Source organism: Sphingomonas parva (ex Maeng et al. 2020), from assembly GCF_004564275.1.
GTDB classification, from domain to species: Bacteria; Pseudomonadota; Alphaproteobacteria; order Sphingomonadales; family Sphingomonadaceae; genus Allosphingosinicella; species Allosphingosinicella parva.
The window spans coordinates 1-54,267 of record NZ_SPDV01000022.1 but is presented as its reverse complement, the minus strand read 5'-3'; the positions used below and the strand labels follow the sequence as shown (position 1 = coordinate 54,267).

Annotated in this window: 58 protein-coding genes, 1 tRNA gene, 1 pseudogene and 2 riboswitches (1 of these 62 only partly in view); of the genes and pseudogenes, 33 read left to right on the top strand and 27 right to left on the bottom strand. The window is 69.2% G+C overall.

All coding sequences use genetic code 11. The annotated features are described in order from the left end of the window. Nucleotides 1-739: the 3' portion of an agmatine deiminase family protein gene (locus tag E2493_RS12945; protein ID WP_225421446.1), read on the top strand. The gene continues 254 nt to the left of window position 1, outside the view; the window shows 739 of its 993 coding nt (coding positions 255-993); its start codon lies beyond the left edge, outside the window; it ends in the stop codon at nt 737-739. A 31-nt stretch (nt 740-770) separates the two neighbouring features. Then, a complete protein-coding gene (gene aguB / locus E2493_RS12940; protein ID WP_135087420.1) occupies nt 771-1,619 on the top strand; it encodes an N-carbamoylputrescine amidase in 849 nt (282 codons plus the stop codon). Nucleotides 1,620-1,661: 42 nt separating this feature from the next. Here the strand turns inward: aguB and E2493_RS12935 are convergent, their stop codons facing one another. Next, the gene (locus E2493_RS12935) at nt 1,662-2,456 is read right to left on the bottom strand and encodes a hypothetical protein (protein WP_135087418.1); all 795 of its coding nucleotides are present in this window, start codon (nt 2,454-2,456) and stop codon (nt 1,662-1,664) included. 230 nt (nt 2,457-2,686) lie between these two features. On the opposite strand from E2493_RS12935, the gene E2493_RS12930 reads away from it, so the two are divergent. Beyond that, entirely contained in the window at nt 2,687-3,862 is a 1,176-nt protein-coding gene (locus E2493_RS12930; protein WP_135087416.1) for a sensor histidine kinase, read from the top strand. 37 nt (nt 3,863-3,899) lie between these two features. Here E2493_RS12930 and E2493_RS12925 read toward each other — a convergent pair whose 3' ends face one another. Further along, nucleotides 3,900-4,559 (bottom strand): uracil-DNA glycosylase, encoded by a 660-nt coding sequence (locus E2493_RS12925; RefSeq protein WP_135087414.1) that lies wholly within the window; start codon nt 4,557-4,559, stop codon nt 3,900-3,902. Nucleotides 4,560-4,582: 23 nt separating this feature from the next. On the opposite strand from E2493_RS12925, the gene folK reads away from it, so the two are divergent. From folK to E2493_RS12905, 4 genes are all read left to right on the top strand, one after another. Continuing rightward, nucleotides 4,583-5,092 (top strand): 2-amino-4-hydroxy-6-hydroxymethyldihydropteridine diphosphokinase, encoded by a 510-nt coding sequence (gene folK / locus E2493_RS12920; protein WP_135087412.1) that lies wholly within the window; start codon nt 4,583-4,585, stop codon nt 5,090-5,092. 19 nt (nt 5,093-5,111) lie between these two features. Further along, a tRNA-Lys gene (locus E2493_RS12915) sits at nt 5,112-5,187 on the top strand. A 183-nt stretch (nt 5,188-5,370) separates the two neighbouring features. Next, the gene (locus E2493_RS12910; protein WP_191992995.1) at nt 5,371-6,300 is read left to right on the top strand and encodes a CPBP family intramembrane glutamic endopeptidase; all 930 of its coding nucleotides are present in this window, start codon (nt 5,371-5,373) and stop codon (nt 6,298-6,300) included. A gap of 153 nt (nt 6,301-6,453) precedes the next feature. Then, nucleotides 6,454-7,374, top strand: coding sequence for a hypothetical protein (locus tag E2493_RS12905; protein ID WP_135087411.1), 921 nt, complete (start codon nt 6,454-6,456; stop codon nt 7,372-7,374). A 15-nt stretch (nt 7,375-7,389) separates the two neighbouring features. On the opposite strand, the gene E2493_RS12900 is transcribed toward E2493_RS12905, so the two are convergent. Further along, on the bottom strand, nt 7,390-8,640 hold the full coding sequence (locus tag E2493_RS12900; protein ID WP_135087410.1) for a glycoside hydrolase family protein: 1,251 nt from the start codon (nt 8,638-8,640) through the stop codon (nt 7,390-7,392). A gap of 204 nt (nt 8,641-8,844) precedes the next feature. Continuing rightward, the gene (locus E2493_RS21255) at nt 8,845-9,015 is read right to left on the bottom strand and encodes a hypothetical protein (RefSeq protein ID WP_167737518.1); all 171 of its coding nucleotides are present in this window, start codon (nt 9,013-9,015) and stop codon (nt 8,845-8,847) included. 439 nt (nt 9,016-9,454) lie between these two features. Between E2493_RS21255 and E2493_RS12895 the strand changes: the two genes are divergently transcribed. The 3 genes from E2493_RS12895 to E2493_RS12885 all read left to right on the top strand — a co-directional run bounded on the left by E2493_RS12895 (nt 9,455) and on the right by E2493_RS12885 (nt 11,224). Next, the gene (locus E2493_RS12895) at nt 9,455-10,273 is read left to right on the top strand and encodes a PEP-CTERM sorting domain-containing protein (protein WP_135087409.1); all 819 of its coding nucleotides are present in this window, start codon (nt 9,455-9,457) and stop codon (nt 10,271-10,273) included. A gap of 80 nt (nt 10,274-10,353) precedes the next feature. Continuing rightward, a complete protein-coding gene (locus tag E2493_RS12890; protein WP_135087408.1) occupies nt 10,354-10,962 on the top strand; it encodes a phosphatase PAP2 family protein in 609 nt (202 codons plus the stop codon). Between the two features lie 19 nt (nt 10,963-10,981). Beyond that, complete coding sequence (locus E2493_RS12885) at nt 10,982-11,224, top strand: hypothetical protein (protein WP_135087406.1); 243 nt, start codon at nt 10,982-10,984, stop codon at nt 11,222-11,224. Between the two features lie 163 nt (nt 11,225-11,387). Here the strand turns inward: E2493_RS12885 and E2493_RS12880 are convergent, their stop codons facing one another. The 7 genes from E2493_RS12880 to E2493_RS12850 form a co-directional block, all read right to left on the bottom strand. Then, nucleotides 11,388-11,981 (bottom strand): DUF938 domain-containing protein, encoded by a 594-nt coding sequence (locus E2493_RS12880; protein WP_135087404.1) that lies wholly within the window; start codon nt 11,979-11,981, stop codon nt 11,388-11,390. Nucleotides 11,982-11,985: 4 nt separating this feature from the next. Beyond that, nucleotides 11,986-13,551: an aminomethyl-transferring glycine dehydrogenase subunit GcvPB gene (gene gcvPB / locus E2493_RS12875; RefSeq protein WP_135087402.1), complete on the bottom strand. Its 1,566-nt coding sequence runs from the start codon at nt 13,549-13,551 to the stop codon at nt 11,986-11,988. After that, nucleotides 13,548-14,906 (bottom strand): aminomethyl-transferring glycine dehydrogenase subunit GcvPA, encoded by a 1,359-nt coding sequence (gene gcvPA / locus E2493_RS12870; protein ID WP_135087400.1) that lies wholly within the window; start codon nt 14,904-14,906, stop codon nt 13,548-13,550. Before gcvPA ends, gcvPB begins: the two co-directional genes overlap by 4 nt. 132 nt (nt 14,907-15,038) lie before the next feature. Then, the gene (locus E2493_RS12865) at nt 15,039-15,824 is read right to left on the bottom strand and encodes a class I SAM-dependent methyltransferase (RefSeq protein ID WP_135087398.1); all 786 of its coding nucleotides are present in this window, start codon (nt 15,822-15,824) and stop codon (nt 15,039-15,041) included. Next, nucleotides 15,821-16,192, bottom strand: coding sequence for a glycine cleavage system protein GcvH (gcvH, locus tag E2493_RS12860; protein WP_135087396.1), 372 nt, complete (start codon nt 16,190-16,192; stop codon nt 15,821-15,823). The genes E2493_RS12865 and gcvH overlap by 4 nt, the downstream gene beginning before the upstream one ends. After that, nucleotides 16,189-17,304 carry a glycine cleavage system aminomethyltransferase GcvT gene (gene gcvT / locus E2493_RS12855; RefSeq protein WP_135087394.1) on the bottom strand — a complete coding sequence of 372 codons (1,116 nt, stop codon included), beginning with the start codon at nt 17,302-17,304 and terminating at the stop codon, nt 16,189-16,191. Before gcvT ends, gcvH begins: the two co-directional genes overlap by 4 nt. Nucleotides 17,305-17,361: 57 nt before the next feature. Continuing rightward, nucleotides 17,362-17,477: riboswitch (glycine riboswitch) on the bottom strand. Then, nucleotides 17,478-17,576, bottom strand: a riboswitch (glycine riboswitch). A gap of 57 nt (nt 17,577-17,633) precedes the next feature. Next, nucleotides 17,634-18,272, bottom strand: coding sequence for a hypothetical protein (locus tag E2493_RS12850; protein WP_135087392.1), 639 nt, complete (start codon nt 18,270-18,272; stop codon nt 17,634-17,636). Nucleotides 18,273-18,415: 143 nt separating this feature from the next. Between E2493_RS12850 and ispH the strand changes: the two genes are divergently transcribed. Beyond that, nucleotides 18,416-19,366 (top strand): 4-hydroxy-3-methylbut-2-enyl diphosphate reductase, encoded by a 951-nt coding sequence (ispH, locus tag E2493_RS12845; RefSeq protein WP_135087390.1) that lies wholly within the window; start codon nt 18,416-18,418, stop codon nt 19,364-19,366. Between the two features lie 15 nt (nt 19,367-19,381). Further along, nucleotides 19,382-19,822, top strand: a complete 441-nt coding sequence (gene rnhA / locus E2493_RS12840; RefSeq protein WP_135087388.1) for a ribonuclease HI — start codon at nt 19,382-19,384, stop codon at nt 19,820-19,822. Nucleotides 19,823-19,844: 22 nt separating this feature from the next. On the opposite strand, the gene E2493_RS12835 is transcribed toward rnhA, so the two are convergent. After that, complete coding sequence (locus E2493_RS12835; RefSeq protein ID WP_135087386.1) at nt 19,845-20,945, bottom strand: NAD(P)/FAD-dependent oxidoreductase; 1,101 nt, start codon at nt 20,943-20,945, stop codon at nt 19,845-19,847. Next, the gene (locus E2493_RS12830) at nt 20,942-21,874 is read right to left on the bottom strand and encodes an alpha/beta hydrolase (protein WP_135087384.1); all 933 of its coding nucleotides are present in this window, start codon (nt 21,872-21,874) and stop codon (nt 20,942-20,944) included. Before E2493_RS12830 ends, E2493_RS12835 begins: the two co-directional genes overlap by 4 nt. A gap of 51 nt (nt 21,875-21,925) precedes the next feature. Here E2493_RS12830 and E2493_RS12825 point away from each other — a divergent pair, with 51 nt between their 5' ends. The 9 genes from E2493_RS12825 (at nt 21,926) to E2493_RS12785 (ending at nt 30,494) form a co-directional block, all read left to right on the top strand. Next, the gene (locus E2493_RS12825) at nt 21,926-22,396 is read left to right on the top strand and encodes an A24 family peptidase (RefSeq protein WP_135087447.1); all 471 of its coding nucleotides are present in this window, start codon (nt 21,926-21,928) and stop codon (nt 22,394-22,396) included. Nucleotides 22,397-22,444: 48 nt separating this feature from the next. Beyond that, nucleotides 22,445-23,515 (top strand): Flp pilus assembly protein CpaB, encoded by a 1,071-nt coding sequence (cpaB, locus tag E2493_RS12820; protein WP_135087382.1) that lies wholly within the window; start codon nt 22,445-22,447, stop codon nt 23,513-23,515. A gap of 1 nt (nt 23,516) precedes the next feature. Beyond that, complete coding sequence (locus tag E2493_RS12815; protein ID WP_135087380.1) at nt 23,517-25,067, top strand: type II and III secretion system protein family protein; 1,551 nt, start codon at nt 23,517-23,519, stop codon at nt 25,065-25,067. Nucleotides 25,068-25,099: 32 nt separating this feature from the next. Further along, entirely contained in the window at nt 25,100-25,738 is a 639-nt protein-coding gene (locus E2493_RS12810) for a CpaD family pilus assembly protein (protein WP_135087378.1), read from the top strand. Next, nucleotides 25,738-27,042, top strand: coding sequence for a pilus assembly protein CpaE (locus E2493_RS12805; protein ID WP_135087376.1), 1,305 nt, complete (start codon nt 25,738-25,740; stop codon nt 27,040-27,042). Before E2493_RS12810 ends, E2493_RS12805 begins: the two co-directional genes overlap by 1 nt. A gap of 33 nt (nt 27,043-27,075) precedes the next feature. Further along, nucleotides 27,076-28,056 (top strand): type II secretion system F family protein, encoded by a 981-nt coding sequence (locus E2493_RS12800; RefSeq protein ID WP_135087374.1) that lies wholly within the window; start codon nt 27,076-27,078, stop codon nt 28,054-28,056. A 14-nt stretch (nt 28,057-28,070) separates the two neighbouring features. After that, the gene (locus tag E2493_RS12795) at nt 28,071-29,066 is read left to right on the top strand and encodes a type II secretion system F family protein (RefSeq protein WP_167737517.1); all 996 of its coding nucleotides are present in this window, start codon (nt 28,071-28,073) and stop codon (nt 29,064-29,066) included. A 129-nt stretch (nt 29,067-29,195) separates the two neighbouring features. Further along, nucleotides 29,196-29,444: a hypothetical protein gene (locus tag E2493_RS12790; RefSeq protein ID WP_135087372.1), complete on the top strand. Its 249-nt coding sequence runs from the start codon at nt 29,196-29,198 to the stop codon at nt 29,442-29,444. Between the two features lie 117 nt (nt 29,445-29,561). Then, nucleotides 29,562-30,494 (top strand): MlaD family protein, encoded by a 933-nt coding sequence (locus E2493_RS12785; protein ID WP_135087370.1) that lies wholly within the window; start codon nt 29,562-29,564, stop codon nt 30,492-30,494. Nucleotides 30,495-30,510: 16 nt separating this feature from the next. Here the strand turns inward: E2493_RS12785 and ppdK are convergent, their stop codons facing one another. From ppdK to E2493_RS12770, 3 genes are all read right to left on the bottom strand, one after another. After that, complete coding sequence (gene ppdK / locus E2493_RS12780; RefSeq protein WP_135087368.1) at nt 30,511-33,198, bottom strand: pyruvate, phosphate dikinase; 2,688 nt, start codon at nt 33,196-33,198, stop codon at nt 30,511-30,513. Between the two features lie 81 nt (nt 33,199-33,279). Next, nucleotides 33,280-35,406: a glycine--tRNA ligase subunit beta gene (gene glyS / locus E2493_RS12775; protein ID WP_135087443.1), complete on the bottom strand. Its 2,127-nt coding sequence runs from the start codon at nt 35,404-35,406 to the stop codon at nt 33,280-33,282. Next, a complete protein-coding gene (locus E2493_RS12770; RefSeq protein ID WP_135087366.1) occupies nt 35,406-36,272 on the bottom strand; it encodes a glycine--tRNA ligase subunit alpha in 867 nt (288 codons plus the stop codon). The genes glyS and E2493_RS12770 overlap by 1 nt, the downstream gene beginning before the upstream one ends. 175 nt (nt 36,273-36,447) lie before the next feature. Here E2493_RS12770 and E2493_RS12765 point away from each other — a divergent pair, with 175 nt between their 5' ends. The 6 genes from E2493_RS12765 to E2493_RS12740 all read left to right on the top strand — a co-directional run bounded on the left by E2493_RS12765 (nt 36,448) and on the right by E2493_RS12740 (nt 40,962). Continuing rightward, nucleotides 36,448-37,359 carry a TraB/GumN family protein gene (locus tag E2493_RS12765; protein ID WP_135087364.1) on the top strand — a complete coding sequence of 304 codons (912 nt, stop codon included), beginning with the start codon at nt 36,448-36,450 and terminating at the stop codon, nt 37,357-37,359. 133 nt (nt 37,360-37,492) lie between these two features. Further along, a complete protein-coding gene (locus tag E2493_RS12760) occupies nt 37,493-38,110 on the top strand; it encodes a 50S ribosomal protein L25/general stress protein Ctc (protein ID WP_135087362.1) in 618 nt (205 codons plus the stop codon). 104 nt (nt 38,111-38,214) lie between these two features. Then, on the top strand, nt 38,215-38,784 hold the full coding sequence (pth, locus tag E2493_RS12755; protein ID WP_135087441.1) for an aminoacyl-tRNA hydrolase: 570 nt from the start codon (nt 38,215-38,217) through the stop codon (nt 38,782-38,784). 110 nt (nt 38,785-38,894) lie between these two features. After that, nucleotides 38,895-39,152, top strand: coding sequence for a hypothetical protein (locus E2493_RS12750; protein ID WP_135087360.1), 258 nt, complete (start codon nt 38,895-38,897; stop codon nt 39,150-39,152). A 156-nt stretch (nt 39,153-39,308) separates the two neighbouring features. Then, nucleotides 39,309-40,409, top strand: coding sequence for a redox-regulated ATPase YchF (gene ychF, locus E2493_RS12745; RefSeq protein WP_135087358.1), 1,101 nt, complete (start codon nt 39,309-39,311; stop codon nt 40,407-40,409). A gap of 58 nt (nt 40,410-40,467) precedes the next feature. Then, nucleotides 40,468-40,962: a MaoC family dehydratase gene (locus tag E2493_RS12740; RefSeq protein ID WP_135087356.1), complete on the top strand. Its 495-nt coding sequence runs from the start codon at nt 40,468-40,470 to the stop codon at nt 40,960-40,962. A gap of 97 nt (nt 40,963-41,059) precedes the next feature. On the opposite strand, the gene E2493_RS21830 is transcribed toward E2493_RS12740, so the two are convergent. From E2493_RS21830 to petA, 4 genes are all read right to left on the bottom strand, one after another. Continuing rightward, entirely contained in the window at nt 41,060-41,806 is a 747-nt protein-coding gene (locus E2493_RS21830) for a peptidase (protein ID WP_225421445.1), read from the bottom strand. A 225-nt stretch (nt 41,807-42,031) separates the two neighbouring features. Beyond that, nucleotides 42,032-42,967, bottom strand: coding sequence for a cytochrome c1 (locus E2493_RS12730; RefSeq protein ID WP_135087355.1), 936 nt, complete (start codon nt 42,965-42,967; stop codon nt 42,032-42,034). Nucleotides 42,968-42,982: 15 nt separating this feature from the next. Beyond that, nucleotides 42,983-44,287 (bottom strand): cytochrome b, encoded by a 1,305-nt coding sequence (locus E2493_RS12725; RefSeq protein ID WP_135087353.1) that lies wholly within the window; start codon nt 44,285-44,287, stop codon nt 42,983-42,985. Nucleotide 44,288: 1 nt separating this feature from the next. Then, a complete protein-coding gene (gene petA / locus E2493_RS12720; protein WP_135087351.1) occupies nt 44,289-44,867 on the bottom strand; it encodes a ubiquinol-cytochrome c reductase iron-sulfur subunit in 579 nt (192 codons plus the stop codon). 209 nt (nt 44,868-45,076) lie between these two features. Here petA and E2493_RS12715 point away from each other — a divergent pair, with 209 nt between their 5' ends. From E2493_RS12715 to E2493_RS12705, 3 genes are read left to right on the top strand one after another with little or no spacing between them, the layout of a single operon-like run. Beyond that, the gene (locus E2493_RS12715) at nt 45,077-45,526 is read left to right on the top strand and encodes a tRNA (cytidine(34)-2'-O)-methyltransferase (RefSeq protein WP_135087349.1); all 450 of its coding nucleotides are present in this window, start codon (nt 45,077-45,079) and stop codon (nt 45,524-45,526) included. Further along, nucleotides 45,523-46,365: an oxygen-dependent coproporphyrinogen oxidase gene (hemF, locus tag E2493_RS12710; RefSeq protein WP_135087347.1), complete on the top strand. Its 843-nt coding sequence runs from the start codon at nt 45,523-45,525 to the stop codon at nt 46,363-46,365. Before E2493_RS12715 ends, hemF begins: the two co-directional genes overlap by 4 nt. A gap of 31 nt (nt 46,366-46,396) precedes the next feature. Then, on the top strand, nt 46,397-46,972 hold the full coding sequence (locus E2493_RS12705; protein WP_135087345.1) for a GNAT family N-acetyltransferase: 576 nt from the start codon (nt 46,397-46,399) through the stop codon (nt 46,970-46,972). Here the strand turns inward: E2493_RS12705 and E2493_RS12700 are convergent. Beyond that, nucleotides 46,952-47,689, bottom strand: coding sequence for a YciC family protein (locus E2493_RS12700; protein ID WP_135087343.1), 738 nt, complete (start codon nt 47,687-47,689; stop codon nt 46,952-46,954). The two genes, E2493_RS12705 and E2493_RS12700, sit on opposite strands and share 21 nt — an antisense overlap. Nucleotides 47,690-47,807: 118 nt before the next feature. On the opposite strand from E2493_RS12700, the gene lipB reads away from it, so the two are divergent. From lipB to E2493_RS12685, 3 genes are all read left to right on the top strand, one after another. Further along, nucleotides 47,808-48,497 (top strand): lipoyl(octanoyl) transferase LipB, encoded by a 690-nt coding sequence (gene lipB / locus E2493_RS12695; protein WP_135087341.1) that lies wholly within the window; start codon nt 47,808-47,810, stop codon nt 48,495-48,497. An 88-nt stretch (nt 48,498-48,585) separates the two neighbouring features. Continuing rightward, a complete protein-coding gene (locus E2493_RS12690) occupies nt 48,586-48,894 on the top strand; it encodes a hypothetical protein (protein WP_135087339.1) in 309 nt (102 codons plus the stop codon). Nucleotides 48,895-49,229: 335 nt separating this feature from the next. Further along, nucleotides 49,230-49,886, top strand: coding sequence for a hypothetical protein (locus tag E2493_RS12685; RefSeq protein WP_225421444.1), 657 nt, complete (start codon nt 49,230-49,232; stop codon nt 49,884-49,886). A gap of 173 nt (nt 49,887-50,059) precedes the next feature. Here E2493_RS12685 and queE read toward each other — a convergent pair whose 3' ends face one another. From queE to E2493_RS21250, 6 genes and pseudogenes are all read right to left on the bottom strand, one after another. After that, the gene (queE, locus tag E2493_RS12680) at nt 50,060-50,701 is read right to left on the bottom strand and encodes a 7-carboxy-7-deazaguanine synthase (RefSeq protein ID WP_135087337.1); all 642 of its coding nucleotides are present in this window, start codon (nt 50,699-50,701) and stop codon (nt 50,060-50,062) included. Between the two features lie 10 nt (nt 50,702-50,711). Then, nucleotides 50,712-51,530, bottom strand: a complete 819-nt coding sequence (gene queC, locus E2493_RS12675; protein ID WP_404828319.1) for a 7-cyano-7-deazaguanine synthase QueC — start codon at nt 51,528-51,530, stop codon at nt 50,712-50,714. A 176-nt stretch (nt 51,531-51,706) separates the two neighbouring features. Continuing rightward, a complete protein-coding gene (locus tag E2493_RS12670) occupies nt 51,707-52,117 on the bottom strand; it encodes a DUF3617 domain-containing protein (protein ID WP_135087333.1) in 411 nt (136 codons plus the stop codon). A gap of 60 nt (nt 52,118-52,177) precedes the next feature. Beyond that, nucleotides 52,178-53,092, bottom strand: a complete 915-nt coding sequence (gene hslO / locus E2493_RS12665; protein WP_135087332.1) for an Hsp33 family molecular chaperone HslO — start codon at nt 53,090-53,092, stop codon at nt 52,178-52,180. 300 nt (nt 53,093-53,392) lie between these two features. Continuing rightward, a complete protein-coding gene (locus E2493_RS12655; RefSeq protein WP_135087330.1) occupies nt 53,393-53,842 on the bottom strand; it encodes an endonuclease domain-containing protein in 450 nt (149 codons plus the stop codon). Nucleotides 53,843-53,912: 70 nt separating this feature from the next. After that, nucleotides 53,913-54,267: pseudogene (locus E2493_RS21250) on the bottom strand (hypothetical protein); the annotation flags it as partial.

Sequence of the window (54,267 nt, the reverse complement as noted above, 5' to 3'; positions counted from 1 at the left end):
CGGCGACATCTGGCTGCGCGATACCGGGCCGATCGTCCTCGGCCGCGGCGCCACCCGGGTGCCGCGCAGCTTCCGCTTCAACGGCTGGGGCGGCAAATACGATCTCGAAGGCGACGACACGATCGGTCTGCGCCTGGCGAACAGCGCCGATCTCGAGGCGACGCGGCACGATTGGGTGCTCGAGGGCGGCGCGATCGACGTCGACGGCACCGGCCTCCTCGTCACCACCGAGCAATGCCTGCTCAACCCGAACCGGAATCCGGGCCTCGACCGCGAGGAAATCGAGGCCCGGCTGAGGCGCGAGCTCGGCGCCGAGCGGATCCTGTGGCTCGGCGAGGGGCTGCTCAACGACCATACCGACGGCCATGTCGACAATCTCGCCCGCTTCGTCGGCGAGAACCGGCTCGCGCTCCCGGTCGCGGCCGGTCCTGACGATCCCAACGCGGCGATCTACCAGGATGCGCGGCGGCGCGCCGAGGCGTTCGGAGTCGAGGTGGCGGAGATCCCCTCCCCCGGCCAGGTCGAGCGCGATGGCGAAATCATCCCGGCGTCTTATATGAACTTCTACATCGGCAATGCGGCGGTCGTCGTTCCGCTCTACGGGGCGCCGAACGATGCGGCGGCGGTTGACGCGATCGGCGCCTTGTTTCCGGGTCGCAGCGTGGTCGGCTTCCGGGCCGATCACGTGCTCACCGGGGGCGGCAGCTTCCACTGCATCAGCCAGCAGATGCCGGCCTGACCTCACTCCAGCTTCGAAGTTCGAGAGCCCCATGACCACGATCACCGCCGCCGCCCTCCAGCTCGCCTTCTCCGATGACGTCCAGGAGAATATCGCCGCCGTCTCCGAACTGGTGCGCGAGGCTGCGGCCAAGGGCGCGAAGCTGATCCTGCCGCCCGAACTGTTCGAAGGCCATTATTTCTGCCGCACCCAGGACGAGGGTCATTTCACCCGCGCGCTGCCGGTCGATCAGCATCCGGCGGTGGCGGCCATGCGCAGCCTCGCGGCCGAGCTCGAAGTCTACATCCCGACCAGCTTCTTCGAGGCCGAAGGCCACCATCATTACAACAGCCTGGCGATGATCGACGACAAGGGCGCAGTGATGGGCGTCTATCGCAAGAGCCACATCCCGGACGGCCCCGGCTATTCCGAGAAATTCTATTTCCGGCCCGGCAACACCGGCTTCAAGACCTTCCGCACGCCCTACGGCACGGTGGGTCCCGCGGTCTGCTGGGATCAATGGTATCCCGAGACGGCCCGGGCGCTGATGCTCGACGGGGCGGAGATCCTGCTCTTCCCGACCGCGATCGGCACCGAGCCGCACGATCCCGATCTCGATACCAGCCGCCTCTGGCGGCGGGCGATGATCGGCCACGCCGTCTCGAACGTCGTCCCGGTGGTCGCCGCCAATCGCATCGGCACCGAGCACGGCCAGCGCTTCTATGGCCACAGCTTCATCTGCGACGAGCGCGGCGACATCCTCGCGGAGTTCGGGGCGAACGAGACCGGCGTCCTCGTCGCCACGCTCGACCTCACCCAGGCGCGCGCCCATCGCGCCGCCTTCGGCTTCTTCCGCGACCGCCGCCCCGACCTCTACGGCCGGATCAGTCAGGACCTCTGAAAACGGCCCACGCCCGCCGGGCGCCGCGGCGGCGGGTGACGATCAACCTCCTCGCGCCGTGGTGCAGGAGGTGCGGCCCGGATCGACGATGTGAACCCCGTTCGGCCGGCGATTCTCGTCCCGCTCGAAATAAACCGCGGGCTGGCCCGACCGGTCCGGCTCCAGTCGTCCGACCGCGCCCGCAAAGGCGCCGCTGGTCAGTCGGACGGTGTTTCCTTCGCGGACGTAGCGTCCGGCGGCCTTGTTGGTCCGGTAGCTGCCGTCGCGCCCGAGCGTCAGCGTCACCATGTTGGAGAAGCGGAGCTCGTAGCGCGCCGGATCTCCCGCGACATTGCCGCCGATACGCTCCGACCAGGCGCAGGTGAGCTTGTTGGTCGGCAGCACCCCGGTGGCCGCCGTCGCGGCGGGTTTGGGCGCTCCGGCCCGCCCGAACCTCAGGACGCCCTTCGCGCTGCCGATGATCACGCCCTCGCCAGCGAGAAAGCCGTCGGCGCGACCCGCGATGCTGTCGGTGGTGCAGGGTCCGCTGATCTCCATCCGGTGCCGATCCTGCTCGATGTGGAAATAGCATTTGCCGTTCTCGAGATAGGATCGTCCCCTCTTGAGTGCACCGTTGACGGTGACGCCCCGCAGCGTGACCGTTCCCCTGCCGGCGAAGTCGCCCCCGGTCAGCACCGCGTCGATGCTCCACGTCCCGGCGTTGCCGTCATTGTCGGCGAGCGTACCCTCGCCGTGGATCGGTCCGAGGTTGGGCGTGACCGGCGCCGCCCGGCCGGCGCCGGCGGCAAGAACGAGAGCGAGGCCGAAGCAGGCGACGGAACCAGGATGACGAGACATCTACCCCCCAATATTTGCTGGCAAGGCCGCCGACGGCCCGCGCCCTTCTGCCGAGCGCCGACATTCCACAGCTGCGGCCGTTCCTGCAAGCGAACGTGAAGGCGCTCCAGCCCGTTCTGCCGTAAGCCGGCGCCACTCTCCGGCGGAACCTCAGGGCGCCGTGAACCACCGCGCGGCCGCCGCGTTCTCCTGATACACCCTCCAGGGTGGTCGTGGGGACAGGAGCCAGCGTGCCGGACCAGATGGCGCTCGACGCCGCCTTGCGCAAACTGAAGGAACACGGGCCGCTCAGCGCCGAGGCCGAGCGCGTCGCCGGCACCGGCGTCTACATCTACGATGCGGCCGCCGGCCAGGCGATCTGGTCGCGCGAGGTGCGGCGGATCTACGGCCTGCCCGAAGATCAGGAACGGCTGCCGCTCGAGGCCGGTCTCGCCCGCATTCATCCTGATGATCTGCCGGCCTTCCTCGAGACGGTCCGCACGAGCGTCGCGACCGGCGAGCCGTGCGCGCTGGAGCACCGCGTGGTGCGGCCGGACGGCGAGGTGCGCTACGTCCATGCCCGGGGCGAGATCGTCTGTATCGAGGGCTATGAGAATCCGGTCCTCGCCGGCACCGTACGCGACGTCACCGAGCGCTACGAATGGCAGAGCCTGGTGCTCGAGCAGGACGCGCAGCTGCGGGCGATGAAGGCGGAGCTGCTCTTCCACTCGCGGCAGAGCGCGATGGGAACGATGGCCGCGACGATGGCCCACGAGCTCAACCAGCCGCTCACCGCCATCACCTTCATCCTCGCCGCCCTGGAGCGCACGGATCCCGCCCGGCTTGGGGAGCGGGAGGTGCGCGAGATGCTCACCATGGCCAAGGAGAATGCGCTGCGCGCCGGGCAGATCATCCAGCGCCTCCGCCACGGCATCGTCGCGCATCGCCCGGCGGCCGAGCGCTTCACCTGCAGCCAGCTGATCAACGAGGCGATCCGCTTCTCCTCGATCGGCTGCGAAGGCGTCCGCTTCGTTCTCGACGTCGGCAACAATGTCGTCGAATCGGCCGACCGAGTGCAGATCCAGCAGGTCCTGGTGAACCTCATCCGCAATGCCTGCCAGGCAGCGTCCGGCCGTCCCGACGCGCAGGTGCGGATCACCAGCCGGCGCAGCCCCGACGATCCCCGCATGCTGCGCATCTCGGTGTCCGACAACGGTCCCGGGATCGCCGAGGAGATCCTGCCCAACGTCTTCACTCGCGGCGTGACCACGAAGGAGCACGGCATGGGGCTGGGCCTGCCGATCTGCAAGACGATCATCGAGGCGCATGGCGGCCACATCTGGGCGCGGAACGGCGCGGAAGGTGCGTGCCTCAGCTTCGAGATCCCGCTCGCGCCGCTCCCGGAGGGTAGCGCGGAGCCCGTTTAGGCCGAACCACGCACAAGCCGGCGCCGGGGCGCGACGATCACGGCCGCCGCTCGAGCGCGCGGGCGAAGACCTGCTCGAACATCTCCGCGGTCAGCCGGCCGGTGTTCTGGTTGTAGCGCGAGCAATGATAGCTATCGATCAGCAGCCGCCCATCGGGCAGGCGATGCTCGGCGAGATGGCCGAACTTGAACGCGGCCAGCCGGCCGCCGGCGGTCCGCACCGCCGACTGATGCGCGATCTGGCCGAGTGCGATCAGCACCTTCGCGTGGCGCAGCCGGTCGAGCGCCAGGCTGTAATAAGACCGGCAGGTCGAGATCTCCTCGGGCAGCGGCTTGTTCTGCGGCGGCAGGCAGCGCACCGCGTTGACGATCGCCGCGCCCTTCAGACGGAAGCCATCGTCCGGCCGTGCCTCATATCGTCCCTCGGCGAGACCGAACTTGAGAAGGGTCTCGTAGAGCAGGATTCCGGCGAAATCGCCGGTGAACGGCCGCCCGGTCCGGTTGGCGCCGTGCATGCCCGGCGCGAGGCCGACGATCGCCAGCCAGGCGTCCGGATCGCCGAAAGCGTGAACCGGCGCATTCCACCAATCGGGATGCTCGGCGCGCAGCCCCTCGCGAAAGGCGACGAGGCGCGGGCACAAGGGGCAATCGTGCGGCGGCTCGACATCGGCCACGGGGCTGGGGCTTTGCGGAAGCATGCGGCTCGTCTAGGCGCGCCTCGATGGCGAAAACAAGCTACCTGGTGGCGCTCGGCTCCAACCGGCGGCACGGCGCGCACGGCGCGCCGGCCGGCGTGCTGCGCGCCGCCATCGCCGCAATGGCGGCCGTAGGGATCGAGGTCGAGCGTGTCTCCGCGATCCGCACCACGCCGGCGCTGGGTCCGGCGGGGCGCGGCTTCGCCAACGCCGCCGTCCTCGTCGCCAGCCGGCTCGGACCGCCGGAGCTGCTCGCCCTGCTGAAGCGCATCGAGCGCAGCTTCGGCCGCCGCGCCGGCCGCCGCTGGGGGCCGCGCGTGCTCGATCTCGACATCATCCTGTGGTCCGGCGGCTGCTGGGCCGAGGGCGCCCTCACCCTCCCCCATCGCGAATTCCGCAAGCGGCGTTTCGTGCTCGATCCGCTCGCCGAGGTCGCGCCCGCTTGGCGGGACCCTCTGACCGGTGCGACCGTCCTCCAGCTCCGCCACCGCCTGGCGCGCGCCGCGCCGGTTGACCGCGGCCCCGCCCGCTCCTAGGGGGACGGAACCCGGGCACGGGCCGTTAGCTCAGTCGGTAGAGCAACTGACTTTTAATCAGTAGGTCGCTGGTTCGAATCCAGCACGGCTCACCATCCCCTTTTTTTTTCGGCCGCGGCACGAAAATGACGCCTCGCCAGCCGATGCGCCGGCCTTGGCCGGTCCCCTCCCTGCTCCGCCGACCGACCGGCCTGCGTCGAGGGCGCTGGAAACACGCGGCCTCGGTGCTAGGCTGAGCCGGGAAGAGGGCCAAGGGGGGATTCGAATTGATCAAAGCAGTGACCTTTGGGCAGCCGGTGGAGCTCGGTGATCAGGGGGCCCTGAAGCCCGGCAGATTGCTCTGGCTGCGGAGCCTGCTCTGGCTCTTCGGCCTCGCCTTCCTCCTGGTGCTGGCGATCGGCTCGCTCGGCGAGTTCGCCAGGCGCGTTGTTCCCGCCAGTAACCTGCCGCTCCAGTTCGCGACGCAATGCGCGGGGGCGGCGATCGCGCTCGGCGCCTACATCCTCGCGGTCCGGCTGGTCGAGCGCCGCCGCGCGAGCGAGCTCGCCTGGCGGCCGGCGCTTGCCGAGCTCGCGATGGGCCTTCTCGTCGGGCTGCTGATGTTCGCCGCCGTGATGGCCATCCTGATCGGCGGCGGCCTCTACGAGATCACGATCAACGGCGCGAACCCGGCGTGGCGGGCGGGCGGCGCCGCGATCATGTCGGGCGTGCTGGAGGAGCTGATCGTCCGCGGCGTCATCCTAAGATTGCTGTGGCGCGGCTTCGGTCCGGTCGTGGCCTTCGTCGTCTCGGCGGCGCTGTTCGGCGCGGGGCACCTCCCCAACGCCAATTCGAGCCTCTTCGCCGCCCTGTGCATCGCGATCGAGGCGGGGGTGATGCTCGGCGCCTTCTACGCACTGACCGGCCGGCTCTGGGTCTCGATCGGGGTCCACGCCGCCTGGAACTTCACCCAGGGCTATGTCTTCGGCGCCGCCGTCTCGGGCACCGATTTCGGCGCGTCGCTGGCAACCAGCACGGCCATTGCCGGCTATCCGCACTGGCTGACCGGCGGCGCCTTCGGGCCCGAAGCGTCGCTGCCGGGACTGCTGGTGTGCAGCTCGGTCGGCTTTGCCGCCCTCTACGCGGCCTGGAAGGCCGGACGGTTCGCGGCGCCGCCCGCGGCCGAGCAGGACGCAACGCTGGCCGCACCGGCCGTCGCCGAGGGCTGACGCGTCCGCATCGATCGTCTCCTCTTCGGCGAGCCGGGTGAACGCCGCTGCTGCAAGAGCCGTTCCGGCCGGCGCTCGGCCCGGGCCACTCCCGAGACTGGCTCGAGGACGCGCGGCGTGGCAGCCTCGCATGCAGATCGTGGGAGATCCTTGATGTCGATCGTACACCGTTCTCGCCGATTGCGTCTGCCTGCGCTCGCCGCGCTGCTTGCTGCTCCCGCCGCGGCGCCCGCGGCGGATCTGACCGTCGATGCCGCCAGCGACTTCGTCGTGGAGGTCACGATCAACGGCCAGCCCGCACGGCTGCGGGTCGATCCCGAGACTCCCGGGTTCGTGATCATGAACCCGGACGCGATCGCCCGGCTCGGCATCAAGCCGTCGCTCCTGCCGGTCGTCAGCCGCACCGGGCCGGTGAAGCTCAAGGGCCGCACCAAGGTGGCTCGTATCGGCCTCGCCGGGACGAGCTTCGAGCGCCGCCTCGCCTGGACCGAGCGCAAGGCGGTCGACGGCGCCGACGGCCTGATCGGCCCGGAAGAGCTGCCGTTCGACGCCGTCACCTTCCGCTGGCGCGAGGGCCCGTCCGCCGCATCGCCGGTGGTGCTGCCGCTGGAATTCAGCAATGCCTGGGGGCTCCATCATCCGTATCAGGACGGCGGCGCGGTGGTGCGCGTCCAATTCTCGATGGTGAAGCCGGAAAGCCTCGCGACCGCCTCGGCGGGGGCGCTGCTCGCCGCGAGCCACGGCGGCCGCTGGACCGGCGAGGTGGCGAGCCGGATGATCGAGTTCGACATCCAGCGTCCCACCAGGCCGATGACGCTCGCCCGCCCGCTCCTGTTCGATGGCTTCGCGATCCGCGGCTTTCGCGTCAGGACCGGCGATCATCGCGGCGATTATGCACTGCCTGTCGACGACGATCCCGATCCGAACGAGATCGTCGTCACCGCCACCTCTCCCAAGCGCCAGAAGGCGGTGCTGGTCGTCACCGTCGGCCGCGAGCGGCTCTCCGGCTGCAGCCGCATGACCGTGCGGCGAAAGCCCCGCACGGTCACGCTCGAATGCCCGCCGGATGGCTGAGCCGGAGACGGCCCGTCAATGCCAATCGTCGTCGGGACGCGGCGCGACCGCCTTGGCCGCCGCGACGATATCGGCGAGGTTCACCGGGCTGTCGTAGGGAACGGCATCCAGCTCGGTGACGCGGTTGAGGCGATGCTGCCAGCGGCGCAGCGCCTCGACATAGGGCGGATAGGGTGTCCGCATCAGCGATCCGTCGGGCAGCCGCTCGAGATCGGCGATGCCGTTGTGCAGCCACTCGCCATTGTGCCAGTCCGGCATGTCGACCGCGGGAAACAGGCAGATGCCGTGCAGGTCTACGCCGCGATTGACCGCCGCGAGACTCTCCGAGACGACGTCGTTCAGCCAGTCGGGCCGGCCGCCCTTCAGCCCCGACGTCTCGGCGACGATCGTCGGCCGGCCGTAGCGCTTCCAGCCTTCCTCGATCAGGTCGCACAAGGGGCGGATGCGGGGATCGCCGGGCTCGAGCGCCGCATGCGGGCCTTCCGGGCGATATTCCATCTGGCCGAAGCTGTAGTTGTTGAAGCCGACGATATCGAGCACGTCCGGCGCGCCGCCGGCTTCGGGATGACGGCGCCCGCCGATGACGTCGAAGGCGAAGAAGGCGTCGTCATAGGTCTCGCGCCACGCTTCGTCGGCAAGATCGGGGCGGTCGCGCGGCGGTACGACCAGGATCAGCGGATCGATATGGATCATCCGCGCGTCGGGGACGACCTCGCGTATCGCTTTGACCGCCGCGATGTCGGCCTTGCACATCGCCAGGGTGAGGCGGCGGCGGGTCTCGCGGTCGCGGCCGAACGGCGCCGCCCAGCCCCATTCGCCCGCCATGTAGCCGAAGAAGGTGATCTCGTTCATCGGCGTGAAGAAGGCGGGGCCGTGATGCGCCCGCGCCGTCACATATTCGGCTGCGGCCCGCGCATAGGCGGCGAAGCGCGGCGCGAAATCGTCGCCGAAGGGGTCGAGATCGTCGGGATAGCCATAATGGCAAAGGTCCCAGATCGGCAGGATGTCGTGGCGGCGCTGCGCATCGAGGAACGCGTCGATACAGCCGAAACAGTAGCGGCCGCGGCGGTCGACCATCGGCCATGGGATGCCCTCGCGCGCGACGGCGATGCCGAGCGAGCGGAGCAGCCGGTAATCCTCGTCGGCGTGAAGCTGGTGCTGGGTCTCGGCGCACAGGTCGCGTCGGCCGGCATCCTTCCACAGGAAGGTCGAGCATTCGAAGCCGGACAGGAAGAAGGTGGGGAAAAGCGCCTGCCGGCCGTTCATTGCATTTCTGCCCGTCGTTTCTGGCTAGAAACGGGATCGCGCGGGCGGCGTTCCAGCGGACCCGCAAGGCGGACGGCTGCTGCGGCAGGGCGGCGGGCAGGAACGGCGCCCCATCGCACCGCGGCGGACGCGCAGGAAAGCCGGGAAGGAACCGCCCGGCGGCGGCATCAGCGAAGCTTCGCGCGCCCCCCGACGCGCGAGACCTCAGCCGTGCGCGAGGACCGATCCGAGATCGCGCTGATATTGTTCGGCGAGCTGCGCGAACGATTCCGCCAGCGCGCTACGGCGGGCCTGCGCCTCGGGGGTTACGGCGCGGGCCGCGGCCCGGCGCTCTTCGCTCGCACGACGCACATAATATCTGTAGTTGGATTCCATCTACCCCGCTCCCCAGCGATGGCGATTGCTAACATAGGTCAGCAACCGGTGGAAGCGGTCCGCCATGTGCTCGTCGCGCCCACGCCTCCACTTGGCCAGTATAGAGACTTATCCACAGCGATTTGCGATTCCGGATATCTACGTACCGAAGCTTGCGCCTGTTGCCGGTAAGACTTGGTTTACCGGCGCGTTTCGATTGAAAATGCACCGCTCGGGGCGAGTCGTCGTCCGGAGACGGGGCCGGCTCCGTCCTTGCGGGCAGAGGCGGCGATCTTCCTTCACCGCCGCTTTGCCCGCCGCTGCAGCAAAGTTGTTCCGATCTGGCACAAGGAAAATTGGCCGCGCCGTGCCCGGTGAAACTGTCGATTTCATCCGTTATCGCCGCTCGGCAGCGCTGCCCATGCCCCCGTCGGGCGGCCGCTGAAACAGGGAGAAGGTGATGATCAGTTGCTTCGACGGCGCGTTGCTTTGCCGCCGCCTGCTTGCCGGTAGCGCCGCTTTGGCCGCTCTGGCCGTTCCGCAGATCGCTTCGGCCAGCATCATTTACGAAGCGCCGATCTACGACACCGGCACCGGCTTCGGGAACGAGCCGCGGCTCCTCACCACGCAGGAGCGTGGTCCCCGCAAGGACGGCACCGAAAGCGCCTGCGTCGGCGTGCGCGGCGGCCAGACCAGCGTCGGCTCGCAGAACTGCATCAGCGACAGCCAGGTCTACAAGGGCAACGGCGTCACCAACCAGGGCGGCGACGAGGTCAATCCGCAGCGCGAGGGCAACAAATACGACACGCCGACGATCGGCGAGCTCGGCTTCAACGGCGCCGAGGATATCGGCCTGATCTTCAATGCCACCGAGCCGAGCGGCAACGCCGTCAGCATCGACGACGTCACCCTGAAATTCTATCTCGACGATCGCCTGCTCGCCGCGATCGACGGCAGCATGGCCTTCGATCCCACCGAGGCGGGCAACGGCGTCGCCGGCTTCCTGCTCTCGGTCGACGAGGAGCAGCAGGCCTATCTGAACTCGACCGTGTTCGGCCTCGGCGATTACAGCGCCGTTCGCCTCGCGCTGGAGACCACCATCTCCGGCATTGCCGGCGGGCCCGAGAGCTTCTGGGCCACCAACCTCAACCGCACGCCCTCCTCGACCGGCTCGACGGGATCGACCGGCGGCACGCCCGTTCCGGCCCCGGCCGCGTTCGGGCTGTTCGCGCTGGGCGCGCTCGGCATCGCGGCGGGCCGCCGCCGCCGCACGGCCTGACCGACCGGGGACGCCGCCCCCGCGTCCTGCGAGACGCGGGGACTGGACAGCCTCTTCCTTTCAGCCGACAGCCCTGATCGATGATCAGGCTGTCGGCTTCTTCTTTCGCGGCGATCCTGGCGCTGCTCCTCCTGTTCGTCGCTTTCCTGTTTGCCGGTGGTCCCGGCGCCGGGCTCGACCGCGCGATCCTGACCTCCGCCCAGCATGCCGCCCTGGTTCCGGCCGCACGGCTGGTCAGCGATCTCGGCAGCTGGATCGCGGTGCTGATCGCCGCCGCCGCCGGCGCGGCCTGGCTGGCGTTGCGCCGCCGCTATCGCGACGCCCTGGTCCTGATCGTCCTGATGGTCGGCGAGCGGCCGCTCGTCGAACTTCTCAAGGAAGCCTTCGATCGCGCCCGACCCGACCCGCACGGCCATCTCGTCGCCGTTCAGAGCATGGCCTTCCCGAGCGGCCACGCCGCCAACGCCATGACCCTCGGCCTGGGCCTCGCCCTCCTCGTCGCGCACGGGCGCTGGCGCGTGCCGGCGATTGCGCTCGGCCTGCTCTACGCCCTGCTCGTCGGCGGATCGCGGCTCGTGCTCGGCGTGCACTGGCCGTCCGACGTAGCGGGCGGCTGGACGTTCGGCGTGGCCTGGACCCTGCTTCTCGTCGGGTTCGGCAAAGGAACGTCTGCTCCGCGGGATCATTGATTCGCTGAAGGAGAGCGACATGAGTGATCGTAACGACCGCGGCGCCGACCGCGCCGAAACCGCCCGCCGGAGCGACGACAGCGACATCATCGACACGGTGGAGGACGCCCCCGCCTTCGGCGGCTCGCACGGCGGCAACCTCCAGCGCGATATCGGCGCGCGCGACGAGGTAAAGGAAGAGGTGGGCGAAGGCGACGGCGTCACCCGCGTCCGCGACAGCGACAAGCCCGAGCAGGCCAATCTGCCGCGTTTCAATCCATAGGCTTCGAGCCGTTAGCCGGCTCGGCAGCCGTCATCCCGGCGAAGGCCGGATCTCGTGGAGAGCCAGCTGCGGCGCTGATGGAAGGCTCCATGAGCGCCAGTGCTGGTGCTCGCCGAGATTCCGGCTTTCGCCGGAATGACGGATCGGGCCCAGCACTGGATCGTCAGCCCCGCCGGAACACGATCGTCAGATTGTTCGCCGGCATCTCGACCAGCCGCTCGAAGCGGAGCCCCCTCGCCTCCGCCGCCGCCGTCACCTCGGCCAGGTCGCGCAGGCCCCAGTCCGGATCGCGCGCCTTCAACGACTCGTCGAACGCCTCGTTCGACGGCGCCGTCGGCACCTCCGCCCGGCGGTAGGGCCCGTAGAGGATCAGCGGACCTCCCGGCGGCAGCAGCCGCCCGGCGCCGCGCATCAGCCCTTCGGTCGCCGACCAGGGGCTGATGTGCACCATGTTGATGCAGACGACCGCATCCGCACGATCCGCCTGCCAATCCTCGGCGGCGGCGTCGATCGCGAGCGGCGCCAGCAGGTTGCCGAGCCCCTCCGCGCCGCGCCAGGCAGCGATCGACGCACGCGCCTGCTCGTCCGGATCGCTCGGCTGCCAGATCAGCTCCGGAAAGGCACGGGCGAAGTGCACCGCATGCTCGCCGGTTCCGCTCGCGACCTCGAGCACGACGCCGCGCGCGGGCAGCTCCTCGCGCAGCACCGCGGCAATCGGGTCGCGGTTCCGCGCCGCGGCCGGAGCGCTGCGCTTCATGCGCCTATTCCGCCGCCGCCGCCTGCGCCGGTTCCTTCCAGACCAGGACCGGCTTGCGCGCGGCCTGGGTCTCGTCGAGCCGGCGGCGCGGCGCGTGGATCGGCGCAGCCTTCAGGCTTTCGTCGCCGGCCTTCGCCCGCTCCGCCACCGAGCGCAGGGCCCCGATCAGCTGGTCGAGCGCGGCCTTGCTCTCGGTCTCGGTGGGCTCGACCAGCATCGCGCCGTGCACGACCAGCGGGAAGTACATGGTCATCGGGTGGAAGCCCTCGTCGATCAGCGCCTTGGCGAGATCGAGCGTGCTCAGCCCCTCGGCGAAGCCTTTGTCGCTGAACAGCGCCTCGTGCATGCACGGCCCGCTGGCGCCGAACGGCGCGTCGAGCACGTCCTCCAGGCTGCGCAGGATGTAGTTCGCGTTGAGCACGGCATCGCCCGAGACCTGGCGCAGGCCGTCGGCGCCGTGGCTGAGGATGTAGGACAGGGCCCGGGTGAACATCCCCATCTGGCCGTGAAAGGCGGTCATCCGGCCGAAGCTCGATGCATGATGCTCGCCGGCGGTCTCTTCCTCCACCAGCACGAAATGCTCGCCCTGCTTTTCGACGAAGGGCAAGGGCGCGAACGGCGTCAGCGCCTCGGAGAACACCACCGGCCCCGAGCCCGGCCCGCCGCCGCCGTGCGGGGTGGAGAAGGTCTTGTGCAGGTTGATGTGCATCGCGTCGATGCCGAGGTCGCCCGGCCGAACCCGGCCGACGATCGCGTTGAAGTTCGCGCCGTCGCAATAGACCAGCCCGCCGGCCGCATGCACGGCGTCCGAGATCGCGATCATGTCCGGCTCGAACAGGCCGCAGGTGTTCGGATTGGTGATCATCACCGCCGCGACGTCGGGGCCGAGGCGCGCCTTCAGCACCTGGAGGTCGACCCGGCCGCGATCGTCGGCCGGAATGCTCTCCACCCGGTAGCCGACGAAGGCCGCAGTCGCGGGATTGGTGCCGTGCGCGCTCTCCGGCACCAGGATCACCTCGCGCGCGTCGCCCCGCGCCTCGAGCGCGGCGCGGATCGCGAGCAGGCCGCAAAGCTCGCCGTGCGCGCCCGCCTTCGGGCTCATCGCCACCGAATGCATGCCGGTCAGCTTGACCAGCCAGCCGCCGAGCTCCGCGATCAGCTCCAGTGCGCCCTGGACGGTGTCGACCGGCTGGAGCGGATGGATGTCGGCGAAGCCGGGAAGCCGCGCCATCTTCTCGTTGAGCCGCGGATTGTGCTTCATCGTGCACGAGCCGAGCGGGAAGATGCCGAGGTCGATCGCGTAATTCTGCCGGCTGAGGCGGGTATAGTGGCGCACCGTCTGCGGCTCGGAGAGGCCGGGGATGCCGATCGGCCGATTGCGCTCGAGCCCGCCGAGGCGGCTCGCCACTCTCGGCGCGTCCTCGATGTCGACGCCGGTGCCGCTCTCCTCGCCCATCTCGAAGATCAGCGGCTCCTCGAGCATCAGCGCCCGGTTGCCGGTCCAGGTCGCGGTCGCTTCGCCGGCGGCGGCCTCGGGGCGGGTCGGGCGTCCTTCGCGGTTCATGCTCATGCCAGGATCTCCTCGAGGGCGCCGCTCAGCGCCTCGACATCTTCATCGGTGCTGGTTTCGGTGACGGCCACGACGAGGCCATTGGCGAGCGCGTCGGCGCCCGGATAGAGCCGACCGAGCGAGACGCCGCCGAGGATGCCGCGCTCGGCGAGCGTGCGGACCACCGGCCGTGCCTCCTTCGACAGGCGCAGGGTGAATTCGTTGAAGAAGCTCCCGCTCACCAGCTCGACGCCGGGCACCCTGGCGAGCCGCTCGGCGGCGCGGACCGCCTTGGCGTGGTTGAGCTCGGCGAGGCGCCGAAGGCCGGTCTCGCCCAGCAGGGTCATGTGCACCGAGAAGGCGAGCGCGCACAGGCCGCTGTTGGTGCAGATGTTCGACGTCGCCTTCTCGCGCCGGATGTGCTGCTCGCGGGTCGAGAGGGTGAGGACTAAGCCGCGCTTGCCCTCGGCATCGACGGTCTCTCCGGCCAGGCGGCCGGGCATCTGGCGAACATATTTGTCGCGGGTCGCGAACAGGCCGACATATGGGCCGCCGAAGTTCAGGCCGACGCCGATCGACTGCCCTTCGCCGACGACGATGTCGGCGCCCATCTCGCCCGGCGCGCGGATCAGGCCGAGCGCGACCGGCTCGGTCACCACGGCGATCAGCAGCGCACCGGCGGCATGGGCACGCTCGGCGAGCTCCGAGAGATCGGCGATGCGGCCGAGGATGTCGGGATATTGGACGACCACGCAGCTCGTCTCCGCGTCGATCGCGTCCAGCAGCCGCGCAATGTCGGGCTCGGCCCCGAGCTCCGGCAAGGCGGTGTCGAGCACGTCGCCGGTGAAGCGCGCCATCGTCTTCGCCACCGAGACGTAATGCGGGTGGAGCCCGCCCGAGAGCAGCGCCTTGGTGCGGCGGGTGATCCGCCGCGCCATGCCGATCGCTTCCCAGCAGGCGGTCGAGCCGTCGTACATCGAGGCGTTGGCGACGTCGCAGCCGTAGAGCCGCGCGACCTGGGTCTGGAACTCGAACAGCGCCTGCAGCGTGCCCTGGGCGATCTCGGGCTGGTAGGGCGTGTAGCTGGTCAGGAACTCGCCGCGCTGGATGATATGGTCGACGCTGGACGGGATGTGGTGCTTGTAGGCGCCGCAGCCGAGGAAGAAGGGCACCTCGCCGGCGACGAGGTTCCTGCGCGCCATCGCGGAGAGCTGCCGGTCGACCGAGAGCTCGGTCGCGTGGTCGGGCAGGCCGTCGATCTTCGCGGCGAGCCGGGCCGCCTCGGGCACGTCGACGAACAGCTCCTCGACCGAGGAGGCGCCGATCGTGCGCAGCATCTCGCGCCGGTCGGCTTCAGCTAAAGGCAAATAGCGCATTCGGATCCGCTTTCGTCTGCAACAGCCTCTCCCTCGCGGGAGCGCCTGGTGAGGGGAGTGTTCGAGAGGTCGCGAAGCAGCCCCCCCGGACCGCGACCCGACCATCCCTCCCGTGCCGGGAGGGGAAAAGCGTCAGACCGGCTTGCGCATCGAGAAGCGCAAGCGGACATAGTCGGCGACCCAGCTGCCGTCCGGCTGCTGGAGGGCCGGCCGGAGCCGCTCCTCGATCGCCGCCGCGACCTCGTCCCGCGCCTCCTCCGGCACCTCGGCCACGTCCAGCCAGCCGCTGCGGAAGGTCCGCACCCAGCCGGCGACGCCGGTGGGAAGCGGCGTCGGCCGGGCGATCAGATGGGCCTGGATCTGCTCGAAGCCGGCACAGGCGTAGAGCCGCACGAACTCCTCGACCGAGGGATACCATTGCGGATCCTCGCCCGGAATCGGATAGCCGCGGGCATTGAGCTCGTCGCGAATGCCGGCGCGGAGCGCAGAGATATTGCCCTCCCCGCCCATCTCGCCGACGAACCGGCCTCCCGGCTTCAGCACCGAGAACACCCCGCCCGCGACCGCATCGGGATCGAGCATCCAGTGCAGCGCGGCGTTGGAGAACGCCGCGTCGAACTGGCCGAAGCGCGTCGCCTGGCCGTCGAGGTCCAGGGCATGGGCATCGGCGACAAAGGCGTCGACGCCGCGCGCCCGCGCCGCCTCGACCATCGCTTCCGACGCATCGAGGCCGATCACCCGCGTGCCGCCGGCCATGATCTTCTGGGTGAGGACGCCGTCGCCGCAGCCCAGGTCCAGGATCATCTCGCCCGGCTGGGGCGCGAGCAGCTCCAGGGCCGCCGAGCCCAACGCCGGCACGAAGGCGGCGTTGGTGGCGTAATCGGTCGGGGACCAGCGGGAGGACGCGTTAATGGTCACTGGTTCTCGCAAAAGGCTTTGTACGCCTCAGCGTCCATCAAGCCGTTGAGTTCCGAAGGATTCGAAAGCCTCAGCCGAAAGAACCAGCCGGCGCCTTCCGGATCGCTGTTGACCAGCGAAGGGTCGTCGGACAGCGCCTGGTTCGCCTCGGTCACCTCGCCGGTCACCGGCGCGTAGACGTCGGACGCGGCCTTCACCGATTCGACCACCGCCGCCTCGCCGCCCTTGGTCACCTGGCGACCGGCGTCGGGAAGCTCCACGAAGACGATGTCGCCGAGCTGACCCTGGGCGAAATCGGTGATCCCGACGGTGGCGGTGTCGCCCTCGATCTGAATCCACTCATGCTCTTCAGTGTAATGCACGGTCATTGGCCGGCTCCCTTGCGGTGGTATTTGTGGGGGACGAACGGCATCGGCGCCACTTTCGCCTCGAAGATCTTGCCGCGCTGGGCAAGACGGATCGCGCTGCCCGGCTCGGCCGAGGCCGCCGGCACATAGGCCATGGCGATCGGCGCCTCGAGCATCGGCGAGAAGCCGCCGCTGGTCACCTTGCCGACCTCGTTGCCCTCGTCGTCGACGACCATCGCGCCCTCGCGCACCGGCTGCCGGCCCTCGACCGTCAGCCCGACGCGGCGGCGGATCGGGCCGTTCTCGAGCTCGGCGGCGATCCGGTGCCAGCCGGCGAACCCGCCCTCGCTGCGGCGACGCTTGGAGATGGCGAAGCCGAGGTCGGCCTCGACCGGGGTGGTGCCGGTGTCCAGATCGTGGCCGTAGAGCGGCAGGCCGGCCTCGAGGCGCAGCGAGTCGCGCGCGCCGAGGCCGATCGGCTTCACCTCCGGCTGGTCGGCGATGAGGTCGGCGATCTCCACGACGCGGTCCGCCGGGACGGAAATCTCGAAGCCGTCCTCGCCGGTATAGCCCGAACGGCTGATCCACGCCGTCACTCCGCCGATCTCGAACGCGCCGCCGGTCATGAAGCCGAGCGCATCGACCCCGGAGGCGAGGCGCGCGAGCGTCGCGGCGGCCTTCGGTCCCTGCAGCGCGAGCAGCGCCTGCTCCTTCATGTAATCGAGCGTCACGGTGCGCGGGAGCCGCTCCTGGAGGTGGGCGATATCGCCTTCCTTGGTCGCGCCGTTCACGACCATGTAGAAATGGTCGCCGCGACGGGTGACCATCAGATCGTCGATGATCCCGGCGTCGTCGGTGAGCAGCAGCGAATAGCGCAGCCGGCCGTCCTTGAGGATCGAGAGATCGGCCGGGAGCAGCGTCTCGAGCCCGGCCTCGGCCTCGGCGCCGCGCAGGATGATCTGCCCCATGTGGCTGACGTCGAACAGGCCGGCGGATTCGCGCGTCCAGCGATGCTCGGCGATGATCCCCTCATATTGGATCGGCATGGCATAGCCGGCGAACGGGACCATGCGGGCGCCGCGGGCGCGATGCCAGGCGTCGAGGGGCAGAAGGCTTCCGGTGGCGTCGCTCATGTCCAGTCTCCAGGGCGCTGCGGCTTCGGGCGCGGCTCGGCCGTCCCTGGTCGCGATACGTCCCCCTCTGTCACTGGACCTGAGAGCTTTCCCCGCCGTCGCCGAGGCCAAGGCGGGTTACCCCTTCGGTGGTCCGCCGACGCCGATGGCCGCCGGACGCTTTCCAGAGTGTCTGTGCCCGTGCGGTCCCGTTTGCCTGAGAGATTCCGGGGCGGTTGCTCCTTCGGCGGCGACCGGCCTCACGACCTGCCGCGCTCTCCCGCACGTGCACCGGCGTCTCCGCCGGCGACCGGGCTGCCTTGAAGGCTCGCCCGGTGCAAGTCAACGGCTCATCGCGTCGCGTTGTAGGCGAGCTGCGCCTCGGTCAGCTGGAAGCCGACCAGCACCTCGAAGCTGGCGCGGCGGACCGCTTCGCGCACCGTCGGATCGGCCAGCGGATCGACTGCCGCGTCGGGATCTCCGGGCTTGCGCTCGCGGGTCACCTGGCGGCGGATGTCCTCGGGCAAGGTCGCTGCGGAGCGCAGCACCGAACCGGTGGCGGTGCCGGTCGCGGTGGCGCGCAGCTGGCCGTCCTCGAAACGCAGGCCGACGCGGCTGACGCTCTTCGAGACGACGTTGGTGCCGCCCTGCACGACGACGGCGAAATAGGGCAGCACGACCTCACGGGCCCCGGAGGCGTCGCGGCGCTGGCCGCGGATCTCGAAATTCACCGTGCTGACGATGTTCTCGCCGCTTTCGTCGCAGGTCGAACGGACGTTGGTGATGTGCGCGACGACGTCGATCGCGCTGGCGTCGCGGCTGTTCTCCGGGTTGAACAGGGTGATGTCCCCCGTCGACGCCGGAATGCCGACCGCGGGGCAGGCCGAGCGGGTGACGGTGATTCCGGTGGCGGTCAGCTGGCCGTCGGACGAGCAGCCGACGATGGCCAGCGGAAGGAGGGCGGCAACCGCCGCTTTGCACTTGAACACAGGCTATGGATCCTCATTTCCCCGGGGGCGGGCCGGCGGATCATAGGAAGCGGGTTTCGCCGAAGCAAGCAAGGAACCGGCCGCGGCCGGGCCGGGTCACGTGCCAGTGGACGCGGCGGCTTGCCCCGAATAGAGGCTCGACCATGGCGACGAAACCACCCCTTCATCTTCTGATCGCGGCGCCGCGCGGCTTCTGCGCCGGCGTCGACCGCGCGATCCGGATCGTCGAGCTCGCGCTCGAGCGCTACGGCGCACCGGTCTATGTCCGCCACGAGATCGTCCACAACAAATTTGTCGTCGATACGCTGAAGGCGAAGGGCGCGGTGTTCGTGCGCGAGCTCGATCAGGTGCCGGACGGCGTGCCGGTGGTCTTCTCCGCCCATGGCGTGCCCAAGGCGGTGCCGGCCATGGCGGCCGAGCGCGGCCTCGATTTCCTCGACGCCACCTGCCCCCTCGTCTCCAAGGTCCATCGCCAGGCCGAACGGCTGGTCGAGGGCGGCCGCCACATCCTCTTCATCGGCCATGCCGGCCATCCGGAGGTGATCGGCACCTTCGGCCAGGTCCCGGAAGGGCAGATGACCCTGATCGAGACGGCCGAGGACGCGACCCGGATCACGCCGGCCGATCCCGGCAACCTCGCCTTCCTCACCCAGACCACCCTCTCGGTCGACGACACGGCCGAGATCGTCTCGATCCTCGAACGCCGCTTCCCCGAGATCAAGGGGCCGCGCGGCGAGGACATCTGCTACGCGACCTCGAACCGCCAGGCCGCGGTCAAGGACATCGCCCGCACCTGCGATGCGGTGCTGGTGATCGGATCGACCAAGAGCTCGAACTCCTTGCGCCTCGTCGAGGTCGCCGAGCGCGAGGGCGTGCGCGCCCGGCTGATCGCCCGCGCCGACGAGATCGATCTCGCCTGGCTCGACGGCGTCCGCACCCTCGGCCTCACCGCCGGCGCCTCGGCGCCGGAGACCCTGGTCCGCGAGGTGGTTGATTTCCTCTCGGCCCATTTCGAGGTCAGCGAGGAAGAGGCTGCCGGCGTCGTCGAGCGGATGGTGTTCAAGCTGCCCCGCGGCCTCGAAGCCGCCGCCTGAGCTTCGGGATCCGGAATGACGAGTGTCGAGATCTTCACGGACGGCGCGTGCAAGGGCAATCCGGGTCCGGGCGGCTGGGGCGCGATCATCCGCTCCGGCCCGCACGAGAAGGAGCTTTCGGGCGGGGAGCCGGTCACCACCAACAACCGCATGGAAATGATGGCGGCGATCCGTGCTCTCCAGGCGCTGAAGCGGCCCTGCGACATCGTCCTTCACACCGACAGCGTCTATCTCAAGGACGGCATCACCAAGTGGATTCACGGCTGGCGCCGCAACGGCTGGAAGACTGCCGATCGCAAGCCGGTCAAGAATGCCGAGCTCTGGCAGGAGTTGCTCGACGCAGCCGAGCCGCACCGGATCGACTGGCGCTGGGTGAAGGGCCATGCCGGCCACCCCGAGAACGAGCGCGCCGACCGGCTCGCCTGCGACGCCGCGGTGCAGTTCGTGAAGCGCTAGCTGCAGCGGCAGCGTCTCCCCTTCAGCCGCCGCTGACGAATCGCTCAGGCGAATAAAGCTCGGGGTCGATGCCGGCGATCATCGGATCGGGATCGCGGTCGAGCAGCAGCGCGGCGGCGAGCTTGGCCGCCGCCGGGGCGGTCTGAATGCCGAAGCCGCCCTGCCCGGCGAACCAGAAGAAGTCGCGGCGGCGCGGTGCGAAACCGTAGACCGGCACCCGGTCGGGGGCGAAGGTCCTGAGGCCGGCCCATTTGTGCTCGACCCGCTCGATCGTCCAGTCGACCACGCTCTCCAGCCGCTCGATCGCGATTGCGACGTCGAGCTCGTCCGGCGCGCAGTCGCACGCCGCCATCGCCGTCTCGTCGTGCGGGCTCAGCCAGATCCGGCCGCCCGCCTCCGGCTTGAAGTAGAAACGCCCGAGAGCGTCGATCACCAGCGGCAGGTCGGCCGGCGCGGGCGGGTCGACGCGCAGCTGGGCGACGGTGCGGCGGTAGGGCTGGATGCCGATCGGCGCGAGGCCGGCGCGCCCCGCCACCTCGTCCGCCCAGGCGCCGGCCGCGTCGACCAGAATGTCGGCGATAAAGGTCCCGGCACGAGTTTCGATCACCCAGGCGCCGTCCTCCCGCGTCGCCCGCTCGACTCGCGCGCCGGTGACGAGCTGAGCCCCCTCTCCCCGGGCCTGCTTCAGGTAGCAAGCGTGGAGCGCGGCGACGTCGATGTCGGCGCAGGTCGGCTCGTACAGTCCGTCGCGCCACGCCGGGCGCAGCCCGGGAACCCTTGCTTCGAGAGCGCTCCGCCCGAGCCGCTCGAGCTCCACGGCGCCGCCGAGCTCCCGCGCCAGCGCGTCGAGCGGCGCGGAGTCGCCGGCCGCGATGTGCAGCCCGCCCCGCGGTCCGAGGAAGCCACGCTCCTCGAGCCACGGCCCGGAGGCGGTGGTCAGCGGCTGGACGGCCGGGCCGCCATAGGTCTCCGACCAGAAGGCGGCCGAGCGTCCGGTGGAATGATAGCCCGGCTGCTCCTCCGCCTCGAGCAGCAGCACCGAGACCTCGCCGGCGATCTCGGCGGCAAGGCTCGCGCCGGCGATGCCGGCGCCGACGATCGCCACGTCCGCGCGCCGGCTCACGCCCCCGCCTTCCGCGCCAGGAAGTCGTCGATCGCGGCGAGCGCCTCGAGCCGGACCGGATCCGCCTCGCGGAGGATCTCATGCCCTGCGTCGGGGAACATCAGCAGCTCGGCGCCGGGGATGGTCGCCGCCGCCTTGCGGATGGCCGTCGGGCTGACCAGCCGGTCGCGCGCCGTGGCGACGAGCAGCACCGCCACCTCGATCCCGGCGAGCCGATCGCGGGTGAGCGCCGCCGAGGAGCGGAAGGCGGCGCGCACCCAGCCCCAGCTCGGGCCGCCGAGATTGTAGCCGGGCTCCTTCTGCCACCAGTAGAGCTCGTCCGAATAGCGCTCGGGGCAGCCGGTCAGGATCGCCTGGCGCGGCGATCCGGTCGGCGGCAGCGGCGAGACTCCGCGCAGCAACGGCACTTTGCCGAAGCCGATCGCGGTCATGCCGGCGGCGATCCAGGCCGCTGCCCAGGCGGGAAAGGGCGCGCTGTTGACCATCAGCATCGGCGCGACCAGCACCGCGGCGTCGAGCGCCGGGCGGCGCTCGGCCAGCACCCGTGCCAGCACGTGTCCGCCCATCGAGTGGGCGATGACGACGTGCGGCCCGGGCGCCTCGCGGCGCCAGTCCTCGATCAGCGCGGCGAGATCGTCGACCAGCACGTCGAGGCTGTCGAGATGCCCGCCGGCGATGTCGCCGCGCGAGCCGCCCTGGCTGCGCCAGTCGAACGAGGTCACCCGCCAGCCCTGGGCGCGCCAATGCCCGAGCGGCTCGACATATTTCTCGATGAAGTCGCCGCGGCCGCCGGCGAAGAGCAGGCTGCCTCTCGCCGCGTCGGGAAGCGACCAGTCGATCCGGCGGTAGCTCCAGCCGTCCGGGGCCTGCCAGCGGCTCAGCCGGGCGTCCGCGGGAAGAGCGCGGCGATCGATCGCGAGGCTGTCCATTCCGGGGGCAGTTACGGTTTTGTAAGCAAGCCCGTCTAGTAGCCGTTGACCATGTGGCAAGAATTTTCCTGGTTCCTGATCGGACTGCTGGCCGCGGCGCTCGTCGCGGCGGCGATCGGCGATTGGCGCAGCCGGATCATTCCCAACCGCCTGAACGCGATGATCGCCCTGCTCGCCATTCCGTATTGGTGGACGAGCGGCCTCGGCCTGTGGCCGGGCGTGGCGCTGCAGCTGGGCGTCGCCGCCTTGGTCTTCGGCGCCTTCTTCATTCTCTTCTATTTCGACTGGATGGGCGGCGGCGACGTCAAGATGGCCGGCGCCGTGGCGCTCTGGCTCCCCGCCCCCGCCATTCTCCAGCTGCTGGTGATCATGTCGATCGCCGGCGGCGTGCTCACCCTCGCGCTGCTGATCCCGCACCGGATCGCCCGTGCGGCGGGAAATCCTGAAATTCCTTATGGAATTGCAATCACGTTCGCCGGCCTTTGGATAATCGGCGAACGCTTCCTTAACCAATTTGTCTGATGATCGAGCCTGCTTTTCGAAAGAAGCGGGCAGGAGGCGAGTGCCGTCATGGATGTTAAGAAGCTCATGCTGCTGGTCGGCGCCCTGGTCGTCGCCGCGGTGACGGCCGTCACGGCCCGCAACATGTTCAGCGGAGCGAGCGCGCCCCAGGCCGCCGCGACTCCGGCCGTGCCCGTCGGCCCGGAAGTGCTGGTCGCCACCCGGCCGCTGCCGGTCGGCACGATCATCGACGCCGAGGCGCTGCGCTTCCAGCTCTGGCCGAAGGGCCTCGTCCAGCCGGCCTATTTCATCAAGGGCGGCGCCGGCGCAAACCCGGCCGATCTGATCGGCACCGTGGTCCGCAACGAGATCTCCGCCGGCCAGCCGATCACCACCGGCTCGCTGATCAAGCCCGGCGAGCGCGGTTTCCTCGCCGCCGCGCTCGGCGCCGGCATGCGCGCCGTCACGGTCGCCGTCTCGGCGACGAGCAGCGTCGCCGGCTTCGTTTTCCCGGGTGACCGGGTCGACATCGTGCTGACCCAGGAGATCGACGGCGACGGTCCGCCGCTCAAGGTCTCGGAGACCGTTGTCCGCAACATCCGCGTCCTCGCCACCGACCGCAAGATGAGCGCGCCCAAGGGCGAGGACGGCAAGCCCGTCGTCCAGGACATCTCGCTGGTCACGCTCGAGGTCACGCCGAAGATCGCCGAGAAGGTCGCGGTCATGCAGACGATCGGCAGCCTCTCGCTGTCGCTGCGCTCGATCGCCGACAATTCGGCCGAGCTGGAGCGCGCGATCGCCGCCGGCGACGTCACCATCCCCGAGAATGCCGATCCGAAGGCCGAGAAGCAGATGCTGCTCGCCATCTCCAATCGGCCGATCGACAGCAATCCCACCTTCACCGTGGGCGCCGACGTGTCGCGCTTCCAGCGCAGCTCGGTGCCGGCGAAGAAGGGCGATCAGCCCGACAAGGCGGATCGCGACCCGCGCGACCGCGTGGCCGACGCCCTGGTCGCTCTCGCGGACCGCGGCGGACAGCCCGCGGGCGGCGCCGGCGCTGCGCCCGCCAGGCCGACCGGCCCGGTCGTCCGTGTCGCCCGCGGCAACAGCGTCACCCTCGTTCCGGTCGGAGCCAAGTAAGATGACCAAGCGCTTCCTCACCCAGGGCGCCCTCACCGCGCTCGCCGCCGCTCTGGCCGCGATCGGCGCCTCTGCGCCCGCCCGGGCCCAGGTTCCGCCGCCGGCCGGCACGGTTCGCCCGGCCACCGACGTTGCCCTCTCGGTCGGCACCGGTCGGATGGTCCGCCTCAGCGGGACGATGACCGACCTGTTCGTCGCCAACGACGCCATCGCGGACGTCCAGGTGCGCTCGGCCAACCAGATCTACATCTTCGGCAAGTCGGCCGGCGAGACCTCGGTCTACGCCACCGACCGCGCCGGACGGACGATCTGGTCCGCCAACGTTCGCGTCGGCACCAACATCGGCTCGATCGACGATCTGCTGCAGGCCGCGATGCCGGACGCGCAGATCCAGGCGCGCCCGATCAACGGCATGGTCCTGCTCACCGGCACGGTCGCCGCGCCGGCCGACGTCGAGGAGGCGAGCCGCCTCGTCCAGGCCTATGTCGGCCAGGGCACGCAGGTGATCAGCCGGCTCAAGACCGCGACTCCGCTTCAGGTCATGCTCCAGGTCCGCATCGCCGAGGTCAGCCGCTCGCTGATCCGCAACATCGGCGTCAATCTCGCGACTCGCGACACGACCGGCGGCTTCCTGTTCGGCCTGATGCGCGGCAATCCGGGCACGATCTCGACCAACGTCGGCACCACGATCGATCCGGTCACCGGAGCGGGTCCCGGTGCGACCAAATATCTGATGCAGCAAGGGCCCGGAACGACGCTCGGCGCCGCCGGTCGGCTGTTCGGCCTCGATGTTCTCTCGAGCGCCAATCTGCAGGAGAACGACAACCGCGTCCGCATCCTGGCCGAGCCGAACCTCACCGCTTTGTCGGGCGAGACGGCGAGCTTCCTCGCCGGCGGCGAGTTCCCGATCCCGATGGCCTCGGGCATCAACGGCACCTCGGTCGAGTTCAAGCAATATGGCGTCAGCCTCGCCTTTACCCCGTTCGTGCTCGAAGGCGGCCGCATCTCGATGCGCGTCCGTCCGGAAGTCTCCGAGCTGAGCCCCGAGGGCTCGGTCCAGATCGGCGGCTTCACCATCCCGGGCCTCACCACCCGGCGGGTCGAGACGACGGTCGAGCTCGGCTCCGGCCAGAGCTTCATGATCGGCGGTTTGCTGCGCAACAATTCGACCAACTCGATCGACAAGGCGCCGGGGCTCGGCAGCGTGCCGATCCTCGGGGCGCTGTTCCGCTCGAACAACTTCCGCCGCAACGAGACCGAGCTGGTCATCGTCGTCACGCCCTATCTCGTCCGCCCGGTCAACGCGGGCCAGATCGCGCTTCCGACCGACGGCTCGACCCTTCCCAACACCGCCGAGCGCGTGCTGCTCGGAACGGCCGAGACGGGCGTCAGCGGCGCGCGGCGCCCTGCCCCGCAGGTCGTCGAGGGCGGCACCGCCGGCCCGGGCATCGCTTCGGCGCCAACGCCGGCGCCGGCTCCCGCGACCAGCCGTCCCGCCCCGAGCCGCACCGCGCGCTCCGAGCCGGCCGCGGCGCCGGGCTTCAGCTTCTGATGTACGCGACTGATCGAAAGGACAGCAGATCCATGGTTCGCAGCAAGTCCCTCGTCGCGGTGATCGCGTTCGGAGCCGCCGTCTCGGCCTGCAACGGCGGCGGCCAGCGAGTGGAGGCCGTTCCCAATCGCCTCCTCGATTCGGTGAACCAGCCGGTCGTCGAGCGCAGCGACTTCGTCTTCGACGTTTCCGGCGGTGACGCCGGCCTGGCGGCGTCCGAGAAGGAGCGCCTGCGCGAATGGTTCAAGACGGTCGGTCTCGGCTATGGCGACCGCGTCTTCGTCGACGAGCCGAACCCGACCCGCAGCCGCGCCGACATCGCCCGCGTCACCGCGGAGTTCGGCCTGCTGCTCAGCGAGGGCGCGCCGGTCACCGCCGGCTCGGTCCGACCTGGCTCGTCGCGCGTCGTCGTCTCGCGCAGCACCGCCCACGTGCCGGGCTGCCCGAACTGGAGCCCGACGGCGACCAGCGCCACGGGGTCCAACTACGGCTGTGCGATCAACTCGAATCTCGCGGCGATGATCGCGGATCCTGCGGACCTCGTCCTCGGCCAGAGCGGCAGCGGCACCGGCGACGCCACCGCGACCGCCAAGGCGATCAAGGTCTATCGCGACAAGGCTCCGAGCGGAACCGGTGCGCTGAAGAGCGAATCCAGCAAGGGTGGCAACTGATGAACGCGCCTTTCCATGGCAGCCGCGCCGCGGCGCTTCGTGATCCCTTCGCCGCCTTCGTCTGCGACGATTCCACCGCCGAGCTGCTCCGGCCGATCGCGGTCGAACACGGCTGGGCGCCGGAGAAGGTCAATCGCGGCGGCCTCCGCAACGCCATCCAGACCCTATCGGTCTCGGCCAGCCCGACGATCCTGTTCGTCGATCTCTCCGAATCCGGCGATCCGCTGAACGACATCAACGCGCTCGCCGAGGTCTGCGAGCCCGGCACGGTGGTGATCGCCGCCGGCCAGGTCAACGACGTGCGCCTGTACCGCGATCTGATCGCCTCGGGCATCCAGGACTATCTGCTGAAGCCGTTCACCGCCGATCACCTGCGCGACGCCTTCGCCAATGCCCAGATGATCATCTCGGGCCCGCGCGCGAGCGAGGCGAACGCCGACAAGCCGCACGTCATGGCGGCCGTGATCGGCGTCCGCGGCGGCGTCGGCGCCTCGACCGTCGCGACCTCGATCGCCTGGATGATGGGCGACAAGGGCGGCCGCTCGACGGCGCTGCTCGATCTCGACGTTCATTTCGGCACCGGCGCCCTGTCGCTCGACCTCGAGCCGGGCCGCGGCCTCACCGACGCAATCGAGAATCCGAGCCGCATCGACGGCCTGTTCATCGAGCGCGCGATGGTCCGCGCCAACGAGAAGCTCTGCGTTCTGTCCGCCGAGGCGCCGCTCAACCAGCCATTGCTCAACGACGGATCGGCCTATTACCAGCTCCAGGAGGAGATACGGAACGCGTTCGAGGCGACGATCCTCGATCTGCCCCGCTCGATGCTGGTCCAGCACGGCCACCTCGTCCACGAGGTCCATGCCGCGATCGTCGTCGTCGAGTTCACCCTCGCTGCGACCCGCGACGCGATCCGCATCCTCAGCTGGCTCAAGGCCAATGCGCCCCAGGCCCGGGTGATCGTGGTCGCCAATCGCGTGCCCTCGGGCGCGCAGGAGATCAGCCGCAAGGACTTCGAGCAGTCGATCGAGCGCAAGGTCGACGTCGTCATCCCGTTCGACGCCAAGGTCGCCGCCCAGGCTGCGAAGCTCGGCCAGCCGTTCGCCAAGATCGCGACCAGCTCGAAGCTCAACCAGCCGCTCGGCCAGCTCCTCACCGCCACCGTCGCGACGGTCGAAAACCCGGGCGAGACCGGCGAGGACGGCGCCGGCAAGCCGGCCGCGACCGCCGGATCTTTGCTCGAGAAGCTGAACCTGAAGACGATGCTGGCCAAGAAGCCGAAGCTGGAAAAGGCGAAGGCCGTCTGAACGGCGCGGCCTCACGCGAAGGGCGAGGAATAGATGGAGCTTAGCTTTCCAGTGCTGATCCTGGCCATGGGGCTGCTGGGCACGCTCGGCATCTTCGCCCTGGCCCTGAACGGCCCGTCCTCGGCCAAGGCGTCGCACCGGCGCCTCGAGAGCGTGCGCGAGCGGCACAGCCGCTCGAACGAGGTCGCCGCCCAGGCGCAGATGAAGCGCATTCGCCAGACGCGCAACGATTCCAAGATGGAAGGCCTCGCCCAGAGGCTGATCCCGAACCCCGCCCTGCTCCGCCAGCGGCTCGAGCAGACCGGCCGTTCATGGACGTTGCTGCACTACGTGCTCGCCACGCTCGGCCTGTTCGTCTTCGTCGCCGTGATGCTGACCCTGCGCGGCCTGCCGATCTATCTGGCGATCTTCGCCGGCCTGTTCGTCGGCATCGGCCTGCCGCATTTCGTCGTCGGCAAGCTGATCAAGCGCCGGGTCGCCCAGTTCACCGCCAAATTCCCGGACGCCATCGATCTGATGGTCCGCGGCCTGCGCTCGGGTCTTCCGATCACCGAGACGATGGGCGTTATCGCGGACGAGGTCCCCGGCCCGATCGCCGACGAATTCCGCACCGTCTCGGACAAGATGAAGATCGGCCGGACGATGGAGGTCGCGCTCGGGGAAGCCGCCGCGCGGCTCGGCACGCCGGAATTCCAGTTCTTCGTCATCACCCTCGCCATTCAGCGCGAGACCGGCGGCAACCTCGCCGAGACGCTCGGCAACCTCTCCGACGTGCTGCGCAAGCGCGCCGCGATGAAGCTCAAGATCAAGGCGATGTCTTCGGAATCCAAGGCTTCGGCGTGGATCGTCGGATCGCTGCCGTTCATCGTCTTCGCCCTGATCTGGTTCATCAACGGCGAGTACATGCAGAAGTTCTTCGTCGACGAGCGGCTGATCATCGCCGGCTGCGGCGGCCTCATGTGGATGGGGATCGGCGTGTTCATCATGGCCAAGATGGTCGATTTCGAGATCTAGGGCGGCGTAGCGACATGGCACCTCCACCAGCAACGGGCCCGACGGTGATGGGCATCGACGTGCTCACCGTGGCGACGTTCCTCGCCGCGATCGCGACCATGGCCGTGCTCGTCGCCATCTACGCGGCGACCACCGTGCGCGATCCGATGGCCAAGCGCGTCAAGGCCCTCAACGAGCGGCGCGAGCAGCTCAAGGCCGGCATCGTCACCGCCTCGAACAAGCGCCGGCGCAGCATCAGCAACCGCAACGAGGTCGGCGACAAGGTCCGCGGCATCCTCGGCTCGCTGAAGATGGTCCAGGACGAGCAGGTCAAGATCGCCCAGAAGAAGCTGATGCAGGCCGGCATCCGCTCCAAGGATCTCGCCTTCGTCGTCATCCTCGCCCGCCTGGTCCTGCCGCTCGTCCTCGGCACCCTGGTGATCCTCGGCGTCTATGTGTTCGACTGGCTGCCCGATTGGGGCGCGTTCAAGCGCTACGCCCTCGTCGCCGCCACCCTGATCGGCTGCTACAAGGCGCCCGATCTCTGGCTGAAGAACCGGGTCAACAAGCGCTCCGACGCGATCCGGAAGGGGCTTCCCGACGCGCTCGACCTGCTCGTGATCTGCGCCGAGGCCGGCCTCACCGTCGATGCCGCCTTCAACCGCGTCGCCCGCGAGCTCGGCAAGGCCTATCCCGAGCTCGGCGACGAGTTCGCCCTCACCTCGATCGAGCTCGGCTTCCTCACCGATCGGCGCCAGGCGTTCGAGAACCTCGCCAACCGCATCGATCTCGAGGCGGTGCGCGGCGTCGTCACGACGATGATCCAGACCGAGAAATACGGCACGCCGCTGGCCAGCGCGCTGCGCGTCCTCTCCGCCGAGTTCCGCAACGAGCGGATGATGCGCGCCGAGGAGAAAGCGGCCCGGCTGCCGGCGATCATGACCGTGCCGCTGATCCTGTTCATCCTGCCGGTGCTCTTCATCGTCATCCTCGGTCCGGCGGCCTGCTCGATCTCCGACTCGCTGCTCTGAGGTCTCGCCGCTGCCCTCGCGGCAGCGGCAACCGGCACGGGGGCGGAACAACCTGCCCCCCTCGCCCATTGATCCGCATCCCGTGCCTGATCGGCCCGGGCCTGGCGATCCTTGGTAGAGGAGCGAGCGGTGAACGCGGGCAGCTACAACGAATGGGTTCTCTACATCCTCATCTTCCTGTTCGGCCTCGTCGTCGGCATGGCGCTGATGGCCAACGGCAAGTGGAAGCGTCGCTATCGCGACGAGACGCGGCGCACGGCCGAGCTCCAGGCAGAGAACAAGCGCCTGCACGACCGGGCGACCGAGATGGACTCGCTCCGGCATGCGGCGGCGCGGGACGAGGAGCGCCGCCGGGTCGACGGCCCGGGGCCGCTTTAGGTCTCCTGAGACGCGGCCAAGGCCACCCTCTCTTTGGCGGGCATGGCTGAAATCTAGGGTTGGCGTCGGCGCCGCCGCTGGTGCACACAGGCGGCACCACCGGAGCAGCTCAGTCCCTTGGAAACGCGTTCGCACATCCTCCTCGTCTCGGCCGTCGTGCTGGCGTCGCTGGCCGCGCTGTTCGCGTTCGTCGTCTGGCTGACTCCCGACGACGGCCGCAAGGGTCCGCAATACGACATCCTGTTCGCCCAGTCGGTGGCCGGCCTCGTCGAGGGATCGGCGGTGACCTTCGCCGGCATTCCGGTCGGCCGGGTGCAGACGATCGGGCTGGAGCCGGGCAACCCGGGCCTGGTCCGTGTTCGCATCTCGATCACCGAGAAGGAGCTTCCGGTGCACGAGGGCACCCAGGCGACGCTGAAGGGCGATCTCGCCTTCGGCAGCGCCACCATCGACCTCGTGGCGCCCGATCAAGCCGGCCGCCCGATCCCGCTCAATGAGAACGGCGTCGGCCTCATCCCCGCCAAGAAGCCAGGCTTCGGCGAGCTTGCCGGCGATCCGGGGCCGCTGCTCGACCGGATCTCGCGCGGCACCGACATGCTGCTCGAGATGACCTCGCCCGAAGGGCAGAAGGCGATCGAGGCGAAGCTGGACGCCTCCGCCCAGGCGACCGCCGCGATGGCGCAGCAGTCGGCGGCGCTCGACGCCCGTATTGCGGGCACGCGGAGCGCGATCCGCAGCACCGCCTCGGCCGCCGACGCCTTCGCCGCCACCGCCCGCACCCGCGGCGCCCAGCTCCAGACGCGCGGCCGCGACAGCATCGGCCAGATCCGCGCGCGATCGGCCGCGGCGCGCGAGGCGATCAAGGGGCTCGACGCCAGCCTCGACGCCGCGCACGTACAGGTCGGCGCCTTTTCCGAGACCTCGACCGCGCTCGGCGAGAGCGCCCGCGGACTGCGCAGCCAGGTGGCCAAGGTCCAGGGCGCGGTGAAGGCCGTCGAGGACGGTGGCCTCGGCAGCCCCACCCTCCCCGACTACAAGCCGCGCGACTGAGCGCCGGGCGCCGCGCCTACAGGCCCAGCGCCTCGCGCGCCTGGCGGTGGCGGAGCGCGGCCTGGGCGGCCGCGAGGCGGGCGATCGGCACGCGGTATGGAGAGGCCGAGACATAGTCGAGGCCGGTCTTCTCGCAAAAAGCGATCGACGTCGGATCGCCGCCATGCTCGCCGCAGATGCCGAGCTTCAGGTCCTGCTTCACCGCCCGCCCGCGCTCGGCGGCGATCGAGATCAGCTGGCCGACCCCGTCCTCGTCGATGCTGACGAACGGATCGCGCTCGAAGATCCCCTTCTCGACATAGATGCCGAGGAAGCGCGCCGCATCGTCGCGGCTGACGCCGAGCGTGGTCTGGGTGAGGTCGTTGGTGCCGAAGCTGAAGAAATGCGCTTCCTCGGCGATCTGGTCGGCGAGCAGCGCCGCGCGCGGCAGCTCGATCATCGTGCCGACGCGATAGTCGAGCGTCCGCCCCGTCTCGGCAAAGACCGCTTCGGCGGTCCGCTCGATCAGCTTGCGGATGATGCCGAGCTCGGCCCTGGTGCCGACCAGAGGCACCATCACTTCCGGGATCGGCGCCTCGCCGGTCTCCGTCGCCACCCGCGCCGCCGCCTCGAAGATCGCGCGCGCCTGCATCTCGTAGATCTCGGGATAGGTGATGCCGAGCCGGCAGCCGCGATGCCCGAGCATCGGATTGAACTCGTGGAGCTCGCCCACCCGCCGCTTGATCGCCTCGGCGCTCGTTCCCGACGCGGCGGCGAGCTCGGCGAGCTCCGACTCGTTGTGCGGCAGGAATTCATGCAGCGGCGGGTCGAGCAGGCGGATGGTGACCGGCAAGCCGGCCATGATCCGGAAGATCTCCTCGAAGTCGCCCCGCTGCTCGGGCAGGAGGTTGGCCAGCGCCGCCCGGCGCCCGGCCTCGTCCTCGGCCAGGATCATCCGGCGCACGTTGGCGATCCGGCCGGCCTCGAAGAACATGTGCTCGGTGCGGCACAGGCCGATCCCCTCCGCGCCGAACTCGCGGGCGGTGCGGCAGTCGGCGGGCGTCTCCGCGTTGGTGCGCACCGCCAGGCGGCGGACCTTGTCGGCCCAGGCCATCAGCGTCCCGAAATCGCCGACCAGCTCGGGCTGGACGGTGGCGACCTCGCCGAGCATCACCTCGCCCGAGGCGCCGTCGATCGTGATCGTCTCGCCTTCGCGCACCTCCTGGCCACCGACCCGCATCAGCCGCCGGGCGTAATCGATCGAGACGCTGCCCGCACCGCTGACGCACGGCCGGCCCATGCCGCGCGCGACCACCGCAGCATGGCTGGTCATGCCGCCCCGGGCGGTCAGGATGCCCTCGGCGGCGTGCATGCCGTGGATGTCCTCGGGAGAGGTCTCGATGCGGACCAGGATCACCTTCTCGCCGAGGCCCGCGCGCTTCTCCGCCGTGTCGGCGTCGAACACCGCGGCGCCCGAGGCCGCGCCCGGCGAGGCGGGCAGCCCCTTGGCGATGACCTTGCGCTCGGCGGCCGGATCGAGCGTCGGGTGGAGCAACTGGTCGAGCGCCGCCGGATCGACGCGCAGGATCGCCTCCTCCTCGGAGATCAGCCCCTCGCCCGCCATGTCGACCGCGATGCGCAACGCCGCGCGCGCGGTGCGCTTGCCGGACCGGGTCTGCAGCATGAACAGTCGGCCGCGCTCCACCGTGAACTCGATGTCCTGCATGTCGCGATAATGCGCCTCGAGCAGGTCGAAGACGCGCGCCAGCTCGGCGAACACCTCCGGCATCGATTCCTCCATCGACACCGCCTTGGCTTTGGCCGCCTCGCGCGCGGCGCGGGTCAGATACTGGGGCGTGCGGATGCCGGCGACGACGTCCTCGCCCTGGGCATTGATCAGATACTCGCCGTAATAGGCCCGCTCGCCGGTCGAAGGATCGCGGGTGAAGGCCACTCCGGTGGCCGAGGTCTCGCCCATGTTGCCGAACACCATCGCCTGGACGTTGACGGCGGTGCCCCAGTCGCCCGGAATGGCGTTCAGCCGCCGGTAGACCTTGGCGCGCTCCGACTGCCACGATCCGAACACGGCGCCGATCGCGCCCCACAATTGCTCGTGCACGTCCTGCGGGAACGGCCGGCCTAGCTCCTCCTCGACCAGCTCCTTGTAGCGCCCGGTCAGCCGCCGCCAGTCCTCCGCCTCAAGCTCGGTGTCGAGATGGACGCCGCGATCCTCCTTGGCGATCTCCAGCGCCTCCTCGAAGCGGCCGTGGTCGAGGCCCAGCACCACGTCCGAATACATCTGGATGAAGCGGCGGTAGCTGTCCCAGGCGAAGCGCGGGTCGCCGGCGCTGGCGGCGAGACCCTCGACCGTCGCGTCGTTGAGACCGAGGTTCAGCACCGTGTCCATCATGCCGGGCATCGACACGCGCGCGCCCGAGCGGACCGAGACGAGCAGAGGATCGGCGGCATCGCCGAACGTCTTGCCGGTGATCCCCTCGATATGGGCGAGGCCGTTCGCCACCTCGTCGCGCAGGCTGTCGGGGAAGCTCTCGCCTTCCTCGTAATAGCGCGTGCACATCTCGGTCGAGATGGTGAAGCCGGGAGGCACGGGCAGGCCGATCGCGGCCATCTCGGCAAGGTTGGCGCCCTTGCCGCCGAGCAGGTTCTTGTCACCCTTGCCGCCGTCGGAGACTCCGCCCCCGAAGCGGTACACGTAATGCGCCATTCCCTGCCTTCCTGTCTTACGGATCTTCCTGGTAGAAGCTCCGGTGATCAAAGCGGTTCCAGGCGCGACAGGTTCGTGCCGTCAGCCCTCGACCTTCGAGAAGTCGGCGACCTCGTGGACCGCGTCCCGCATCCGGGCGAGCAGATCGAGCCGCGCCTCGCGCTTCACCGGATCGGCGTCGTTGACGGTGACCTTGTCGAAGAAGGCGTCGACCGGCCCGCGCAGGCTGGCGAGCGCCGCCATCGCTCCTTCGAAATCCTCGGCCTCCACCGCGGCGCGCGCCTGCGGCTCGGCGGCGTCGAGCGCGTGGATCAGCGCCGCTTCCTCGGGCTCGGGCTCGTAGGGGAGCGGGTGGCGCTGGTTGAACGCCGCCACCGCCTCGGCGAGCTGCGGATCGTCGACGAGGACGAGCGGGTCCTCCTCCCCGGTCTGCGGGATCGACTCGTTCTCCCGGTTGGCCATCGCCCGCGAGGCCGCGCCCCAGCCTTCCTTCTTGAGGATGTTGGCGGCGCGCTTGTAGCCGGCGAGGAGATCTTTCCCCTCCCCTGTCTCGACGAACGCCTGCAGCGCGCGGACGCGGGCAAGCAGCCGGACGAGATCGTCCTCGCCGCCGAGGGCGAACACCGCGTCGATCAGGTCGTGCCGCACCCCCGCCTCCCGCTGCTGCACCTTCAGCCGGTCGGCGAAGAAGGCCATCAGCTCGTCCACGTCCCCGCCGGACTCGGCGAGCGCGAGCGCCTCGCGCAGGCGCAGCCGCGTTCCGTTGGCCAGGGTCGTCTGGATGATGGTGAGGGCGGCGCGGCGGAGGGCGAACGGATCCTTGGAGCCGGTCGGCCGGATGCCCCTGGCGAAGAAGGCGGTCAGCGTGTCGATCCGGTCGGCCAGCGCGACGCAGGCCGGGATGCAGCCCTCCACCGCCGGCAGATATTGCTGCTTGAGCGCCGAGACGGTGCCCGGCTTTTCGCCCGCCGCCTCGGCATAATAGCCGCCCATCACGCCCTGAAGCTCGGGGAACTCGCCCACCATCGCGGTGGCGAGATCGGCCTTGGCGAGGATTCCGGCACGGCGCGCGGTCTCCGGATCCCGATCGGGAAACCAGCGGGTGCAGATCGCCGCCGCGAGCGCGCCAATCCGGTCGGCCTTGGCGCGCAGGCTGCCCATGCCCTCGTAGAACAGCATGTCGTCGAGCCTGGGCAGGAAGGCGTCGAGCGGCGCCTTCAGATCCTGCTCCCAGAAGAACTTGGCGTCGGACAGGCGGGCGGCGAGCACCTTCTGATTGCCCTCGACGATCGCCCTGCCGCCGTCGTTGGCGTCGATGTTGGCGGTGCAGACGAAGCTCGGCGCCAGCCGTCCGTCCGCGTCGGTGCAGGCGAAATATTTCTGGTTGGTGCGCATGGTGAGCTGAATCACCTCGCGCGGCACCGCGAGGAAGGCGGGATCGAAATGGCCCAGCAGGGGCACCGGCCATTCGGTGAGGCCGGCATTCTCGACCAGCAGCCCCTCGTCCTCGACCAGGGTGAGGCCGGCCGCCGCGGCCGCGGCGCGCGCGCCCTCGTCGATGATCCGGCGCCGCTCGGCCGGATCGACGATCACGTGGCAGGCACGCAGCTTCTCGGCATAATCGTTGGCGCTGCCGATGGTGATGATGCCGGGATGGTGGAAGCGGTGGCCGACCGTGGCCGCGCCCGAGCGCACCCCGGCCACCTCGCAGGCGACGATCTCCTCGCCGAGCAGGGCGACGATGCCCTGCAGCGGCCGCACCCAGCGCAGGCTCTCGTTCGACGCGGACGCTACGCCCCAGCGCATAGACTTGGGCCAGGGAAAGGCGCGAACGATCGCCGGGATCGCCTCGGCGAGCACCGCGCCGGTCGCGCGGCCCGGCCTGTCGATCACCGCGAACAGCACGCCGTCGCGATCGACCAGTTGCTCGCGGGTCAGGCCGGTCTTGCGCAGGAAGCCTTCCAGCGCCTGCGGCGGCGCGCTCGCCCGCGGGCCCTTCAGCTCCTCCTGCACGGCGGCGGTCTCGAGCGGCAGGCCGCGCGCGATCAGGGCCAGCCGGCGCGGCGTCGCGAAGGTCTCGATCGCCTCAGCCTTCAGCCCGGCCGCGGCGAGCTGCTCGCCGAGCAGGCGCGCGAGATCGGCCGAGGCCTTGGCCTGCATCCGGGCCGGGATCTCCTCGGAGAGGAGCTCGAGCAGGAAATCGGCCATCACGCCGCCCATCCGTTCTTTTCCATCCACGCCTGGCAGGCGCCCTTCGCGAGGTCGCGCACCCGGCCGATATAGGCCTGGCGCTCGGCCACCGAGATCACGCCGCGGGCCTGGAGCGTGTTGAAGATATGGCTGGCCTTGATCGCCTCGTCATAGGCCGGCAGCGGCAGCTTCGCCTCGATGCAGCGCGCGCTCTCCTCCGCCGCGTCCTTGAACCAGCGGAACAGGGTCTCGGTGTTGGCGACCTCGAAATTGTAGGCGCTGAACTGGCGCTCGTTCTCGAGGAAGACGTCGCCATAAGTGACGCCTTCGTCGTTGAAGGCGAGATCGTAGACGTTGTCGACGCCCTGGATGTACATCGCCAGCCGCTCGAGCCCGTAGGTGAGCTCGCCGGCGACCGGCTTGCAGTCGTAGCCGCCGACCTGCTGGAAATAGGTGAACTGGGTCACCTCCATGCCGTCGCACCAGACTTCCCAGCCGAGCCCCCAGGCGCCGAGCGTCGGGCTCTCCCAATCGTCCTCGACGAAGCGGATGTCGTGCTTGCCGGTGTCGATCCCGATCGCCGACAGCGAGCCGAGGTACAGCGCCTGCAGATCGGGCGGGCTCGGCTTCAGGATCACCTGATATTGGTAATAATGCTGCAGCCGGTTCGGATTCTCGCCGTACCGCCCGTCGGTCGGGCGCCGGCACGGCTGGACATAGGCGGCCTTCCACGGATTGGGGCCGAGCGCGCGCAGCGCCGTCGCCGGGTGGAACGTGCCCGCGCCCATCTGCAGGTCGTAGGGCTGCAGGATCAGGCAGCCCTGGCGGCTCCAGTAATCGTGGAGGGTGAGGATGAGCGACTGGAAGCTGGGAGGCTTGTCCACGGCGATCTGCTTCGCACCTGCAACAAAGGAAGGATGTCTCGCTCTGGCGCAACCCCTGCGGCCGGTCAAGGGAAGCGGCCGCGATTGACCCGAGGGGGCGCGGCGGGCACAAGCCGGCAAGCCGGAGCCGGGACCGCCATGTCCTTGTTTCCGGCGCGGATCTCGAAGGACGACCATGCTGAAAGCGATCAAGACCGGTTTGTTGGGCGGCATCGCCGTCGCGCTGGCGCTGTCCGGCTGCGCATCGGCGCCGGTGGCGGAGAGCAATGCCGCGCCGGGCGCCGCCCGGCCGGCGATGTGGAAGCTCGCCGACGAGGATACGACGATCTATCTGTTCGGCACCTTCCACCTCCTCCCGCCCGAGCTTCAGTGGCGGACGGCGGCGTTCGACACCGCCCTCGCCACCGCGGACGAGCTGGTGTTCGAGATCGCGAACCTGGACGATCAGGCGGCGGCCGCCTCGGCGATGACCAGGCTCGGCCTCTCGTCCGGCCTTCCGCCGCTGCGCGAGCGCGTGCCGGAGGAGAAGCGCGCCGCGCTCGACGCGATGGTCAAGGACAGCGGCATTCCCGCGGCGGCGCTCGACCGGTTCGAGACCTGGGCGGCCGCGCTCGCCCTGGTCAGCGTCACCTTCAAGCAGCTCGGCGTCAGCGGCGAGGCCGGCGTCGAGAAGTCGCTGGGCGCCGGCTACAAGGCCAGCGGCAAGCCGGTCCTCGGCCTCGAGACGATCGAGCAGCAGCTCGGCCTGTTCGATCGCCTGCCGGAGGAGGCGCAGCGCACCTTCCTGGTCGGCGTGCTCGAATCCCCCGAGGACCTGCGCGAGCAGTTCCGCAAGATGCTCGACGCCTGGTCGCGCGGCGACGAGGCCGGCATCGCTGCCACCTTCGACGAGGACGCCAAGCTGTCGCCGACGCTGCGCCAGGCCCTGCTCACCGATCGCAACGCCCGCTGGGCCGAATGGCTCGACGCGCGGATGGACCGTCCCGGCACCGTCTTCGTGGCGGTCGGCGCGGGCCATCTCGCCGGGCGGGATTCGGTGCAGTCGATGCTCAGGAGCAAGGGCCTGAAGGCGAAGCGCATCCAGTAAGCCGGCGCGCCGGCAGGAAAGACCCTGATCTTGCCTTCCGGCCGCGCCTTCGCTACAGGCGCCGCTCCCCCGTTCATGGTCATCCCTGGAGGCGTGAGCGCGGGCGTTTGAACATCCACTTGGAGACATGCACATGAGCGAGCAGCTTACGCTGTCGGCCGAGACGCGCGAACGGGCGGGCAAGGGAGCCTCCCGTGCAATGCGTCGCGAAGGCCGCGTCCCGGCCGTGATCTACGGCCAGAATCAGGATCCGACCCAGATCCACGTCGAGGAAAAGGCCCTCGTGAAGGCGCTTTCGGGCGGCCACTTCATGAACTCGGTCGTGATGATCGACGTCGGCGGCGAGACCACCCGCACCCTGCCGAAGGACGTCCAGTTCCACCCGGTCACCGACCGGCCGCTGCATGTCGATTTCTTCCGCATCGGCGAGCACAGCACCGTCACCGTCCAGGTGCCGATCCGCTTCGCCGGCGAAGAGAATTGCAAGGGCATCAAGCGCGGCGGCATGCTGAACGCCGTTCGCCACGAGATCGAGCTCGTCTGCGACGCCGCCGAGATCCCCGATGAGGTCGTCGTCGATCTCGCCGGCTTCGACATCGGCGATTCGATCCACATCAGCCAGGTCACGCTGCCCAAGGGCACCAGCGCCGCGATTACCGACCGCGACTTCACCGTCGCGACGATCTCGGGCACCTCGGCCGGCGAATCCGCCGCCGACGCGGGCAGCGACGAGGGCTCGGCGGAGGGCTGATGTCCTTGCTGAGACGGCTCGGCGCCTTCTTCCTCCCGCGGGAGGTGGAGGTGCCGGGCCAGCCTCTCGAGGCGCCCGACGCGAACGACTGGGATTTCGAACCCGTGCAGATCTGGGTCGGCCTCGGCAATCCGGGCGCGCAATATGCGATGCACCGGCACAATGTCGGCTTCATGGCGGTCGACGCCATTGCCGAGATCTGGAATTTCGAGCCGCCCAAGAAGGCCTTCCAGGGCTGGACCCAGCAGGGCCGGATCGGCACCAGCCGCATCCTCCTGCTCAAGCCCGCCACCTTCATGAACGAGAGCGGCCGCGCGATCCGCGCCGCGATGGACTTCTTCAAGCGCGACACGGGCGATGTCACCGTCTTCCACGACGAGCTCGATCTCGCCCCGTTCAAGGTCAAGGTGAAGACCGGCGGCGGCACCGCCGGCCATAACGGGCTGCGCTCCGCCGACGCCCATGTCGGCAACGATTTCCGCCGGGTGCGGATCGGCATCGGCCACCCGGGCCACAAGGACCGGGTCACCGGCCATGTCCTCGGCAATTACGCCAAGGCGGAGACCGACCGCCTCGCCGACATGCTGGGCGCGATCGCCGCCGAGGCGGAGTGGCTGGCGAGAGGCGACGACGCCCGCTTCATGAGCGAAATTGCCCTGCGCCTGCAGGATTGAGGCGGCTTCGGCGCGTCCGTCGCAGCATCGGACGCTTTCGTCGAACGGAAATGCTGGCGCTCGAGACTTGCTTTAGGTTACAGGCGAATCGGGAACTGTGGGGAATTTCAATGCGCTATCTCGCTCTCATCACTCTGCTTGCCATCGCCGCGCCCGCCGCGGCCGAGGAGTCGGCCGCGCCGGCCAAGACCAAGAAGGAAAAGAAGGTCTGCCGCCGCGACGTCAACACCGAGACGATCATCCCCAAGTCGATCTGCCGGACCCGCTCCGAGTGGACCCAGATCGACGCCGCCAAGCAGAAGCAGGCCCAGCGCGATACCGAGGCGATGGGCAATCGCGGCAGCGGCGGCGGAATGTCGCGCGAGTAATCGCCGCATCGCGCGCCTGCCCTTCGGCATGCGCGCCTCTTTTCTGAGCGACCTTGTCCCCGGCGCGCGCGGCGGCACGCCCGCGCCGGCTGGCGCAGCGCGGCCGGAGCCGTTATCGGCGTCGCCGAACGGTTTTGACGGAAGGTCGGAAAGTAGATGGGTTTTCGTTGCGGTATCGTCGGGCTCCCCAATGTGGGCAAGTCCACCCTGTTCAACGCGCTGACCGAGACGGCGGCGGCCCAGGCAGCGAACTACCCCTTCTGCACGATCGAGCCCAACGTCGGCCGCGTCGCCGTGCCGGATCCGCGCCTGCAGGAGATCGCGCGCGTCGCCAAATCGGCCAGCATCATCGAGACCCAGCTCGAGTTCGTCGACATCGCCGGCCTGGTGCGCGGTGCCTCCAAGGGTGAGGGCCTCGGCAACCAGTTCCTCGGTAACATCCGCGAGGTCGACGCGATCGTCCACGTGCTGAGGTGCTTCGAGGGCGGCGACGTCACCCATGTCGAGGGCCGGGTCGATCCGATCGCCGATGCCGAGACGGTCGAGACCGAGCTGATGCTCTCCGATCTCGAGAGCCTCGAAAAGCGGGTGCCGAACCTCGTCAAGAAGGCGCAGCAGGGCGACAAGGAGGCGAAGATCCAGGCATCGGTGCTCGGCCAGGCGCTCGATCTGCTTCGCCAGTCGAAGCCGGCGCGGCTCACCGAGCCGAAGGACGAGGAGGAGCGCAAGGCGCTGGAGCGGGCGCAATTGCTCACCGCCAAGCCGATCCTCTACGTCTGCAACGTCGACGAGGGCGATGCCGCGTCGGGCAACGCCCACAGCGCCCGCGTGTTCGAGAAGGCGGCCGCGGAAGGCGCCGCAGCGGTGATCGTCTCGGCGGCGATCGAGGCCGAGATCGTCACCATGGCGCCGGAGGACCGCGGCGAGTTCCTCTCCGACCTCGGCCTCGAGGAGACCGGCCTGTCGCGCGTCATCCGCGCCGGCTACGAGCTCCTCCATCTGATCACCTTCTTCACCGCGGGGCCGAAGGAAGCCCGCGCCTGGACGGTCGAGACGGGCTCCAAGGCGCCGCAGGCCGCCGGCGTCATCCACTCCGATTTCGAACGCGGCTTCATCCGCGCCGAGACGATCGCCTATCCCGATTTCGTGCAGTTCGGCGGCGAGGCCGGGGCCCGCGAGGCGGGCAAGCTGCGCTCCGAAGGCAAGGAATATGTCGTCCAGGACGGCGACGTGATGCTGTTCCGCTTCAACGTCTGACGCGAGGGGCGGGGCCGTACGCCCTGCCCTCCGCCAGCCACGGCTACCGGAGATGCCGATGACCGACGCTGCCTCGCCGCCCGCAGGCCCGATCTATCTCGATGACCTCGCGGTCGGCCAGGAGACCTATTTCGGCAGCTGCCAGGTCAGCCGGGACGAGGTGATCGCCTTCGCCGAGCGCTACGATCCCCAGCCCTTCCACCTCTCCGACGAGGCGGCGGCGAAGACCCATTTCGGCCGCCTCGCGGCGAGTGGCTGGCACACCTGCGCGATGACCATGGGCGTGATCGCGCGCCACGTCGTGGCGACCGGGCAAGCCGGGCTCGGCTCGCCCGGGATCGACGAATTGCGCTGGCTGAAGCCGGTCTATCCCGGCGACACGCTCCACGTCTCGGCCACGATCGTCGAGGTGCGGCCGTCGCGCAGCAAGCCGGAGATCGGCTCGTTCCGATCGGGCACGGTCGTCACCAACCAGGACGGCGTCCCCGTCCTCACCTTCACCTCGATCGTGCTGATGCGCCGGCGCCCGGCAGGCGAACAGCGCGAAGCATAAGCCCAGGCCGGCTCCGGCCGCGCCCCGCACCGGACGCGCCGATCGCGCCCGGCCTCAGCCCCTCCGCGGCTTTGCGAAGGGGCTGGAATGGCTCCTCTCAATCGTCGCTACGGTCGCGGCGGCCGGAGCGCCAGCTGCCGCGGCTCTGGCCGGTCGTTCCGCTGGTCGCGCCCTGGCGGCGGCCGCTGCCCCAGGACTGGGTCCCCTGCCCGCTGCGCCGCTCCTGCCAGTTCTGGCGGTTCTGCCAGTTCTGCTGGCCCTGGCCGCTGCGCCGGCCCTGCCAGTTCCCCTGGCCCTGACGGCCCTGCCGCCCCTGCCAATTGCCCTGGCCCTGTTGGCCCTGACGGCCCTGCCAATTGCCCTGCCCACCTTGGCGGTTCTGCCAGTTCCAGTTCTGGTCGCCCTGGCGGCGCTGGCGGTATTGCCAATTGTCATTGCCCTGGCGGCCGCTCCACTGGCGCCCGTCGCGGCCGCGATAGCCGTCCCAGCGCTCCCATTGGCGATCGTTCCAGTCGCGCCCGCCCCAGCGGCCGCGGCGGCCTTCCCAATAGCGGCGCTGGTCGTCGTTCCAGCGGTAGCGCCGGCCGGAGCGGTCGTAGATGTAGAAGCCGATGCCCGGGTAATAATAATCGTTGTACCAGCCGTACCAGGGATCGCCGTAATAGCCGCGCGAATAGCCGCCGCGGTAGCAATCGTCCCAATAGGGGTCGCAATAGCCGGCGCTGCCGTAGCCGACGGACACGCCGCCATAGCCATAGCCGTAATCGTCATAGGTGCTGCAGGCGCCGAGGCCGGCAGCCCCCGCAAGGACGAGCATGGCGGCGCGAAGACGGGGAACGAACATGGCGACTCTCCCGAACGGTCTCTGGTCAAGCGGACAGGGTCTGCCCGCCGGCTTGAACCGCGGGTGAACCGTTAACCCGCTGTAAACGGGAGAGGATCGGAGAAGTTCCTGGGGCGGAACGAACGCCTCGCGAGGTCGCCGAACGAACAGGGGCCGGCCGCTTGCGCGACCGGCCCCCGATCCTGGCCGAGCTCTCCTCCCGCGCTGCGGGAGGAGAGCGATCGATCATTGTTGGATGCCCGCCTCGCGGCTCGCCTCATGGCTCTTGGCGAGGTTGACCGGGTCGAGCGGCCCGCTGGCGCGCACCTTCCGCTTCGCCGAGTGCCAGACGTTCTGGTAGGCGAGATAGGAAAGCACCGTCGCGAACAGCAGGAAGATCAGCGTCGCGAGGCCCGCGCGGTGGCGGTTCTCGAGCCGCGGCTCCGCCGTCCAGGTCAGGAAGGCCGAGACGTCCTTCGCCATCTGGTCGCGGGTCGCGGCCGTGCCGTCGGCATAGGTGACCTGGCCGTCCGACTGGATCGGCGGCGGCATCGCGATGTTGAGGTTGGCGAAATAGGGGTTGAAATGGAGCCCCTGGCCCGGACGGACCTCGGTCGGAACCGGCTCGCCCTCCTTGTTGCGATAGGTCGCGGGATCCCGGTAGCCGAGCAGCAGCGAGTGAACGTAGGACGCCCCGCCGTGCCGCGCCTTGGTGATCAGCGACAGGTCCGGCGGCAGCGCATTGTTGTTCGCCGCCCGCGCCGCGACCTCGTTGGGGTACGGGCTCGGGAAATGATCGGCCGGAGTCGCCTTGCGGGTCGAAGCCTCGCCGGTCTTCGGGTCGATGTCGGGAACCTCGATCTGCCACTGATTGGCGATCGCCTTCACTTCCGCCTCGCCGTAGCCGATTTCCTCGAGGTTGCGGAAGGCAACGTAGGACAGGCCGTGGCAGGCCGCGCAGACCTCCTTGTAGACCTGGAAGCCGCGCTGGAGCTGCTGCCGGTCATAGGTGCCGAACGGACCGTCGAACGAATAGGACGCGTGCTCGGGCTGGAGGTGGAACTGGTGCTCCACGCTCTCTTCCCGCGGCTGCGTGGCAAAAGCGTAGACGCCGTTGCCGAGGGACCAGCCGGCCACGACGACGAAGCCGAGGCCGACCAGAAAGGCAATGAGACGAACCATGACGCTTCTTTCCCCTTATTCCGCGGCCGCGGGACGCATCCCGCCGAGATCGGCCGGCGCCGCTTCCTTGTCCTCGCCGTGCAGCACCGATTCCGAGATGGAATTGGGCAGCGGCAGCGTGCGCTCGACCGCGGAGACGATCGGCAGGATGATCAGGAAGTGCGCGAAATAGTAGATGGTCGCCAGCTGGCTGATCATCACGAACGGCTCTTCGGCCGGCTTGCCGCCGACATAGCCCAGGACGAGCAGGTCGAGCATCAGGATCCAGAAGAACTGGCGGAAGCGCGGGCGGTAATTGCCCGAGCGGACCGGCGAACGATCGATCCACGGCAGGAAGAAGAGCAGCAGGATCGCGGCGAACATCGCGATGACGCCCCACAGCTTCGCCGGCAGGATGAAGTCCACCGTGAAGGCGCGCAGGATCGCGTAGAACGGCCAGAAATACCATTCCGGAACGATGTGCGCGGGGGTCGAGAGCGGGTTGGCCGGGATGTAATTGTCGGCATGGCCCAGATAGTTCGGCGCGAAGAAGGTGACGAGCGCGAACAGGATCAGGAACACGCCCAGGCCGAAGCCGTCCTTCGCCGTGTAATAGGGATGGAACGGCACCGTGTCCTGCGCCGACTTGACGTCGACGCCGGTCGGGTTGCCCGAGCCCGGGATGTGCAGCGCCCAGATGTGGAGCACGATCACGCCCGCGATCACGAACGGCAGCAGGTAATGGAGCGAGAAGAAGCGGTTCAGCGTCGGCTGGTCCGGGGCAAAGCCGCCGAGCAGCCATTGCTGCACCGGCTCGCCGACGAAGGGAATCGCGCCGAACAGGCCGGTGATCACCTTCGCGCCCCAGAAGCTCATCTGGCCCCAGGGAAGGACGTAGCCCATGAACGCCGTCGCCATCATCAGCAGCAGGATGACGAGGCCGAGCATCCAGACCAGCTCGCGCGGCGCCTTGTACGATCCGTAATAGAGGCCGCGGAAGATGTGGATGTAGGTAACGATGAAGAAGAAGCTCGCGCCGTTGGCATGGGCGTAGCGCAGCAGCCAGCCCTGGTTGACGTCGCGCATGATGTGCTCGACCGACTGGAAGGCCTGGCCGCCGTACGGAACGTAGTGCATCGCCAGGATGATGCCGGTGACGATCTGGATCGTCAGGGCGACGCCGGCGAGCACGCCGAAATTCCAGAAATAGTTGAGGTTGCGCGGCACCGGATAGCCGCCGCCGATCGCGCCGTAGACCAGGCGGGGAAGCGGCAGGCGCTGGTCGATCCAGCGGGTCAGACCGTTCTTGGGTTGATAGGGCTCAGCCCAGGGGAAGCTCATCTTATGCCACCTCGCCGACGGTGATCACGGTATCGGACGCGAACTTGTAGTCCGGGACCTCGAGATTCTTGGGGGCCGGGCCTTTGCGGATGCGGCCGGCCGTATCGTAATGCGAACCGTGGCACGGGCAGAAATAGCCGCCGTACGCGCCGCGGTTCTCGCCTTCCGCCGCACCCAGCGGCACGCAGCCGAGGTGGGTGCAGACGCCCATCGTGACGAGCCACTCGGCCTTGCCCGGCTGGGTGCGCTCGGCCAGCGTCTGCGGATCGCGCAGGTCGCCGGTCGGCACCGCATTCGCCGCCTGGATCTCGGCCGGCGTCAGGTGCCGGACGAACAGGGGCTGCTTGCGGAAGATCGTCTTGATCGCCTGCCCGGGCTGGATCTGCGAGACGTCGACCTCAATCGAGGCGAGCGCCAGCACGTCGGCCGACGGGTTCATCTGGTTGATGAGCGGATAGAGGGTGGCGACGGCGCCGACCCCCGCGAAGCTCACCGCGGCGATATTGATGAAGTCCCGGCGCCGCATGCCGTCGTCGGGAGCAGCCGCCAGCGTCCCATCGCTATGTTCAACCGTCGCCATAAAATCCTTCAGCGGTTCGAACCTGGATATGCCAATGGCCGCCTCGGCCGGAAGGGCCGGAAGGCGGCTTTCACACGCACGCCGCGTCGGAGGGCGGAAATGCCCCGCTTCCGCGGCTTGGCGGGCCTGATAGACGGGTGGACGGCGCTTTGCCAACTGCCATTTTGAACCCGCTGTGAATGCGCAAAACCCCTGAGTAGAAGAGGGCCATGCGAATTGCGCTCTATCAACCCGATCAGGCCGGCAATGTCGGCACGATCCTGCGCCTCGGCGCCTGCCTCGCGACGCCGATCGACATCGTCGAGCCCTGCGGTTTTCCCTTCTCGGATCGCGCGCTGAAGCGCGCCGGAATGGACTATGCGGAGATCGCCGCGATGCGCCGCCACGCCTCGTGGGACGCGTTCGCCGCAGCCGCGCCGGGCCGGCTCGTCCTCTTCACCACACGCGGCGCCACTCCCCTCCCCGCCGCGCGGTTCGAGGCCGAGGACGTGCTGCTGTTCGGATCGGAGAGCGGCGGGGTGCCGGACGCGGTGCATGCGGCCGCCGCTCTGCGCGTGCGCATTCCCCAGGCGGGCGGGACACGCTCCTTGAATCTCGCGGTCGCCGCGGGCATCGGCCTCTCCGAAGCGTTGAGACAGACGAACGGATATCCGCAATGATCGAGCTGGACGAAGAGCAGAAGGCCGCCCGCCATTGGTTCGAGTCGCTGCGCGACCGGATCTGCGCAGAATTCGAGGCGATCGAGCGCGAGGCGGGCAGCGACGCCGCCTTCGATTACACCCCCTGGGATCGCGCCGACGATGCCGGCGCGCCCGGCGGCGGTGGCGTCCGCGGCCTGATGAAGGGACGGGTGTTCGAAAAGGTCGGAGTCAACGTCTCGACCGTCGGCGGCAGCTTCAACCCGGAATTCGCCCGCACCATCCACGGCGCCGCCGAGGATCCGCGCTTCTTCGCGACCGGGATCAGCCTCGTCGCGCACATGGCCAATCCGCACGTGCCGGCCGTGCACATGAACACGCGCTTCCTCGCCACCACGAAGCGCTGGTTCGGCGGCGGCGCCGATCTCAACCCGCCGATTCCCTATGAGGAGGATACGGACGAGTTCCACGCCCGGCTGCGCGCCGCCTGCGCGGCGCACGACCAGACCTTCTACGAGCGCTTCCGCAAATGGGCGGACGATTATTTCTACATCCCGCACCGCGGCGTCCATCGCGGCGTCGGCGGCATCTTCTACGATCATCTCGAGGGCCCGTTCGACCAGACCTTCGCCTTCACCCGCGACGTCGGCGAGGCGTTTCTCGACATCTTCCCGCGGCTGGTGCGCCGGCGCATGGACACGCCGTTCGGCGAGGCCGACAAGGCCCGGCAGCTCGCCTGGCGCGGCCGCTACGCCGAGTTCAACCTGATCTACGATCGCGGCACCTTGTTCGGGCTCAAGACCGGCGGCAACGTCGACGCCATCCTGATGAGCCTGCCGCCGGTCGCGACATGGGGCTGAGGCGGCGCCCCGCGGCCGCGGCGCCCCGCTGATGCTGGCCGACATCCCTGCCGGCCATCTCGGCGCCGTCGTCACCTTCCTGGAGATGACCGAACGCCCGACGCCGCGCCCGCTGCCGCCGTCGCCGTTCCGGCTGGAGCGCTGGACCACGCCCGATCCGGCGTGCTACCGGACGCTGTTCGCCCGGGTCGGCGGCCGCTGGCTCTGGTACTCGCGGCTGCTGATGGACGACGAGACGCTGCGCGCCAGCATCGCCGAAGTCTGGGCGGTGACCGACCGCGGCATCGAGATCGGCATGATCGAGCTCGATTTCCGCGCGCCGGGCGAATGCCTGATCCGCTTCCTCGGCCTGGTCCCGGAGCTTGCCGGCAAGGGCCACGGCAAATGGCTGTTCGCCCAGGTCCTGGCGCTGGCCTGGCGGCCGGGCGTGCGGCGGGTGCACGTCAACACCTGCAGCCTCGACCATCCGGCCGCCCTCCCCGCTTACGTGCGTGCCGGGTTCAGGCCCTACAAGCGGGCCTTCGAGAGCTTTCCGGACCCGCGGCGCGCGGGCATCCTGCCCCGCGACGCCGCGCCCCAGATCCCTTTACTGGAAGACCTCGGCTGAGGTCGGCTCGGCGAGGCGGCGGTAGATCGCGGCGTAGAGCAGGACCAGCAGAGTGGTGAACGCCGCCGCCGTGATCGCGCCGACGATGAGGGTCAGGAAGCCGCCGATCTTCTGGCCGGCGATCAGCAGCAGCACCAGTCCGATCAGGTTGTTGGCGACCACCATCACGATCACGCCCGCGATCGCGACGATCAGCACCAGCCCGGCCACCGCCCAGCCCTTGCCGGCGGTGATCTGGAAAGAACGCCGCAGCGCGTCGATCGGGTTGCGCCGCTCCTCCGCGACGATCACCGGGCCGACCGGGGTCAGGCGGCCGAGCAGGTAGATGCCGGGGATGATGAACAGCAGCAGGCCGAGGCCGACCGTGATGTTCGAGAGGATCGCCGCGACGAAATAGGTCGGCACCAGCGGCAGCGAGGCCGCGATCACCGCGCCCACGGTGCTCGTCTGGCGCGGGAAGATCAGCCGCAGGATCGCGATCGTGCCGATCATGTTGACCAGGGTCTCGAGCAGCACCCACGGCCAGGCGAATTGCACATAGGCGCGCATCGCCTCCATCAACTGGTCCACAGTCTGCGCCTGCGGTTGCGGCAGCAGCGCGGCGGTCAGGAGGCCGGGCAGGAAGATGAACACGCCGGCCAGGGCGACGATCAGCGATCCGTGCGAGCGGAACAGCTGGACCGCATCGTCCCATACCGCGCTGTAAGAGAATTTCATGCAGGCCCTCCCTGTTGCTCCCGCGGGTTCGATCGGGCCGCCATAGAGCCTGTTCCGCCGCCGTGGAAGCGCGCGCGTACCCTTGCACCGCGCGCCGCGCTGGTGAAGAGGCGGGGCGATGGAGACGAGGCAGGACGACAGCGGCCCGGCGGACGCCGCCGGTATCGAATGGCGGGTGAGCCCCGGGCTCGTGCCCTACCCGCAGGCGCTCGCCGAGATGGAGCGCCGCGCCGCCGCGATCCGCGCCGGCGAGGCGGGGGAGCTCGTCTGGCTGCTCGAGCATCCGCCCCTGTTCACCGCCGGGACCAGCGCCGATCCCGCCGAGCTGTTCAACCCCCAGGGTTTCCCGGTCTACGAGGCCGGCCGCGGCGGCCGCTACACCTATCACGGCCCGGGCCAGCGCGTCGGCTACGTGCTGCTCGATCTGGATCGGCGCGGTCGCGACGTCAGGGCCTATGTCCATGCCCTCGAAGGCTGGATCATCGACGCGCTCGCCGCCTTCGGCGTCGCGGCGCACCGCGCGCCGGGGCGGATCGGCATCTGGACGGACCGCAACGGGGTCGAGGCCAAGATCGGCGCGATCGGCGTTCGGGTGCGCCGCTGGGTGACGCTGCACGGTTTTTCGGTGAACATCTCCCCCGAACTTTCCCACTTCTCAGGGATAGTGCCGTGCGGTATTGCCGACTTCCCAGTGACCAGCCTCGGCGAAATGGGAGTGTCTACCGGGCTCGAACATTTCGATCTGGCATTGCGGCAGGGGCTCTACCGTTTCCTTGTCTCTCTCGAGGGGAGAGCCGAGAAGGCTTGAGAGCCTGTTCCTTTCCGTTTAATGTGCGCAACTGATTTGGCAAAAAAGGGGCCACCCCGACCAAATCGTCAACTAGGGAGTTTCTGGAATGCGTGACCTCTTCAAGAAAGTGATGACCGGTTCGATGGTTGCCGGTGCGGCCCTCCTCGTCGCGGCCTGCGGCGGCGGCGAATCCGCTGCCGAGAACAACACCGCCGGCAACATCACCGACGAAGGCCTGATGAACACCGGTGACATGACCGGCGTGGACGCGGCCAACGCGGTCGACGCGAACCTCGGCATGGACGCCAACATGACGGGCACCACCGACATGAACATGTCGACCACCACGACCAACACCACGGTCGAGACCAACACCAGCACCGACGCTGGCACCGGCAACACCACCGGCATGTAATTGCCGGCTGGCAACAGCCATTCGGGAAGGGCCGTCCGGGCGACCGGGCGGCCCTTTTCATTTGGCCGCGCCTTTGCGTTCGGCGCCACGGCGGGGGCGGGATCGTTCAGGCTGCGATCAGCCGCCGGCGGCGATCCTCGCCTCGTCCCCGAAAGCGATCGCGATTCAGTGCCTTGGAGACGCGCGACGCGCTTCCACTGACGACGATGAGGCTCTAGGGGTGAAGCGTGCCGGTTGCGGGACGGAGCCTGTGCGCTCCGGCTGGTCCGCGGGCGGCACGCTGCTAGATTTTTGCGAAGCCGGTGCAGCCGGCCGGTGCCAGCGGGAGCGGATCGATGAGCATGAGGAAGTATTGCGTACGTTCGGTGCTGGCCGCCGGCCTGCTGGCGGCAGTGTCGCCGGCCCTTTCCCAGCTCTATTTCACCGAGCAGAATTTCAAGCCCGGCCCGATCGAGGGCAGCGATCCCCTGGTCGGCCTGCCGATCCCCGGCGCGACGCCGGCCGAATATCGCGCCCATCTGCTCTGGAACATGCGCGCCGGCCTCAACGTCGCTGCGCTGCAATGCCAGTTCTCGCCCTATCTGCGCTCGGTCCAGAACTACAACGGCATCCTCGCCCATCATTCGGCCGAGCTGGCGAGCGCCTATTCGACGCTGAACGGCTATTTCAAGCGGGTCCACGGCGCCCGCGGCCAGAAGCAGTTCGACGATTACACGACGATCACCTACAACAATTTCTCGACCCTGCAGGCGCAGATGGGCTTCTGCCAGGTCGCCAGCGACATCGCCAAGGAGGCGCTCGCCGCGCCCAAGGGCGGCCTCTACGCCGTCGGCCAGCGCCGCATGCGCGAGCTGCGCAACGCGCTGGTTCCGGTCCAGGAAGCGGCGATGGCCTACAATCCCTACAGCATTACCGTCCCCACGCTGCCGCCGCTCCGCGACGATTGCTGGGACAAGAAGGGCCAGCTCAAATCGAAATGCGCCCCGCGCTGACCCGCCGCTAAATCGGGGACACAATACTAATTTCGCGCCTGCCCGGGCGCCGGCGCGGCGGCGCTACGCTAAATCGGGGACACAATACTAATTTCGCGCCTGCCCGGGCGCCGGCGCGGCGGCGCTAAATCGGGGACACGATATCAATTACGCGTCCCGTCCCGCCGCGCCCCTCAGGGCAGACCGAGCATCTTGTGGGTCTGCAGCGTCAGCCGCCAGCGCGGATGCGCCATCACATAGGCGATCGCCGCCGCGCGGCTCGCCGCCGCGTCGGGGCCGTCGAGCGGCTGGATCAGGAAATGATCGAAATCCCAGCCGAGCAGGGCCTCGGGGTCGATCCCCGCCTGCGGCCAGACCAGCTTCAGCTCGTCGCCCGCCCGCTGCACCACCTCGGTGCCCGCCTTGGGGCTGACGCAGATCCAGTCGATCCCCTCGGCCGCGGCCAGGGTGCCGTTGCTCTCCATCGCGATCTCGAAGCCGCGGCCGTGGAGCGCCGCGATCAGCGCCGCGTCGAGCTGCAGCATCGGCTCGCCGCCGGTCACCACCACCAGCCGGCGCGCATCGCCGGCAAGGTCGCCGTCCTCCCACAGCGCCGCCACCGTTCCGGCCAGCGCCTCGGCCTCGTAGCGCCCGCCGTTCTCGCCGTCGGTGCCGACGAAATCGGTATCGCAGAAAGTGCACGCCGCCCGCGAGCGGTCCTGCTCGCGGCCCGACCACAAATTGCAGCCGGCGAAACGCAGGAAGACGGCACGCCGGCCGGCCTGCATCCCCTCCCCCTGCAGGGTCAGGAAGATCTCCTTCACCGCATAGGCCATCGCGCGATCCTCAGGGCCGCGCGGCGTAAAGCGTCGGATCGGCGAGGCCCGCTTCCTCGAAGCCCCTGGCGCGCAGCCGGCAGCTGTCGCACAGGCCGCAATGCGCGAACGCGTCCGTGGCACCGGCGAGCTGGAGCGACCCGGCGGCAGCCGGCGTCGCCACCGGATCGTAGCAGGACCAGCTGATCCCCGCGTCGAGGCCGAGCCGCGCCGCCTCGCGGGCGATGTCGGCCTTGGTCATGTGCTGGAGCGGTGCGTGGATCCGGAAGCCCTGGCCCTCGGCCCCGGCCTTGGTGCCCAGCGACGCGAGCTTCTCGAAGCCGGCGATGAACTCCGGCCGGCAATCGGGATAGCCCGAATAATCGAGCGCGTTGACGCCGATGAACAGGTCCTGGGCGCCGGCCGCCTCGGCCCAGCCGAGCGCCAGCGACAGGAAGATCGTGTTGCGCGCCGGCACGTAGGTCACCGGCACCGCCGCTTCGTCCACCCCGTTTTTGGGCACGGCAATGTCGGCGGTGAGCGCGGAGCCGCCGAAAGCGGTGAGATCGAGCGGCAGGACGATGTGGCGCTCGGCGCCGAGCGCGTCGGCGACGCGGGCCGCGGCCTCGAGCTCGATCCGGTGGCGCTGGCCATAATCCACGGTCAGCGCGAGCAGGGCGAAGCCGTCCTCGCGGGCGCGGGCGGCGGACACCATCGAGTCGAGGCCGCCGGAGACCAGGGCGACGGCTTTGCGGGGAGAGATCATGGCGCGGCCCCCTACAGCATCGTGCGCGGCAGTGGGACCCGCTTTCGCGCCGCGACGGTGCACGAAACGAGCCCGGCGGCGCACGGCGCGAGTCGTTCGGGGCACAGAGCCCGGAAAAGAACGGGCCGCCCGGTGAGGGGCGGCCCAGTTAGGCTGTTAAGCCTGCTAGGGAGGAAAGCGTGCCCGCAATCGGCACAAGACATCCTATAGCAAGAACAGGGTAAACGGCGGGTTAACAGGCGGCGAGGAAAAGTCGCCGTTCAGCACCGTCCGGCGCGTTTCGCTTCGAACCGTCGCGAAAAAGGCCGGCCGTTGTTGAGTCCCTGGGTCTCGATGCGGATCAACCGCGGAGTCTCGACTCGGACATGGGTGTGGCCGAAGCCGCGGCCGGAGCAGCTATACTGGACGGTCGCCGCTCCGCTGGCGCTCGCGACCACCTCGCTCGGGCAGGATGCGCCGGCATGCTCGAGCTGGATCAGCTGGGCCGGATCACCGAGGCAGAGCGCCGGCCGCGTCTCGCCCGAGTCGAGGTCGCGCACTTCCCAGCGGCCCCTCTCGAGCCCGGCGAGCGCGGCGATATCGGCCGATGCGGCGGCGAGAGCCGGCCCGGCAAGAACCGCTCCCGTCAGCAGCAGCGCCCGTCCGCGCGCCGAGATCCAACCCAAGGCCATGCCGTCATCATAGCACCAAATCGGAGCGAAGGGGAGTTGTTGCGCTGCAGCAACGTTCGCTCATTCCTTGAAGTCGTCGAGCGAGATCGGGAATACGCGGGAGCAGAATTCGCAATCGACGCTGATGAAGCCGTCCTCGTCGACCATGTCGGCCCGCTCGGCGGCGGCGAAGCGGCCGATCACCGAGCGGATATAGTCGAAATTGCAGCGGCAGCCCTTGGCGAGCGGCACCGCGTTGAGGACGCGCGTGTCCTCCTCGTGGAACAGGCGCCACAGCGCCCCTTCCAGCGGAAGCTCCGGATCGGTGAGCTCGTGCCCCTTGATCGTCTCGGCGAGGATCCGGACATGCTCCCATTCGGGATCGTCGAGCCGCGTGTGGAGCCGGTCCCGCCCCTCCTCGCCTTCGGGAAGGTGCTGGACGAGAATTCCGCCGGCGACATGGCCGGTGTCGTTGACCGCGAGGCGGATCACGCTCGGCAGCTGCTCGGACTGGATGAAGTAATTCTGCGCCGCCTCGGCGAGCGAGCTGCCCTCGAGCGGGACGATGCCCTGGTAGCGCTCCTCCGATGCGGGATGGTCGAAGGTGATCGCCAGATAGCCCTTGCCGAACAGGGCGAAGAGGTCGCGGTGGCTGGGCAGCTGCGACAGCCGCTCGTGGTCGAAGCGGACATAGCCTCTCAGCTCGCCGTCCTTATAATCGACGACGAGCAGGTCGATGATGCCGGCCTCGGTCTGCGCCTGGATGGTGAGCTGGCCCTCCTCCTCCTTGAGCAGCGAGCCGAGCAGCGCGGCGAGCACCAGCGCCTCGGAGAGGATGCGGGCGATCGGCGCCGGATAATCGTGCGCGGAGAGGATCACGTCGAGCAGCGGCCCGAGCCGCACGATCCGCCCGCGCGCATTGCGGCCGGGGATGGTGAAGCCGATCGCTTCGTCGAGATTGGCCGTCGCGGCCGGGCGATGCAGGGGAGAGGTCATGGCGGCGATGTGGCGAACGCGGCGGGCGCGTTCAATATCCAATCGGATCGCTGGGCAGCGCCTGAACCGCGGCCATCGCCCTTCGGAACAGAGGCCAGCCACGGCCGGGGCATGCTCCCCCCTCGAGGGGGAGGGCTTCACTCCGCGTACCCGGAGCGGACGCGCCGCTTACGCCGCCGCCGGTACCTCGTATCGCCGCGCCGCTTCGGAGAGTCTCTCGACGAACTCGGCGACGTGGGCGTCCTCGGTCACCAGCGGCGGCAGCACCCGCATCACATTGTCGCCGGCGGCGACGGTCTTCTATTCCTTCTCCCCTCCAGCCCTTGCTGGAGGGGCCGGGGGTGGCCCTTCTTCTTCCTCTCTGCGCCTGCGAGATGGACGGGACCCGACGAAGCGGAACTGCTCTCCCGGCGGCAAACGTGGATCGCCACGTGCAATGATGTCGGCGACCACGCCGTCGGCGTCCGCCAGCACATCGTTGTTCCAGTAACGCAGGACGCGCCAGCCGCTCGCGACGAGATTCGTCGTGCGACGGCTGTCGTAGCGGTTCTCGGCATGCTGCCCGCCGTCGACCTCGACCACTATTCGCGCGCGGCGGCAGGCGAAGTCCGCGACGTAGGGACCAAGCGGGTACTGCCGGGTGAAGCGCGGACGGAGTTTACCCAGGATGCGCCAGAGTGCCCGCTCGGCATCGCTTGCGTTTCGCCGCAGAGTGCGTGCGAAATCCGTCTGGCTAAGACGATCGTCCACCCCGGCATTCTAACCGCCAGGGGTGCGGGAATGAACAGGGCCACTGTCCAGCGGATGGGTGGGTGACACTTTAGACCGGATAGATGGGTGACAGATTTGGAGACTGGGTGTGCCCGCGCGCGGGCACACCCAGTCTTCGAAGACGCTTCTGCCGGAGGTCCAGCACGGCCAGGGGTGTATCGAAAAAGCGCATGCGCAACTCGCCATCGGCGGTTTCTTCGATCGCGACCACCTCGCCGATCAGGGCTTCGGACACGTAGATCAGACCGCCTGGCCATCGTATTTCGCCGCTCGAGCGTACCCGTCGCACAATGGCCTCACGCGGATAGTCTGGCTCGGCAAGCTGCTCCGGCAGCTGACGCGAGGACGGCGTGTAGTGCTGCGCCGGAGGCGTCTGGCCGAGCGCCTCATGCGGTCGTTCGTGG

What these genes read in the sequence shown, in the direction of transcription:
- ispH (WP_135087390.1), top strand. Translation starts at nt 18,416, where the DNA reads ATGGCGACGAAACCACCCCTTCATCTTCTGATCGCGGCGCCGCGCGGC.
- E2493_RS12925 (WP_135087414.1), bottom strand. Translation starts at nt 4,559, where the DNA reads ATGCTTCCGCAAAGCCCCAGCCCCGTGGCCGATGTCGAGCCGCCGCAC.
- E2493_RS12715 (WP_135087349.1), top strand. Translation starts at nt 45,077, where the DNA reads ATGCGAATTGCGCTCTATCAACCCGATCAGGCCGGCAATGTCGGCACG.
- E2493_RS21830 (WP_225421445.1), bottom strand. Translation starts at nt 41,806, where the DNA reads ATGTTCGTTCCCCGTCTTCGCGCCGCCATGCTCGTCCTTGCGGGGGCT.
- E2493_RS12825 (WP_135087447.1), top strand. Translation starts at nt 21,926, where the DNA reads ATGTGGCAAGAATTTTCCTGGTTCCTGATCGGACTGCTGGCCGCGGCG.
- E2493_RS12760 (WP_135087362.1), top strand. Translation starts at nt 37,493, where the DNA reads ATGAGCGAGCAGCTTACGCTGTCGGCCGAGACGCGCGAACGGGCGGGC.
- rnhA (WP_135087388.1), top strand. Translation starts at nt 19,382, where the DNA reads ATGACGAGTGTCGAGATCTTCACGGACGGCGCGTGCAAGGGCAATCCG.
- ychF (WP_135087358.1), top strand. Translation starts at nt 39,309, where the DNA reads ATGGGTTTTCGTTGCGGTATCGTCGGGCTCCCCAATGTGGGCAAGTCC.
- E2493_RS12800 (WP_135087374.1), top strand. Translation starts at nt 27,076, where the DNA reads ATGGAGCTTAGCTTTCCAGTGCTGATCCTGGCCATGGGGCTGCTGGGC.
- E2493_RS12685 (WP_225421444.1), top strand. Translation starts at nt 49,230, where the DNA reads ATGAGCATGAGGAAGTATTGCGTACGTTCGGTGCTGGCCGCCGGCCTG.
- E2493_RS12900 (WP_135087410.1), bottom strand. Translation starts at nt 8,640, where the DNA reads ATGAACGGCCGGCAGGCGCTTTTCCCCACCTTCTTCCTGTCCGGCTTC.
- E2493_RS12885 (WP_135087406.1), top strand. Translation starts at nt 10,982, where the DNA reads ATGAGTGATCGTAACGACCGCGGCGCCGACCGCGCCGAAACCGCCCGC.
- E2493_RS12905 (WP_135087411.1), top strand. Translation starts at nt 6,454, where the DNA reads ATGTCGATCGTACACCGTTCTCGCCGATTGCGTCTGCCTGCGCTCGCC.
- cpaB (WP_135087382.1), top strand. Translation starts at nt 22,445, where the DNA reads ATGGATGTTAAGAAGCTCATGCTGCTGGTCGGCGCCCTGGTCGTCGCC.
- hslO (WP_135087332.1), bottom strand. Translation starts at nt 53,092, where the DNA reads ATGACCTCTCCCCTGCATCGCCCGGCCGCGACGGCCAATCTCGACGAA.
- lipB (WP_135087341.1), top strand. Translation starts at nt 47,808, where the DNA reads ATGGAGACGAGGCAGGACGACAGCGGCCCGGCGGACGCCGCCGGTATC.
- E2493_RS12765 (WP_135087364.1), top strand. Translation starts at nt 36,448, where the DNA reads ATGCTGAAAGCGATCAAGACCGGTTTGTTGGGCGGCATCGCCGTCGCG.
- E2493_RS21255 (WP_167737518.1), bottom strand. Translation starts at nt 9,015, where the DNA reads ATGGAATCCAACTACAGATATTATGTGCGTCGTGCGAGCGAAGAGCGC.
- ppdK (WP_135087368.1), bottom strand. Translation starts at nt 33,198, where the DNA reads ATGGCGCATTACGTGTACCGCTTCGGGGGCGGAGTCTCCGACGGCGGC.
- E2493_RS12750 (WP_135087360.1), top strand. Translation starts at nt 38,895, where the DNA reads ATGCGCTATCTCGCTCTCATCACTCTGCTTGCCATCGCCGCGCCCGCC.
- E2493_RS12690 (WP_135087339.1), top strand. Translation starts at nt 48,586, where the DNA reads ATGCGTGACCTCTTCAAGAAAGTGATGACCGGTTCGATGGTTGCCGGT.
- petA (WP_135087351.1), bottom strand. Translation starts at nt 44,867, where the DNA reads ATGGCGACGGTTGAACATAGCGATGGGACGCTGGCGGCTGCTCCCGAC.
- gcvPB (WP_135087402.1), bottom strand. Translation starts at nt 13,551, where the DNA reads ATGAGCATGAACCGCGAAGGACGCCCGACCCGCCCCGAGGCCGCCGCC.
- E2493_RS12935 (WP_135087418.1), bottom strand. Translation starts at nt 2,456, where the DNA reads ATGTCTCGTCATCCTGGTTCCGTCGCCTGCTTCGGCCTCGCTCTCGTT.
- E2493_RS12725 (WP_135087353.1), bottom strand. Translation starts at nt 44,287, where the DNA reads ATGAGCTTCCCCTGGGCTGAGCCCTATCAACCCAAGAACGGTCTGACC.
- hemF (WP_135087347.1), top strand. Translation starts at nt 45,523, where the DNA reads ATGATCGAGCTGGACGAAGAGCAGAAGGCCGCCCGCCATTGGTTCGAG.
- E2493_RS12730 (WP_135087355.1), bottom strand. Translation starts at nt 42,967, where the DNA reads ATGGTTCGTCTCATTGCCTTTCTGGTCGGCCTCGGCTTCGTCGTCGTG.
- E2493_RS12810 (WP_135087378.1), top strand. Translation starts at nt 25,100, where the DNA reads ATGGTTCGCAGCAAGTCCCTCGTCGCGGTGATCGCGTTCGGAGCCGCC.
- E2493_RS12700 (WP_135087343.1), bottom strand. Translation starts at nt 47,689, where the DNA reads ATGAAATTCTCTTACAGCGCGGTATGGGACGATGCGGTCCAGCTGTTC.
- glyS (WP_135087443.1), bottom strand. Translation starts at nt 35,406, where the DNA reads ATGGCCGATTTCCTGCTCGAGCTCCTCTCCGAGGAGATCCCGGCCCGG.
- queE (WP_135087337.1), bottom strand. Translation starts at nt 50,701, where the DNA reads ATGGCCTATGCGGTGAAGGAGATCTTCCTGACCCTGCAGGGGGAGGGG.
- gcvH (WP_135087396.1), bottom strand. Translation starts at nt 16,192, where the DNA reads ATGACCGTGCATTACACTGAAGAGCATGAGTGGATTCAGATCGAGGGC.
- E2493_RS12795 (WP_167737517.1), top strand. Translation starts at nt 28,071, where the DNA reads ATGGCACCTCCACCAGCAACGGGCCCGACGGTGATGGGCATCGACGTG.
- E2493_RS12670 (WP_135087333.1), bottom strand. Translation starts at nt 52,117, where the DNA reads ATGGCCTTGGGTTGGATCTCGGCGCGCGGACGGGCGCTGCTGCTGACG.
- E2493_RS12895 (WP_135087409.1), top strand. Translation starts at nt 9,455, where the DNA reads ATGATCAGTTGCTTCGACGGCGCGTTGCTTTGCCGCCGCCTGCTTGCC.
- E2493_RS12740 (WP_135087356.1), top strand. Translation starts at nt 40,468, where the DNA reads ATGACCGACGCTGCCTCGCCGCCCGCAGGCCCGATCTATCTCGATGAC.
- gcvT (WP_135087394.1), bottom strand. Translation starts at nt 17,304, where the DNA reads ATGAGCGACGCCACCGGAAGCCTTCTGCCCCTCGACGCCTGGCATCGC.
- E2493_RS12705 (WP_135087345.1), top strand. Translation starts at nt 46,397, where the DNA reads ATGCTGGCCGACATCCCTGCCGGCCATCTCGGCGCCGTCGTCACCTTC.
- E2493_RS12890 (WP_135087408.1), top strand. Translation starts at nt 10,354, where the DNA reads ATGATCAGGCTGTCGGCTTCTTCTTTCGCGGCGATCCTGGCGCTGCTC.
- E2493_RS12880 (WP_135087404.1), bottom strand. Translation starts at nt 11,981, where the DNA reads ATGAAGCGCAGCGCTCCGGCCGCGGCGCGGAACCGCGACCCGATTGCC.
- aguB (WP_135087420.1), top strand. Translation starts at nt 771, where the DNA reads ATGACCACGATCACCGCCGCCGCCCTCCAGCTCGCCTTCTCCGATGAC.
- gcvPA (WP_135087400.1), bottom strand. Translation starts at nt 14,906, where the DNA reads ATGCGCTATTTGCCTTTAGCTGAAGCCGACCGGCGCGAGATGCTGCGC.
- E2493_RS12815 (WP_135087380.1), top strand. Translation starts at nt 23,517, where the DNA reads ATGACCAAGCGCTTCCTCACCCAGGGCGCCCTCACCGCGCTCGCCGCC.
- E2493_RS12805 (WP_135087376.1), top strand. Translation starts at nt 25,738, where the DNA reads ATGAACGCGCCTTTCCATGGCAGCCGCGCCGCGGCGCTTCGTGATCCC.
- folK (WP_135087412.1), top strand. Translation starts at nt 4,583, where the DNA reads ATGGCGAAAACAAGCTACCTGGTGGCGCTCGGCTCCAACCGGCGGCAC.
- E2493_RS12830 (WP_135087384.1), bottom strand. Translation starts at nt 21,874, where the DNA reads ATGGACAGCCTCGCGATCGATCGCCGCGCTCTTCCCGCGGACGCCCGG.